Genomic DNA, 57,057 nt, shown 5'->3' on the forward strand with positions numbered 1-57,057 from the left:
GGGGGGGGGGGGGGGGGGCGGGGGGGGGGGGGGGGGCGGGGGGGGGGGGGGGGGGGGGGGGCCCCCCCCCCCCCCCCCCCCGGGCCCAATGATCTTCCTGCCGTCACCGCTTTCCGCGGCGGCCCGTGCCCCGCGTCAGCTGGTCGCGCCGACCTTCTCTCGGTCGCTGGTGGCCTCAGTGCTCTGCTCGCCGGAGTCACCGGTGATCATCTTGTGGCCCTGGTGCGATCCGATCTCGGTGGGCTGAGTCCGCAGAATCTCGATCTTGCGTGGCTTGGCCTGCTCCGCGACGGGGATTGTGAGGGTCAGCACCCCGTCGGTGTACTGGGCCCGGATGTCGTCGACGGCCAGGCCGTCGCCGAGGACCAGTTGGCGGCTGTAGGCACCCGACGGGCGCTCGGAGACCAGGTAGGTCGCGCCTTGCGGGTCGTGGCGGCGCCGTTCGGCCCGCACGGTCAGGGTCTGGTTCTCCGCCGACACGTCCAGGGAGTCGGGGTCGATGCCGGGCAGGTCGAACCGGACCACGAACTCATCGCCCGCGCGCAGACAGTCCATCGGCATCAGCGACGGGGTGCGCGCGGTTCCGAACACTTCGGCGGCCAGCCGGTCGAAGTCGCGGAACGGATCGAAACGAAGGGTCTGCATGACCAACACCTCCTGATGTCCGGGGCGCCAGTGCGCCCGCGTTGCATGTAGGGCTTAACGCTTTGAGCAATCCGGCGCTCGCCGGGGCTCAGTGTCGCCGGTTCGGCGGTCTGCGGCAGTCCAGTCGCGCCCGCCGACGGCGGTGGTAGTGGGCCGGAACCAGCAAGGCCACCGTGATCACCCCCTTGTGCGAGCTGCCCTCACCAGGAACCATGACCCAACTGACACAAGAATTTTATGTCCACGACCGCAGATTCTGTCAAGCGGTGGACGGCCTTTTCCTGTCTGCGCTGGGGGTGGGGCAGCCCGGACCGGGGCGACACGTGCAGGTGCCGGCGGGCGGGCGCTCCATTGCTGCGGCGCTATCGGCCCAGCAGCGTGGACAGGTTTGCTGCCTGAAGGGTTCTGCGAAGCCAGGGCTGGACGTGCACGCACCGCATGGCGATGTCCTGGCTGAGCGCGTACTCCTGGATGCGGGCCAGCGCGGTCAGCGCGGCGGGTTCCAAAACCAGTGCGCAGCCCAGGTCCACGACCAGGCGGCGGCAGCCGGCCCCGTCCAACGCCCGGCACAGTTCGCCGACCACGACCTCGACGTCACCGTCGATGATCTCGCCGACGACCTTCACCGTGCACTCGTCGCCGTTCACGCTGACATCGCACCTCGCGGGCACGGCTCCTCCTCTGACTGCGGCTTTCACCATCATGGCCCGCCGACCTCGCCTGTGGTACGGGTCCGGTGATCGCCCTGCCGCCGCACCGTGAGCCTGGTCGTCCTGCCCGCCGCCCTGCGACCGGGGTGATGGGCCGCCTGCCGGCCGTCCGGTCAGAAGGGTTAGGCGCCGCGGGTCGCGGACGTCGCCGCCCCGGCCCCGCATGCGATCGGCGCGTTCACCGTGGCCACCGGCTTCGACGCTTGGGTGGTGTGCAGGCGTGCCGGCGCCGGTGCGCCAGTGGCCGCAGCGCGCGCATCTGGCAACCGCGGCCTGGTAGCGCTGCTTGTCTGGTTTGCGGGCGAGCTAATGCGGCGATTTCGGCCGTCTGGCGGATGTTCCCGCGCGCGCCGCGTGCGACTGTGGTCGTTTGGCGCTTCGTGCCGGAGGTACCGAAAGGAACGCGTGGGCGTCACCTGCGATGACATATTGCACAGGCTGGAACGGCTTGCCGATTCCGGCGCCGGGGTCCTTGCCTGTGCCGTGCGTGACGCCATCGCGTGCAACGTACCGCTGGAACAAGATCGCACAGCGGGCGAACATGCCGTTGGAAGACATCCTGGCCGTTTTCGACCGGTAACGGCGACGGTCCCCCGCGCATCGGATGCCCGAACTGTGCACGAACTGCCGTGCGTCACCCGGCCGGGCCATCGTCGCCGCACGGCCCCGCGGATTGCAGCGTGACGACTCCCGTAACCAGGTAAGCGCATTCTCGTCGGCGAGTACCAAGGTCCACTGCCTGATGACATCGACGCCAGCCAGTGGCGTGGAGTCGGCGCCCGAGCCGGGCAGCGCCACGCAGATCCAGATCTGCTCGCCGAGCGCTTGGGCCGCCTGGCGCAGTTGCACGGCGACAGGGTCGAACATGATGCTGTATTCCAGCCCCACACCGGTGAGGTCGACTCCGTAGCCGGGCGGCTGCTCGTGCGTCCCCACCAGGCCCGCGGTGAGCGTCACCGCCAGGTGCGGGCGCTGCTGGGCCGGGGCAGGCAACCCGGTGCCACGCTTGCCGAACTGCTCCCACGCGGCCTGCGGGTGCATGGACAGCATGTCGCCCAGTGCCCACCAGTCCATGTCGGCGGCCAGCGCGTCGCGCACCACCGCCTTGACGAGGTGACGGCCGCCGTCGCTCAGCCGTTGTCTGGCCAGCGCCGCCTCCCGCAGCCGGCCTTGCTCAGCCGCCGACGCCGCCGTGCTCAACGCCTGCATAAGCTGGCGGTGTGCTCGGCGACGAACGCCGCAGCGTACGCGCCGATACCCGTAGAGCTCATGCCAGGTCCCGTTCCCATACCGGACGCCCCGTCGAGCGCCGCAAAGGCTCAACGCAGACCCGGCCGGGTTGATGACGAAACGCTCAGCCCGGCGATGCTGGCGCGGGGCCGGGGGACGTGCTGCGCCGCGCCGGCCGGCGCGGGCAGATGAACGAACAGAGACGGGCCCTCAGCCCGCGCACCGCATGGTCGCGCCTGATGTCAACGTCAAGGCCGCCAGCGGGCCGTCGGCGCGGAACCCGCGCATGCCCAGCACCCGCCCCAAGAGTCGGATAACATCCGAATGCTGCGGTTTGCCGTATTCCCGCCCCTGGTGGTGCGGGCTCCGCGGGCGCGTCTTCGGCTCGCGGGGGCGCGAGAAAGGCCGGGCTACGGGGGTGCCCGGCCTTTCCGCCGTCGCCAGGCGCGGCCCGCTCCGTCCGGGTCGTCCCGCCGGCCGGGCATCTTCAGCGGCCAACACCCCCGCTACGCGCAAGCCTGACCACTCGGCACGCTGTTGCATCCACGGACGTGGCGCACTCCGGCGACCCCCCCAGCAGCCGCGGGCCGAACCCGCGTCACAGCCACCCTCCGCCAGGTCTTGACGCGCCGCAGTTGGGCGCGGTAGCTGTGGATGTGGCGGGGCGTGCCCGCCCCTGTGGTGCCCGGAGCGGCGGGAGGAGCCGATGCCCTTACGGCCAGACCACTACCAGGTGCTCCAGATCGGCCAGCGGGCCAGCATGGACGACATCCGGCGCGCCTACCACCGCCTGGCACGGCACCTGCATCCCGATGTCACCGCTGACCCAGCGGCGCACGAGCGGTTCCGGGCCGCTAGCGAGGCCTACGAGGTGCTGTCGGACCCGGCCCGCCGCTCGCGCTACGACCGCACGGTGGCCGAACCGGCGCCTGGGATGGCCGACGGCCCGCCCGGGGCATCGGCCGTCGAACACGGCGGCCGGGCGGAGCGAAGGCCCTGGGACGACATCGCCGCCCTGTGGTCGGGGCAGCGCCCGGCGGTGTGCGTGCCAGTGGACCTGACACCCGCGCAGACGCGGTCGGGTGCGCGGCGGCTCATCTGCCTGCGCACCCGTGACCGTGTGGTGACCTGGGAGGTCGCCGTGCCGCCTGGCGTCGCCGACGGCCAGCGCCTGCGCTTGGCCGGTGTACGCGCCGTCGACTCGCTCGGGCGCGACGCTGATGTGTTCGTCGTCGTGCACCTTACGCGCGGCCTGAGCTGGTGAAACACTACCTCAGCCACGATCGAATTAGTTCATCGGTCGGTTCAGTATCGCGGCCCGGGGGTGTGTCGGACGGCCGGTAGTCACGACGGCCCTCGTTCCGGCCTGCTACCGGGGTGCGGCGCGCTGTCGGTCTGACGTGCGACGGAGGGCCGCGTGCTACGGGCCGCACGGGTGTGTGCAGTACCAGCGGGAGGCGGCTATGACAGCGCTCAAGCATTGGACTTTGAATGTGACCATCGCCGAGCAGGACGAGCGGCGTACCAGCGCGGTGGCGGTGCTGGTTGACGACAAGGGCCGGATCCTGCAGTCGCAGGCCACCGCCTTGCGGGCACCGGTCGATTCGTACGTGCCTGCCGTCGGAGACGAACTGGCCGCCGGCCGGGCGTTGACCGCGCTGGGCTGGCATCTGCAGGCGCAGGCCGAAACCGACCTGGACCGGTCGCGGGGCTGAACGCGCCCGCGACGTCGGGTGCCGCGTTCGAGGGTCGGGCGGGCCGGGCGGCGGCGATGATGATCGGGTGGACGTGGCCGAGGTCCTGCTGCCCGGAGTCGGGGTGCGTTACGAGTTCGTCACCGAGGCGGGCGACCGGCTGCGAATCGTCGCGCGCCGCGACGGCAGCGTGGACGTGCTCGGCGGCGGCGGCGACCCCGACGCGGCGGCGACGCTGTTCACGCTCACCGCCCAGGAGGCCGACACGGTCGCCGAGCTGCTCGGCGCGCCGCGCATCGCAGAGCGGCTGGCCGATCTGACCCGTGAGATCCCCGGTCTGGAGGCCGGGCAGGTCACCGTCGGCGACCGGTCGCCGTATGCGGGCCGCACGTTGGGCGACACCAGGGCCCGGACGCGGACCGGGGCCTCTATCGTGGCGATCGTCCGTGGCCGCGACGTCGTCGCGGCACCGGCGCCCAACCAGCCGCTGTACGCCGGTGACGTGCTCGTCGTGATCGGCACCAGTGACGGCGTCGCCGCGGTCGCCGACCTGGTCCGGGGCTGAGGCGTGCACACCTCCACGGCGCTGCTGATCGAGCTCGGCGTCGTGCTGGCCGCGTTGAGCGTGCTCGCCGGGCTGGCCCGCCGGGTCGGGCTGTCGCCGGTGCCGCTGTATCTGCTGGCCGGGCTGTGCCTGGGCCCCGGCGGGATCGCGCCGGTGCCGGCCGCGGGCGGGTTCGTGCAGACCGGTGCAGCCCTGGGGGTGGTCCTGCTGCTGCTGGCGCTGGGCTTGGAGTTCACCGCGGCCGAGTTCGCCGACAGCGCCCGCCGCCACCTGCCCTCGGCCGGTGTCGACCTGGCGCTCAACGCCGCGCCGGGGCTGGTACTGGGCTGGGTCGCCGGTGCCGGGCTCACCGCCACTCTTGCCCTGGCCGGGATCACCTGGATCTCGTCATCGGGCATCGCGGCGCGGCTGCTGGGCGACCTGGACCGCCTCGGCAACCGGGAGACCCCGGCGGTGCTGTCGGTGCTGGTGCTCGAGGACGTCGCCGTCGCCGTGTACCTGCCGCTGTTGGCGGTCCTGGCCGCCGGCGGCAGCTGGTGGCACGCCGCGGCCGCGGCCGCCACCGCCGCCGGCGCGCTCATCCTGGCGTTCACCGCCTCGTATCGGTTCGGTGGAGGACTGGCCCGCGTGGTGCACAGCACCGACCCCGAGCAGCTGCTGCTGCGGGTGTTCGGGCTGACCTTGCTCGTGGCGGGGCTCGCGGAGCTGGTCAACGCCTCGGCCGCGGTCGGGGCGTTCCTGTTCGGGCTGGCGCTGACCGGGCAGGTCGCCGACCGGACCCGCCGGGTGATCGCACCGCTGCGGGACCTGTTCGCGACCGTGTTCTTCTTCGGGATCGGCCTGTCGGTCGACCCGTCCGACATCGTGCCGGTCCTGCCTGTGGCGCTGGCGGTCGCGGCGGTGGGCACGGCCACGAAGATGGCCACCGGCTGGTTCGCCGCCGCCCGCGACGGTGCCGGCACGTGGGCGCGGCTGCGCGCCGGCAGCGCGCTTATCGCGCGCGGCGAGTTCTCGCTGGTCATCGCGAGCCTGCCCGCGTCGGTCACCCATCCTAGGCTCGGCCCATTCACGGCCGCGTTCGTGATCGTCGCGGCGATCGCCGGGCCGGTCATCGCGCGGCTGGTCGATGTCGTGGAGGCCCGCGCCAGGGTGCGGTGACCGGGCAGGTCACCGCACCCGCCGGGCAAGGCCACGGCGCTGAGTGCGCAGGTGCTCGGCCGTCGCGGTCGGCAGATGCCGGGCGGGCATGGCACCGAGGGTGCCGGTGGCCCGGTCCCAGCCCGCGGCCAGGGCCAGGACGCGCGCGGCGATGCCGTCAGCGCCGCGGACGCGAAACGGGATCCGTGCCGCCTGCGCTGCGGCCGCGGCCTGGACCAGCACGCCGACGCCACCGGCGTCCAAGAACGTCACCTGCGCCAGGTCGACGACCAGGCGGCGGGGCCGCATGGCCAGCACGCGGTGCAGCGCTGCCCGCAGCCGCTCGTGCACGGCCAGGTCGATTTCACCGGCGACGTGCAGGCAGCCGCCGCCGCGGTGGTCAGCGAAGTAGCGGATGTGCAGCTGTTGCATCGCAGGTCACCTCCTGCGCCAGCGGTCTGGCCGCGTGTCAGCCGCTGCCGCGCGGTTGGTCCAACCGACGCTGCAGCACCTCGATCATCGCGTGCGCGGCGGCGAGCTGGTACTCGAGCTTGACGATGCGCACGGCGGCGTCCAGAGGCAGCCCGTCGTCGACCAGGTGCCGGGCTCGTTCGGCCAGGTGCAGGTCGTCGAGGCTGTAGCGGCGGTGCCCGCCGTCGGAGCGGTGCGCCTCGAACAGCCCGGCGGTCTCCACCGCCCGCAAGAACGCCGGCGTCACGTTCAGCGCGTGGGCGGCGGCACCCATCGCATAGCCGGGGTAGTCGGCGTCGCCGATGTTCGGCACCGGCACACCAGCTCCGGTCATGCCGCCCTCCTGTCGGTTCGGCCGGTGGCATCGGCCTGATGCCACCGGCACCGGGATGCGTCGGCTCGCCCCTGGGTCACCACCCCCCATCCCCGGCGTTCTCGGACCCGGCGTCCTCAGGCGTCGACCAGGTGCTTGTCCGCCTGCTGGTCGCCCTGCTGATCGGTCAGTGCCTTGCGGCCCGCCTCCGCCCGACCAATCTCGATCTTGCGTGGCTTGGCCTGCGGCGCGACCGGGATGTGCAGGGTCAGCACGCCGTCGGTGTACTCGGCGCTGATCGCGTCGACGTCCACGCCGTCGCCCAGGACCAGCTGGCGGCTGTAGCTGCCCGTCGGCCGCTCCGACACCAGGTATACCGCGTCGTCGGGATCGTGGCGGTGGCGCTGTCCGCGCACGGTCAGGGTGTTATTCTCGGCCGACACGTCCAGGGTGTCGGGCTCGATGCCCGGCATGTCGAACCGGACCAGGAACTCCTCGCCGCTGCGCAGGCAGTCCATCGGCATCAGCGCCGGGGTGCGGGCCGCGCCGAAGGCCTCACCGGCCAGGCGGTCGAAGTCACGGAACGGATCCCATCGCATCTGCATCGCAGCTCAACTCCTTTGCCTGTCTCATCGCTGCGGGCCCGGCGGCGCGACCGCGGCGGCCGGGCCCTGTTTCGTCTGCACCACAAATTCTACTGCGATGGATGCAGCTATCAAGGGGTGACCACTATATTTTCCCCGGCAGGCGTGCTGCTTTGAGAGGTCCGGCGCAGTCACGACGTGCAAACTATCGCTCCCGTCGCGGCCGGCGTCTTGCGGCGAGAGGGACATGCTGTATCCCCGTCACGGGGCTGCGCACCGTGACGGGTCGATGCCCGGCTGGTACGTCAGCGGGCAGATCCGTTCTGTGCCGAACGCGGCGACGGTGAGCCGCTGCAGCGCCAGCAGCTCCAGCGCGAACGGCAGGCGCCAACCAGCGTCGTCGAAGCGGGTCTCGACGAACCCCGCGCGGGTGAGATTGTCGGCGATGCTATCCACCGACTGGATCCTCGACCATGCGCTCGAGGGAACCTCAGGCGCGCGCGCTGCGCCGCAGCGCGTGATCGGGCTTCCAGCCCGCCGGCGGGCTGCCGAACCTGCTCAGAAGTTCCGAAACGGCGGGGAACTGTAGGGATCGCAGCAGCTCCTGGCCCTGCGGTGTCATTGTCATCGGCCGATCCGAGGTTGCTCGCCGGATGAGCGTGGCACCGATGTCGCGCTCGAGCCGCCCCAGTTGGGTGCTCAGGGCTGATGGGTTGGCGCCGATCTGGCGGGCGGCCTTGTTCAGGCTGGTGTGTCCGGCCATCTGCTGGAAGCGCCTGAGCCGTTGCCATGCCTTGGGCTGGCCCTGTACGGCTCGGCGCACGTCGGCCGGAATGGAGTCGTCCAGCTCGATCACGAGACTGCGATGGCCGTGGATGCTGTTGGCGCGCACTGGTATCCCGAACGCGCGCAGTGCCTTGAGGACTCGCGTGTCGGTGGTGCGCAGCTCGTTGGCGATGTCGCCGGCCGAGCGGTGATGGACCTGGTACTGCTGGCTGAGCCAGGCTTGGTCGATGGTCGGCTGCAGGGGCTGGCGCGCGTTGCGCAGCGTGAACCCGCAAGCCCTGGCGAACGCCGACAGGGTCCGGGCCGAAATGCCGGTCTCGCGCGCCATTTGCCGCAGGTTCTTACCGGCCTCGACGTACTCGCGCTGGATCAGCTCCGGGCTCAGGCCGGGTGGGTGCGCGGCGCTGCGGCGGGTGGACACGGTTCGGTTGGCCGGGCGGTGGACTTGCTCCAGCGCGAGACGGACGTGGTCGGTGGAGGTGTTCAACCGGCGTGCTGCGTGGCCGAGCCGGCGGTGTTCGTTCAGCAGCAGCCGGGTGACCTCGTCCAGGTCTATGTCGCTGGGGTCGCGGCCTGGCAGATCCAGGCCGGTAAGGCAGTCTCCTGGCGGCGCCCACCTGACGGGTTCGTCGATGCCGTGCAGGCTCAGGTATGCCGCGGCGTGCTGGTGCAGGGCCGCGCGCATCGGCGTGGTGAGCCCGTCGGTGAACTTGCGGTACCTGGCCCGCTCGGATTGGTTCTGCAGTGCCAGGCGGTGCCGGGGGTCGGTCAGGTCCGCGCCGGTGAGCAGTTGGTAGGTGTAGCGGCGGGCGTGGCGGTATCTGCCGCCTTGTCCGCGGTGAGTCAGCGTGGCCGTGCAGAGTCGGTCCCAGTCGTCGTCGGTGAGGACGTCGTCGGCGATGATCGCGCGTCGGCGCCGGTAGTCGATGGGGCTGGCGTGGACGTCGAGGTAGTCGGCCAGCCGGCAGATCGCGGTGAGGACCCTTGGGCCGTGGCTGGCGGTGAGGCGTCGCAGCGTGCCGTTGGCGTAGGACGGCCATCGGTCGCGTAGTTCCGCGACGACCTTGGCGTTGCTGGGCTGAGGGTGGCCGGGCAGCAGTAGGCAGCAGGGGATGATCGCGCGCAGGACGTCGGCGGCGTAGCCGCGTGGCGGCAGCAGCCGCACCGCCCATTCGGGCCACAGCAGCTGGGGAACATAGCGGGCCCGCTCGGTCGCGGCGGAGGTGGTGTCGGGCAGTCCCGGCTGCGGGGTGCAGGTGCGGTAGCGCAGCTGGTCGGCGGGACACATCTGCGTTCCCATCGAGGTCAGCAGGCGCTGCTGGAGCGCGGCCGACAGCGTCGCCCACCGCGTGGGTTGGATGCTGAGCGAATGGTTGCTGCGGGTGACGCTGCCCGGTCGGGTGGCATTGCCCAGCAGGGGCCGCAGTTGGGCAAGCAGGTCGGGGCCCTGGTCACCGGCAAGCATCGCGAAGGCCTTGGTGGTCAATGCCGCGGCGAGTAGTGGGTCCGCGCACTCGTCAGGGCGGCGGCCGTTGTGACGCTGGCTCGTGTACCGGTCGTAGGCGGCAGCCGTCTGCGTTCCGAACGCGGCGAAGTCGGCGCGGCCGGACCGGTGTTGGATCCACGCGGCGACCGCTTGCAGGTCCCGCAGGTCGGTGTGGGCGGCGGCCGAGACGGCTGTGTCGTCGGCCTGCATGCCGCACAGACGGTCGTTGATCCAGGCCTGGGTGGCCAGCCGACTGTCTCCGGCTGCCAACTCGGCCGCGTCAACTCTGGAGAGGTCACCGTCGCAGATCTTGCCGCGCCGCAGGAGGTTGGCGCAGGTTCCCGCTGGGTGGAGTCCGGTGATGCCGGTGATCGGGCGTAGTGGCATCCGCCCGCAGGCCGCGCATCGGTCCGGCAGCAGCGCCCGGTGGGTCAGGCACGCGAACACCCACGGCAGCCGCCAGACGAGCTGCCACCGGCCGCGGCTTTCGAACAGGCACCCCGGGCAGAAGCGTGAACCCCGTAGTGGCTTCCACCCCAACGGGTCGTACCGTTCCAGCACGGCGGCGTCGAGTCGGCCATCGGGCAGTCCGGCCTGACGTTCCATCTGCCGCAGTACGGGTGCGGGTGTGCCGCGCACCAGCAGGTGTTGGCGGTCGCCGCGAAGGCTGCGCCAGGGCTGGCCGAGCAGCGGCAGCGCTAGGCGCACCGGTATGTCGTACCGGCGTGCGATGTGCTCGCCCCAGCTGTCCAGGCTCTCGCCGTCGGCGATCGGCACTCGTAGCGGCAGGGTGCGTTCCGGTGCGACACCGCTGCCGAAGACCGTGGCGGGGTTCACCGCGAGGTTCGGGTGGTCAGCGCTCCGGTGGCCAGTGCGGTGTGCAGTTCCCGGCGTGCCTTCTCCGCCCCAGCGTCGATCTTGATCTGGTCGAGGAGGTCGACGTCCAGGCGTTCTGCGCTGCTGCGGATGGCCCGCTGGCATCCGCGGTTGATCAGGGTCATCAGCGAACCGATGTGCCCGCTGCTGCGCGCGAACAGGTAGTCCGACAGGTCGTCGGCGATCATGCCTGGGTGCTTGTCCGTCAGCACGACGCGCTGCTCCAGTGCCAGGAGGAGCTGCCGCCACTCACGCCGGTGTGTGTCGGAGCCGATCCGAAACGGTGCCAGGCCGAGCACGGTGGTGCGCCGGCCGGTCTGGGCCAGGACCGCGTCATGGTAGTCGCCGCCCTCGCTGAACAGGCCATGCTTGTCCAACCCGACTCCGACGAAGATCAGCGTGACGGGGAACTCGTTGGCGACGTACTTGAAGTGGTTGCTGACCTGGATGCCGTTGGTGTGGCGTAACCGCAGGAAGTGCAGGTCGTCGACTATCAGCAGCCGGGTCTGGCAGGCCAGTACACACTCCAGTGCCCGTTTGGCGAACTGCGCGGTCGTGCCGTGGTAGCTGCCCAGGTGGCCGAAGAACTCCAGCATCGCCTGGTTGAAGTCCTTCATCCCGGTGTTGCCGCTCAGCCCGACCCGGCAGACTGGCAGCCGTTCATGCCCGTCTGCGGTGAGCGGCCCGTTTTCGGCGAGGTCGCGCTGGTGGAACTGCTTGGCGAACGCCAGCACCGAGGTCGTCTTGCCCAGTCCGGGGAACGCGTCGATCGCGACGGCCCCCTTGGCCTTGTCGCCGTCCTGGACGTTGCTGTCGACGATGTCCCACAGGTCCTCGTGCAGCGCTGCCAGTTGCGGGGTACGGATCGGCCCGAGGTTGGCGTGCCACAACCTGCGGCAGGTGGCGTACTCGGACGCGGCTGCATCGCCCAGTGCCCGCAGTTCGGGCCGTGACAGCTGCTCGGGCTGCTGGCGGGCGGGGGTGTCTACGAACAGCTTCCAGCCCTCTTTGCGCGACAGCGTGAGGTTGTCCAAGGTAGCGGCAGCCCGCCTGGCCTCCGAGGACCGTGACCGGGTCATACGTCCCCCAGCGCGTCGGAGTAGAACTCGTCGTCATCGAAGTCGGTGTCCAGGTCGTCGTCACCCAGCTGCGTGTGCCCGCCGGTAGGCGGTTCGGCATCTGCCGCATCCGGCTCCAGGACGTGCCGGACCGATGCCAGGGACTTCACCGGGTCGGGCGCGACCGGTAGGTGAAGGCCCGACTGCGACCGGGCGATCCGCAGCGCGATGCGCCGCTCCTCGCGGGTGTGGCCGAGCCCGACGTTCCAGCGGTCGAGCAGTTCGGCGACGGCGAGTTTGTCGTTGGGATAGGTGTACTTCGACGCGGCCAGTTCGCGGGCGAAAGCCAGACCTTCTTCCGACAGCGGCATCGCGGCGTCCGCGGCGTGTTCCCAGACCAGTTCCGTCCAGGCCCGGTCCTCGGGATCGCGGAAGTAGATCCGCGTGATGTCGTCGACGTTGACCGCGAAGGGCCACTTGCCGCGCTTGCGGCCGGTGGCGCTGCTGGAACGGTCCCGGTAGCTGTTCAACGCCCGGCCGTTATAGCGGCGGCCACCGATCTCGACACCGTAATGCTGGATCGTGCGCCACTCCGTCTGCAGGAACTCGAACCCGAGGTCCGGGTCACGTGGCGCCATGACGTAGCCCGCTTTCGCGATGCCGTGCTCGAACATCTTCGCCGGGGACAACGCCAGCCCCGGCACTCCCGGATCGCGTAAGCCCGCGTGCGGCCGGTGGTGGTAGACCACCGCCACCCACTCCCGGATGATCGCTTCCAGTTCGTCGAGGAAGAAGAACGCGTCCCGCTCAGGGTTCAGGCCACGCGAGTGGACATCGGGACCCTTGTAGCCGGGCAGCACCTGCAGCAGGTCCTCCCGCAGGGTGCGGAAGAACCGCTCGATCGGGCCTTTGTCGCGTCCCGTGCGCAGCCGGGCCGGCTGTATCGAGATGCCCAGCCGCTGGCAGACGCTGGTCAGATGCTCGGAGATGTAGATGTTGCCGTGATCGATGACGATCGTCTCCGGCACGACCGCCGGGCCCGCCGCCGCCCGCAGCGGCCCCTCGACCGCATCGCGGTCGACCAGGACCGTGGCGGGGATCCCGTGCTCGGGCCACACCGCGTGCTGCGGCCACCCGCTGCTCGCCAGCGGAGGGCGGAACGCCTGGTAGAGGGTGACGCTGGCGTCCACCGACTTGGTCGACACGGGCGTGACCCTCACCCCCGTGACACAGCGGGTGTACCAGTCCATGGCCACCGTCAGCTCCGCCTGCATCCAGCGCAGCGTCAACGGATCCAGCGCGAACACGTCCAGGCGCGTGGTGTCCATCAGCATGTACTCACCAGGCCGGGTCGGGCGCAGCTTGCCGTACACATCCTTCGGGCGGGCGGCGACATCCCGGTTGCGTTTGGCGGAAAGCCGGAACGTCGGGTGCCGCCGTTCGAGGTCTTCGAGCAGGCGGTAGGCGCTGGCCTGGCTCGGCAGGCGCACCGCCCCGTCGCCGTAGCGGGCCGCCAGCCGCGCCTTGGTCCGCTCGATCACCAACAGACGGGAGGGCCGCGACTCGTCGGTGTGCTCGACCATCACCTCCAGCGCCATCTCGACCCAACGCTCGTCCACCCGCGTGCGCGAGCGGGCCACCCCACCGCGGGACGGCGCCAGACCGGCCTCGCCATACTGCTGGAAGCGACGCACCCACCGCTGGATAGTGCGGAACGTGACCCCGAGTTCGGCAGCCTTCGCCGAGTATCGCTCCCGCAGCGTCAGCGTCAGCGCATACTGCGGGCGCGGCTCATCCGGGCCTGCCAGCTGCGCCGACCCAGACCGGAACCCGGTCAGCACCTCCCGGACATCACCCGCACGTTGCGCGACCAGATGGCGTTCGGCGTCAGTGAGCTGGGCCAGCACCACGGCCGCAGAGTCGATGTCGTCGTCAGCGGCAGGCCCAGGTCGTCGAGGGATCAGCTGCGCCCTGCCGGAAAACAGCAGCTCCCGCACCGACAGCCGCAGCAGCTGCCCAGTCGCGGTCTTGCCGACCACCTCGTTGCCAGCCGCCGTCGCGACCAGCTCAACGACCTCCACGGTTTCACCGTCGAAGCGAAACAGCGTGCCGACCCCGACCCGCACGCCAGCCTCGCTCACGCCGGCCTCCGCAGCACCGTGGCACCCGACAGCCGCACGGCCATGTCGAACACGAGATGGCCCGTCCACATCAAGTGCAGCACCGCCGCCCGCGCCACCGGCGCGGGCCACCCCGCAGCGCACCCGGCCGCCACCGACACCGTCGCGCCATCCAGATCGGCGGCGCTCAACCGCGCCACCAGATCCGCATCGAACAACCAAGCACGTCGATACCCGGCCAAGAACCGGACATTGGCCAGCTCGACCTCGGGCGGTTCCGTCCAAACCTCGTAGCGCATCCCACGCAACGCGACGACCTCGGCTGTCCACGCCAGCGTCGCCGCGACCGTCGCATCGACCAGACGCCTGGCGGGCTTCACATCCACGATCACGGCCCGATCGTCGACGACCAGCAGGAAGTCGGGCACATGCCTTCGGTGCGCTCCGCCGACGACGGCATGCAGCAGAAACGGCTGCGCCACGATCGCGCTCACCCGCCGGTCGAAATCGGCGAACAAGAGCCGGGCCAGCTCCAGCCGTGACTCATAGATCACATGATCCCGCTGGGTTGCCGACCAGTAGGTGCCCGAATAGTGCCTCTGCCCCTGGTGCCAGCGAAACGTCCGCCAGGGTAAGGCCGCTATCAGTGCTGCGACGGGAACCGTATCCCACGGCTGGCCTTCGACCGTCCTGCCCGCCGGCCGACGGTAGTCAACCGTCACACGCTCAGGCTCACCAGCAAGCACGTTGGGCTCCAGTCGTCAGGTTCCCGAGCCCTCTCACCCGTCCGGAGATACGCAGGGAGCACGCCGGCCCAACATATCGATATAGCTACGTTAGTCGATAGTCACTCCCATTGGAGTACACCTGAACGGGTGAACCCTGGACACAGCTACTGGGCCCAGTCCAGCTGCGCCTCGGGCACACCGACAGCGCGGGCGTACTCCCTGACCGCCGCGAGCCCCACCGCATCCTGCCGATCGACCTTGAAAATCCTGCCCGCGAACACGACCTGCTTCGCCGGCCCCACCGTCCAGTCCGCGTACCACGGACCCGGCAGCAACCCGACGGACAACTGCGCCGCGAGCTCGTCCCCAAGACCCTCATCGCACGTAAAGTCCAGCAAAGTCCACACCTCAGGCTGTCCACCAACGCGGTCAACCGCACTGCCTGCCCTAACCCTGTGGATCCGGCGAATCACAATCGGAAGATCGACTACAGCGCCTGGAGCAAGACTCTCCGCCACCAGCGTGCCCACCACCGTCGCCGGTCCGATACCGCGCTGGACATCCTTAACCGTCATACGACAACCCCACGACATTCGCTGTGAGAAAAGGACACGGAACCAGAGAACCTACACTCGGGCTGGCCGGGAGCCGGGTTGGAGATGACAATCCGCTGTAGCCGGCGCAGCGTCAGGGGCACGTCCAGAACCCCATCTGCTGCCAGGCTTTCGGCGATGAGCGTCCCGATCACAGGCACAGGGTCCTCCGGGTCAGGTTGTCCGGCCGACAGCTTAGCTCCGGTTCGTACGCGTGTACTCCTGACCATCGCGGCGTGTCATCTGACGGCGAGGGCGGTCACGGCAGCCTGCTTCAGCGCCCCTGTCGAGCCGTCCCACGCGGCCCGCACCTCCAGGCGGTGTCGCAAAGTGCGCAGGCTGCCCTGCTTGCTGCCGGATGGCAAGCTCACGTCCCGTGATCGATGATCTCGTGAAGGACCACCTGCACCACCAGCTCAGATCGACACGTCAGGCGCTGGTGCGGAAGCTCGACGGCCTGTCCGAGCACGACGTGCGGCGTCCCCTGACGGCGACGGCACCAACCTCCTCGGCCTGGTCAAGCACTCGGCGACCTTGGAGGCCTGGTACTTCGGCGAGGTTTTCGGCCGCGATGGGGACGCCGTGAGAAATACGGATCTCGTGGCGGCCCGCCAGTGAGGGCAGTCATCGTCGCGGCCGCGGTCGCGTTCATCATCTCCCTGTTCGGCACCCCGGTCGCGGTCCGCGTCTTCACCGCGCTCAAGGCCGGCCAGCCGATCCGATCCCTCGGGCTCGCCAGCAACCAGGGCAAGAAGGCCACGCCGACGATGGGCGGCGTCGCCTTCATCGTGGCGACCGTCTTCGCCTACCTGGCCGGGCACATCACCCTGATGACCCTGCCCGAACGGCAGATCGCGCAGGAGGGCCCGACCATGACGGCCCTGGTCCTGCTCGGGCTGTTCGTCTTCTGCGGCGGGGTCGGCTTCCTCGACGACTTCCTCAAGGTGCGCCGGCGCAGCTCCGACGGCCTGTCCGCCAAAGGCAAGCTGCTCGGCCAGGCGATCGTCGGCGGCGGGTTCGGCATCGCCGCGCTCTATGCGGCCAGCACCAACGGCCAGACTGTGGCCAGCGAGCACATCTCGCTCATCCGCGACATCAGCTGGCTGAACGTCGGCAAGGTCGGCTCGGTGATCGTGTTCGTCTTCGTGATCACGGCGATGTCAAACGGCGTGAACCTCACCGACGGCCTCGACGGCCTGGCTACCGGCGCGTCGGCCCTGGTGTTCGGCGCATACGCGCTGATCGGCTTCTGGCAGTACCGGCACTGGTGCGCCGACGACGCGTACGTCCGCGTGAACGACTACTGCTACCAGGTCCGGGATCCCCTGGAGATCGTCATGATCGCGGCGGCGGCCGCCGGTGCCTGCGTGGGCTTCCTGTGGTGGAACACGTCCCCGGCGCGGATCTACATGGGTGACGTGGGCTCGCTCGGGCTCGGTGCCCTGATCGGCGGTCTCGCGGTGGCAACCCGCACCACGCTGCTGTCGATCGTTATCGGCGGGCTCTTCGTCATCATCGTGACCACCTGGGTGATCCAGATCGTCTCGTTCCGGACCACCGGCAGACGTGTCTTCCGGATGGTGCCGCTGCACCACCATTTCGACCTGGCCGGGTGGAGCGAGGTCAATATCGTGGTCCGGTTCTGGACCGTGGCCGGCGTCTGCGTGGCGGCCGGCCTGGGCCTGTTCTACTCGGATTTCCTGGCGGCCGCGGGATAAAGCGAGCACGCCGGACAGTCCACCCAACGAGTGGCTACACGACTTCGAGACACCGCCTAACTGCGACTTCTCCCGCCCGCAGGAGGCAACGACGGCAAGACCGGCTCAGCTCAGGCTGGGGGTTCGGGTCACAGCCGAGCGGGGCGCAGGCCCTCCGATGCCCCTTTACGCCGAATGGCGGTGACGACGAGGAAGCGGCGGCGACAGCAACTGAGATCACCGCTGGAAGGACCAACTGAGCATCTCGTGGCCGTCATATGGCATTACGCCGTAGAACGGCTTCGTGTTGGTGTCGAAGACCATGGGCAGCCACAGGCGGTCGCTTTCCCACATCGGGCGGCCGTCCAGTTCGTCCATCGGCACCCACTCAAGGGTTCCTTCTTCGTTGCCGTTATGTGGTGTGCCTGCGAAAACGTCGGCTCGGAAGATAAAGCACAGGGCGTTGATGCGGTCGTGGCCGAAGCCGGTCCACATGACCGTTCCACGGAGTGTCAGGTCGGTAGCGGTGAGGCCGGATTCTTCGTAGACCTCTCGGCGGGCGCAGGTCAGAATGTCCTCGTCGGGCTCGACGTGACCGCCGAGGCTGAGGTACTTGCCGAAGTGAATGTCCTGCGACCACTTGTTGCGATGCATTAGCAGCACTTGGGTTCGGTCAGCGGAACGGACGAAGACGGTGGTCTGAAGAATGGGAGTGATCACCCTCGAAGTATCGCGGAGTGCAGCTGATTCAATGGTGCCGCGACCAGGCCATTCCGCAAGCGCGATGATGACCAGCAGGCGCTGGCCGGGAACCTGTCCCTGACGGCGGCGAAGGCCAAGCAGTAGCGCGCTCAGCGGCGCGACTGACTAGTTAGAACTCGGCGGTCTCGGCGTACTTGGCGGCCGCCAGGATGAGCGACGGGAGTTCCGGTGGGGTTGGCAGGTCTGCGACATCGGCCAGTGCAACCCAGTGGTATCCGTCGACTTCGTTGGGGTTGAGCGTGACATTCGACGAGGTCGGCCGGCAGACGTAGACAAGGTCGATGTGGGTATGCGGCCCGACGGCTGGGTCCGCGACATTGTCGATCACCAAAATGGTCAACGGCGGTTCGAGCGTCGCTACCACGGGGTGGCTGAACTGTTTCCTGGCGTAGATCTCGACGGTGAGACCGACTTCCTCCATGACTTCTCGATGGATGGCGTCGGTAGGCAGTTCATGATCGTCGAGATGGCCGCCCGGCGGGAGGAACAGGCCGCTCTTGCGGTGTTCGACCAGCAGGACGTGATCGTCGCGAAGAATGATCGCGGAAACGGTCAGGTGGCGGATCATGCGGCCTCCGGCGTACGTGCGTCTGGTGGGTGAAGTTTGCATCGCGGGTGAGGTGGCCTACTCCGCCGACACGCTGGCGTAGGCGTGTCGGCTTGCCTGATCAAGAGACCTCACCGGCAGCGGCGACGCGGGGCCTTCTGAGGGACTGACGGGCGGCCGGGACGAGGGCCGGGTTGTTGCTTCCCGCGCGAGGGCTCGTGGCCCGGGAGGATCCTGAACATGCCCCGGCTCTCGACCCGGCCGCCCGCCAGCACGGGTAGCCCGGTCGGCGCCCCGAACCGGTCGAGGTAGAGGCGGCCGAGCAGCCGCCAGCCGGCGGATGCTGCGGCCATCAGCAGCAGGGCGATCCACAGCGCTGCCAGCTTCAGCGACGCGATGTGTTGCAAGACGCCGGTCAGCAGTACCAGCGCGGCCACCGCGGCAAAGGCGACGGTGGCGCAACGACGAGGGGCGAGCATCAGATCGGCTTTCTCGGTGAGTGCGCCTAAGCAGGAACGCGGTCATCTATTTCGCGAGTGGGTGTGGCCGTCCTGACGCAGGCCTGGCACCGGCGGCCCGGTCGGCGTACAGCGCAGCCTCGGCAGAGCGGTATGGCGCCGGGGTTCATGGTGAGGGCTTTTCCAGGGTGGCGTGCAGGATCTCGCGGGCGTGGCTGAGGTTGGTGTTAAGCACCGTTCGTCGTCGGTTAGAGGTGTGGGCGCCGAATGTTTGATGCAGGGCCAGTTCGTGGCAGGCGTAGGCGATCAGCGCGACGGCGTAGCCGTCGTGGACCCGGTCACGATCGACTGCGGCCTGCAGCAGGCCGCGCAGGTCAGGCTGCCGCGGTGCCCACAGCAGGGTCATCAAGGCCCAGTCGGTTCCGGGCAGATGCCAGCCCGCGTGCTCGAGGTCCAGCACCGCGGCCCGGCCGCCATCGAGCAGGAAATTGCCCGCGAGCGGGTCGCCGTGTTCGACGCGCAGTCGGGTGCTGCGGGCGTGCAGGATGTCGACGGCGTGGGCGTCACGGTCGGCCAGGCCCGCGTTGGCCAGGGCGCGGTGCACGTTCAGGCGTGTGCCCGGGAACGCGTCGAGGGCCTGGTAGGTCGGACGCCATGCGTGCAGGCACGTCAGGGCGTCCATCACCGCCGCCGCACCCGCCGTGGTGACATCGGCCGGATAGCGGCCGGTTCCGGCCGCCGTGCCGGCAAGCCGCTCCAGGACGATCATCCGGTCGTCGCAGTACAGCAGCCGCGCGGTGCGCACGCCTGCTTCCTGCTCCGCCAGCGCCGCATAGACACGGCGTTCGGCCTGCTGACGCACACCCCAGTAGCCGTCGTCACCGACACGGATCTTGGCGACGGCTTGCTCGCCCTCCCAGACGCCGGCCACGACCACGACCTTGTCGCTGACGTGCAGCACGTCCCTGCCGGCGAACCCACGATCGGCAAGCATCGCGGCTACGCCGGCTGGCAACGGCCGATGAGCCGGGTCAACCATGTCGAATCCTTCCGGGCGCAGGTCAGGGTGAACGGATGCGGTTTCATGACGCCACAACGGCGCAGACCGCAGGCCGGGCAACAGCGGCATCGCGGCTCGCTCAGCACAGCTAGCGGCGGCTGGTTCAGGCGGCGACCGGCTGGAGTTGGCAGATGGCGGTGTAGCCGCGGATGGCGTTCGCGACGACCGTCAGCGGATCGGTGGCGTTGATGACCACGTGTGCCAGCCGGCTTGTGGCGGCACGGTCGGTGGCGAACCGCTCGGCAAGCAGTTGGCGGCTGGCACCGGCGCGGCCGAAGTCGTTGCCGCGCTCGGGGTGGCGAAGGCGGGCCAGCATGATCTCGAGGTCGACGTCGAGCGCGAAGATCAGATCGAACCGGTCGGTCAACAGCGCCATGTTCGCCGCGGTCCCGCACACGAACACCCGGTCGAGGTCAGCACTACGCAGCTGCCCGATCAGCATGTCCAGCACGGCGGGGCGCCAGTTCCAGTGGTGGCGGCGCAGCCATCCGATGTCGGGCTGCTCAGGGCGGACTACCGGGCGGCCGGTCGGGTCCTCCCAGCGGCACAGACCGGGCTGGGCGTCGAGGCTGATCACATGCTCGCCTCGGGCGGTCAGGTGCCTGGCCAGCGCGGACTTGCCGGTGCCGGACACTCCGGTGATCAGGACGACGGTACTCATTGCATGCTCCTGACGGCGCGGTGCAGACGTGTGCGGGCGTCGGCGAGAACGCTCACCGGACCGCCCCGGTGATAGCCGCGCGACCGTGGCTGTGCATACCGGCGGCCAGCCCGGTGAGCTGCTGCTCGACCTGGGGCAGGTGCTGCAGCAGGCGCCGGGTGAACAGGTGCCGGTCGGCCCAGTAGCGGTCGAGGCTCTTCTGGATCCGCGCCGGCCGCGGCGCGAGGTACCGCTCCTCGACCCCGTAGGTGCTCAGTAGGGCGTGCAGCAGGGCAAGGCGGGCGCAGTTGCGAACCTCGTCGCCGGTCGCCGGGCCGCCTGCTTCCAGGTAGGCAGCCACCGCCGCGAGAGAGATCTGCTGCCAGTCGTCGCGGTGGGCGACGGTGTGCGGGTCGAATGCCATCCGGCCCAGTTCCCGGCCCCGATCGGCGTGCTGTAGCCGCAGGTCGATGATCGCGGCCAACTGGTCGCCGGCGAACAGGGTGTTCGGGGTGACCAGGTCGCCGTGGGCCGGCCGTAGCCGCAGCGGCGCCAGACCGTCCTGCAGCCGACCGACGTGGTCGAGGTCGGTGATGCGCTGACGCAGGCGCGCGATGTTGGCGTGGTCGGTGCGGTCGGTGAACACCCGCGCGCTGATCAGGTCGAGCAGATGCTCGCAGCGGGCCTGGGCCTGCGCGGGCAGGGTAGTGCGGCACCGTTCGGCGCTGACGGGAAGCCGCTGCGCAGCCAGCCCGTCCAGGACGTGATGCAGTCCCGCGGTGGCCCGGCCCAGCGCCGCAGCCTGCCTGACATTGAGCACTGCGGGGCTGGTCGCGTCGGTCCACAGCCACACCGATACCGCCAGATCCGCCTCGACGTGCATCCGCTCGCCACTCGTGGTCCGGACTAGCCTGGTCGTGGGCACGCCCGCCTGGGCCAGGTACATGGTTGCGTCGAGGATCTGCCGTTCGTAGGTGAGGTCGCCACCCGTGCGGTAGATCTTGACGAAGCGGCTGGTGTCGTCGGCGAGTTCCGCACGCAGGTTGTCGGTCTGGGTGCCTGCCCAGACCCGCCGAATGCGTCCTACCCGCAGGCCGTAGGCGGCTTCCAGGACCGCGCGGATACGCGGGTTGAGCGTGAACGTCATCACCGGCCTCCCGGGCTGCTGGTTCTGGCAGGTCGCGGTGCCCATCGCGGGGGTTCCTGGTCACGCAGGTCGGGCAGTGTGAACAGGTCGGTGCCGGCGGTGATGTGTTCGACCAGCCACTGCGCGGTCGGCAACGGCCAGACCAGCCCGCGGGCGAACACCGGATCGCGAGGGTCGAGTTCGTCGAGGTGGTAGCCGCCACGGGACGCGTCCGCCAGCTCTGGGCCCGTACGTGCCGACTCGTCCCACTGGTCGATGCGGCCGAGGAAGATCGCATGCGCGGTCCCGGCGACGACCGCGACGTGGATCAGCCGGTGCAACCGGGCGTGGCCGCCTGTCTCCTCCCGGACCTCCCGCAGTGCCGTGTCCTCCAAGCCTGCATCGCCGAGCTCGATTCCCCCACCGGGCAGCACCCAGTGAATCGGCTCGCCTGGCTTGGTGCGCCGCACGAGCAGGATCCGTTCTGCGGGAGTGAACAGAGCCGCCCGGACCCGGTTCACCACCGGCATCTGCTCGGCCGGTCCGTAGCGGTCGGCGATCTGTACCAGAAGCTGCTGCGCGGCACCCGGATACCGCAATCCGTCGCGGATGAGGTGGCTGTACCGGGCGGCCAGGTCCGCATCGGCGCGCAGTGTGTCGCGTACGCCCAGCAGCCGATCCCATAGCGGCTGGAACGCGCCGATCACGTGCAGCCGCACCGTCAACCCGGCATGGTGCCTGGTGAACACCAGGCCGCCGTCGGCGCCCAGGTCACCGTCGAAGGCCCAACCGGCGACCGTCGCCAGCCGCATCAGCGTGCTCACGTTCGCCGTCGCATCGAGCCTGGCGGCGATCCCGATCACCGGATCCGCGGGCAGCCCGGCGACCGCAGTCGGGCCGACGTGCTCGACCTGCGTCACCAGGCCGCTCAGGGCGTCACGCACCCCGGCGATATGCGCCGCAGCCAGCACCGCCCAGCTCTGATCGTGTTCGACGACCCGCCGGTCTGCCATCATGACACCGCCTCGGCGTAGCCCCGGGCCTGCAATGTGTAGAGCTCGCTATAGAGGCCGCCGTCGGCGATCAGCTCGTCATGGCTGCCGGACTGCACGATCCGGCCATCGTGCATGACGACGATGAGGTCGGCGTGACGGATGTTGGCCAGCCGGTGCGTGATCAGGATCGTGGTCCGCTGGCCCTGCCGGTCCCGGATCGCCTGGAACAGGGCGTCTTCGGCGCGGGGATCCAGCGCAGAAGACGGCTCGTCCATCACGAGCAGGTCGGCGTCGCGGTACAGCCCGCGAGCGGAGGTGATCCGCTGCCACTGTCCTCCGGAAAGGTCCTGGCCGTCGGCGAACGTGCGGTCCAGCAGCGTCTCGTATCCGTGCGGCAGGCCGGCGATCACCGGGTGGGCGACAGCGCGCCCGGCGGCTTCATGGATCCGGTCAGGGTCGGCGTCGGCGTCGATGTCGCCCAGCGCGATGTTTGTGACGACCGACAGCGGCCACTTGTAGAAGTCCTGCCGGACCACGGCGATCCGTCCGCGCAGCCCGTCGAGGTCGTGTTCGGCGTAGTCGCGGCCGTTCCAGCTGATGCTGCCGCTGTCGGGCTCGCGCAGCCCGGCGATCACGGCTGCGAGCGTCGACTTGCCGCTGCCGTTCTCCCCCACCAGGGCGATCGTCTGCCCGCGGCGGATCGTCAAGCTGACATCGGCCACCGCTGGGGTGTCGCGGTCGGGGAACGCGAAGCTCACCTTGTCCAGGTGCAGCTCGTCCAGCGGCGCGCTCTGGTGGCTGCCGCGGGTGTCGGGCATGTGCTGGCGCGAACGTGCCAGGAAGTTCTGATAGTCGCGGACGTGGACACCCTCGTCGTAGACCCGATCGACCTGCCATGCCGCCATGGACAGATGCCGTTGAGCAGTTTGCACCGCGATCACGCACGTCGCCGCCGCGGCCAGGGGAATGCCACCGTCGAGCAGCAGCACGCCGAGCAGCACATACACGGCCGTGGAGGCGATGCCGGAGGTCAACGATCCGATCGTGGTGGTGATCGTGACCCGCCGCGCCAGGTCCAGCTGGATCTTCGTTTCGGCGCCCATTACCTGGTCGTACTGGGCCAGCAGGAACCTGCGCAGGCCGTAGGAGCGCAGTTCGGCGGCACTGTCGCGTTCGGCCATGAGCCGGTGCAGGACCCCGAGTCGGCGGCGGCGTACTGAGCCGGCGATGTAGGTGCGGTAGCGCTGGTGCCCTGCCGATAGCGCAGCCCAAACGTTGGGTACCGTCGCGACCAGTAGCGCTGCCAGCAGCACCGGCTCGATCACCACGACCGCCGCGGTGACCGCGATGATTCCCGATAGGCCGGCCATCAGGTTGAGGGTTCCCTGGACCAGGCCGATGACGGAGCTGCTTCCGCGGCCGGCGCGTTCCATGTCGTCGGCGAACGCGTCGGCGTCGAACGCCGCCAACCGCACACTGGTGGTGGCTTCGAACAGGCGCCGCTCGACGTCGCGGTCGACGCGGGGGCTGAGCCCGTTCTGCGCGAACCCGGTCACGATGCTCAGCCCGGCACGGGTCGCGGCGGTGGCGGCCAGCATGATCAACGCGGGCAGCGCCGCCCAGACCCGGTCTGGGGTCGGCCCGGCTGCGAACAGCTCGACCAGGACCCGCTGGGTGGCCAGCAGCCCGAGCGCGGACAGGATCCCGGCGCCGACGGTCGCGCCGGCCACGGTCAGGGTGCGGGCGCGGTCGGCGCGCCAGGCGATGCCCAGGGCGGTGCGGATCAGCTGCGGGATCTCGGCGAACACGGCCAGCAAGCCGGCGTCGGCGCGGGCGCGCATGCCGGTCTCCCACCACATGGTGCGCATCTCCGGCAGTGCGGCATCACCGGCCGTGCGGGGGCGTGGCGGCTGTAGCACGGTGGTGTCGGCAGCGGTCGGTGTTTGTGATGTCTGTGTCACGGCAGGTCCTTCAGTCCGTAAGGGGTCGGGCTGACCGGTCAGGTGATTGGTTCAGTGCTCGAGTCGGCGCTGCAGCCAACCGAGGGCGGCCAGGCCGGACTGGCGGCGGTGCGCGGCCAGGTGCGGCGAGGCGGGGTTCGGTTCGGCGCGGCCGTGGACGAGCAGGTATCCGGCGTAGGCGGCCAGCATCGCCTCCACGCCCTGTGCTGGAATTCCGGCGGCCGTCGGGTGCTCGGCCAGCAGCTGGTCGACGTCGGGACGGTCGCTGGCGCCGATCAGCAGGGCGACGGTGTCGACCCACGACGGCCCGCGCATGACCCACGCCCAGTCGGTGACCAGGGTCCAGTTGTAGCGGTTGAGGACCAGCAGATTGTCGGCGCGTATGTCGTAGTGGATGAGGCTGGTCGCACCGACGGTCAGCCCGGGCAGCCGCGCTTCCAGACCGACCAGGAGCCCCAGCTGCTCGCTCGCCCACGACGGGACGTCGGGCATCGGGACCTGGCCCGCGGCGATCGCCGCCCAGTTGGCGTACCTGTCGCGGGCGGTCTGGGAGAACGATGTCGTCACCAGGTCCGCCAGCCGGGCGGGCGGGTCGGCCAGGCTCGCGGCGACCGCGGTCTGGGCGCGCAACGCCGCCCGCAGCTCGTCTGCGCTCCAGGGCAGCTGCGGGATGCGGCCGACGACCGCGACGAAGCACAGCACCACATGCCCGGCCAGCTCCGCACTCCACAGGAACTTCGGCGCTGGCACCGCCACTGGCAGCGCCGCGGCGAACTGCGCCTCGGCCTGATACAGCTGCGCCGCCGACGACGTCGCGCTGGTGGCCTTGATGAAGTAGGAGCCGCAGTCGGCGGTCGTCAGGACAGAGGCGAACCCGTCGCTGAAACCGCTGGTACGCGACACCGCACTGGTGACGGGGCTACCCAGCCGGTCGGTGATCGCCGCCCGCAGCTGTTCGGGCAGGTGCTCCCACTCGGGACGCTGCGCTGTGCGCTCGTAGTCGAGCAGACTGTTGCCGGTACCGGTACCCATGACACTCCAATGCGAAAGTTCTATGCGTGGTTACGGCCGCCCGTAGTCGGATCCGGATGAGCGCCTAGGGCTTCGGCGGCTTGGTGCCTGAGCCCGCTGTCCGGGCAAGGCGCAGCCGCACACGGATGCCGTGCAGGGACTCGCTAACCGGGCTGGTTGACGGTGGAGGCGGGGTCGGGCAGGGACAGCAGGGTCTGCGCCGGGATGCCGCCGGTGGTCATCAGGTCGTTGATCGCCAGTGGGCGCACGTCGAGCGCGGCCAGGGTCTCCGCGGTGACCGCCAGCGCCTGCAGGGCGCGGCGGGAGGTCCCGGTCGCCTCACGAGCGGCGAGGATCTCCGCGGCGGGCAGGTCCAGGCTGGCGGCGTAGACCGCGGAGCGGGCGTGGGTGCGCGCCGCAGGCAGGACGTGCACCAGCCGTAACCCGCCCGACTCGGCGCCGAGTTCTTCGCGCAGTAGCCGCCGCGCGATGGTGGCCGGGTCGGTGCGCATCGTGCCGCGCTGCATCGTCGGGTACGTCCAGCAACAGTGCCGTTCGCTCTCGTGACGATGCAGCAGCAGCAGCCCGTCGGCGCTGACCGGCACGACGAACACCCGCGCGACACCGGATAGCAGTCGGCGCAACAGCGCCTGCGGCGATGCCGCCGGTGGACTCGACATCATGACGTACCCCCATCTCGATCGATGATCAAAACCTTTGGACCTGGCCGCGTTACTCGACGCTCATGCGCGAGATCTGCGCGCCGGCACGAACACCGTCGTCGGGCGCGCCCGCATATCGGGCTGGCGGCCGATCCAGCGGTCGTTTCGCCAACGCACGCCCACACCTGCCGGGCCGTGTCGTGCGACGGTGATCGCCGTGATCGCTTCGGCCGCTCGCACCAGCGGCACCCTGCCCGCCAGCGCCCGCACGACCTGCTCCTCCAGCCAGACCGCGTCGACAGGCTGGCGCCGGCAACCCGGCGCGCACTGGAACACCCGCTGCGGGCCGCCGGTGAGTTCGCGCATCCGGCGGCGGCAGCCGGCGCAGTACAGCAGCGGCGCGAACCCTGCCAGCTGCTGCGAGGTGACCCCGTCGACATGTCCTCTCCTCGTCTCTCGAACCGGTAGGTGTGGCGTGTACGGCCCAGGCCGCCCCCGGCAACCGCTCGCCCTGTGTCCCTAGCGAGGGCTGCCTTTCGGCCTGGGCCGCGGCGGAGACCCCTTATTTCCTCCGCCCGCGCCGCTCACCCCCAGGGTCCGGCGCGCCTCCACCACGTCTTGGCAGGTTGCGTTCGCGTAGCACGTCGGGAGTCCCTTTCAGTCGGGTGTCGGGTGGTGCAGGTGATGGCTCAGACCGGCGGACCCGGTTTCGGGACCAAGCGCTGGCGCAGCGCCCTGCCGGGCCGCCGGCCCGAGCCGCGGGGTGTGGCAGAGCGGGAGGCTCGCTGCCGCACCCCGGCACCGGCTGACCGCCTATGGCGCGGCGCCGATGCTGCCGCGCCCAGGCGGTGGGCACGGCCGATAACGTCACGATGTACCTGTCAGCTCGCGGCCATCGCGGGCCTTCGCGCTCCGAGCAGCCCTCGCCTCCGGCCGACCAGCGCCTGCCAATCGGCCACGAAACGGTCGACATCCGACCTGGTGACCTGCGGCATGCAGATCAGATGGGCACAGCGGTCGTCGGCGGGCACGACCCACCGCTGGGCCAACTCCGGCGGTGGCGGCGGGAAGAAGACCGTGAACGCGTGCGGATGCCGGTTAGCGTCCACCCCGATACGCCGCAGCCGCTCGCAGGCGTAGGCGGCGGTGTCGCGGCAGGCCCGCACCCGCGCCCGGTGCGCCTCCGTACCCAGCCCAGCCAGAGACTTGTACAGCTTCAGCGTGGTGTGCCCGGAACGACTGCCAGCCAGGGTCACCGACGCCGTGCCCGTGTACGAGACCCGGCCCGCGGCCGCCGCCAACGGCTGGTCTCGGTACACCAGGACCCCGCAGGGCTCCAAGGTTGACAGGAACTTGTGGCCCGACACCACCGTCGAGGTCACTCCGCGGACGCTGAAGTCGACCCGCGGGACGCCGTCGACCGGGACGAGGGCCAGCGGCAGGCCCGACAGCGCGGCGTCGACGTGGATCCGGCGGCGGGTGATCGACAGCCGGTCGCACGCGGCGACGATCGCCGGAACATCGTCGACAGCCTCTGTCATCGTCGTGCCCGCCACCGCCACGATCACCGCCGCCCGGTCCCGGCGCCTGGCCAGTTCTCCCGCCAGATCCGCCACGTCGATACCGCCGCCGTCATCGACGCCGATGACCACCAGCGGCATCATCAGCTTCTCCGCGAGCTCGCCGAGCATGTAATGTCCGGCTGCCGAGGCGTAGATCACCGCGTCGGGGAAGCGACGCCGGGCATCAAGCAGCGCGTGCTCGGTGCCCTCGGTCGCCCCGTCGGTCACGTAACCCCACCGGCTGGCCGGGGCGCCCACGATGTCGGCGACCATGTTCACGACCTGCACCTCGAGGTCCTTGGTGTGGTTGCGGCCGTGGCCGCCGTCGTACGGGGACCCGATGTTGTTCAGCAGGCTCCCCGACCACAGATGCGCGAGGTCCTCGTAGGTGATGTCGGTGGCGCCGGGAAAACCGAGGTTCATGCGCCCGTCGTCGGCATACTGCCGACCCAGCTGCTCCCAAACCGGCTTGAGATCACGCGGCTCGGCTGTGTTCATGCTTGCCGCCGTCCCTGCCGACTGGTGTTGGCGTGTGCGGCGGCCTTGAGCGCCGTGATGCGGCCGTTGTCGGCCTGGGCCAGGGTGTCCGACAGCTCCCCCGCCCAACGCAGCACCTCACCATGGCCGGCATCGGCGAGCATCCGCTGGCGATCCACCGAGTAAGCTTCGAACAGCCGCGACCCGGACGCCGGCCTCACCGGATGAGTGGACTGCACCGTGAACGCGTTGTACTCCGCCCGGGTGCCGTGATAGCAGACCATCGTCGTCTTGTCGGTCAGCACAATCCGGCTCACCGCAGGAACGTCCAGCGGTGAGCGGGCCGTGCGCTGCACCTTCTCCCACGTCCCGGTCGGGCTATCGGTGCCGGGGGCGGTGTCCAGGCTGATCACCGCCAGGCCCGCGTACACGGCCCCGATGTCGGAGGCCATGTGTTTGTCGTGGCCGACCGACAGTTCCTCGCGGATGTCGAAGCCCACCCCCGCCGCGCGGGGCGCGAACTGGTGATGCAGCTCGAACAGCAGCCGCGGCAGGACCCGCACGTCCGGGTGGTCCAACCACAGGTGCCACGCCGCCGCTACCTCGAAGAACTTCCTGCGTCGCCGGTCGTGCTGCAGGTACAGGTATCCCAGCGCGTGTGGTGCGAGTTTGTCCTGACTGAACCGCTGCTCCCACGCATTGATCTTGAAGTGGGCGCCCATCATCTGGACCCGCTCGGCCGCTTGGTAGCGCCAGTCGGCATACAGCGTGTTGTCGTCGGGCCTCTTGTCCTGGGCTGCGTCCGCCGCCGCGCCGGCTGGTGCTGCCTGCGCGGGCTGCGCCTGGTCGGTGTGGGTGTGCCTGGCGGTCATGTCACATCACCAGCTTGCTCAGTCGGCGCGCAGGCGAGGTGACCGGATCGGCCACGACCCGGCCGACCGCGGCCAGCGCCGCGGGCCGGACCGCACGCATCACCGCACCCCATCCCAGGCCGGCCAGCAGCACCGCCACCGCGAGCGCGGGCAGCAGCAGCCAGCCCCGCGAACCTGGCGCCAGGCCGAGCAGCGAGCCGAGGTTGGCCAGCATCATCGCCATCAGCAGGAACCCGAGTACGCACCCGCTGATCGGCGCGATGCGGCGTACCAGCACGCTGTCGTTTGTGCCCTGACCGGTGGCGAAGAACCGGTGCACCGCGGCGCACGCCACGACCAGCAGCGCCAGCAGCATCACCGCACCACCAGTCGACAGCCACGTGAACATCACCGCGAGCGGGTCGGCGCCTGAAACGGCGAACCCGGCGATGACCAGCCCGGCCAGGATGGTCTGGGTCAGCGACGCCGCGACGGGTGTCTCACCGGACCTGCTCGTCGTGGCCAGATATCTAGGCAGGACCTGCTCTCGGGCCATCGCGAACAGGTATCGCGTGCCGGCCTGGTGGAAGCTCGACATCGCCGCCCCGACACTGGTCATCAGCAGCATCGTCGTCAGCCAGCCGATGGAGGGCCCGAACACGGTGCTCAGCGTCTGCAGCGGTCCACCCGCAGCATCCGAGCCGATCTTCGCCACCCCGCCCGGGCCGGCCTGCATGGCCATCGCCCATGCGCCTAGGGCGTAGAACACCCCGGCGAACCCGATCGCGGCCAGCATCGCCCGGCGGATGCTCGGTGCACCCCCGCGCGCTTCCTCGGCGTACGCCGGGACCGTCTCCACACCGACGAACGCCGCCATCGCGAACGCGATCACACCGGCCAGACCTGGTACCAGCAGCGCCGCCGGCGAGAACGCCTCGAAAGTCAGCGGCCCCGGCCGCTGCGACAGCGCCGTGATCACGTAGAACACGATCACCGCGAGTTCCAGCGCCAGCAGGAACCCCAGGATCCACACGTTGCCCAGCCCGCCCACCAGGCCGAGCACCGCGACGACGACCAGCGCCGCCAGAGACCAGACCCACCACGGGCCGAACCCGGTCATGCCTGCCATGGTCGAACCCAGCAGCCCGTACAGCGACGTCCCGATCGCCAGGTAGCCCATCAGCGCGCACAGCCCCGCAGCGACCCCCGCGACCGGGGACAGGCCCCGGCCCATCAGCGCGTACAGCGGCGCCGCATGGCTCAAATGCCCCGCAGCCCCCACATACCCGATACCGATCACGTACAGCACGCCGGCGACCAGCACGAAGGCCAGCGGGACACCGACGACCCCCGTCGCGGCATACATCGTGGGGATACCACCGACCTGCACTGTCAACGGCGACGATGCCACCACTGCCATGATGAACAAGCCGACCGGGCCGATCCGGCCCTGCGCCAGCGTCACACGCGCCATCACGCCACCACCGAACGGCTCTCGACCGACGCCGCGACGGCGCAGTCCGGCGACCGGCAGTCACGGCGGCGACGGTGCAGTGCGAACTCGTGCTCGCTCAGCGCCGCCACGCTGAGCGTCGGACGGACCGGACTTCGCCTCCAGTAGGCGCGCAGCCGCGCAGCGGCCAGCAGCGCACGCTCAGGCGAGGACCGTCGGTCCACGAACTGGTGTGTTCTGTCGGCCCAGTCCATCCGAACCGCGTAGACGGTCACCGCCGATGACGGCGGCCGTCGCTGGCGCAGGATGACCCTACGCGCCAATCGCAGCATCACGCTCATGCTTGACCCCTCCCCCAGTTGACTTCGAGCCCTCCAGGCCGGCCGACGAGAACGGCATCGCCGCTGAAGCGGCCACCGGCTACAGCGTCTGGTCGTCCGGCCAGGGACGTGATGGCACCGCCCCGCTCGTCCGATGCTCGCGACACGGGTTCGGCAGCAGGCGAAGTACCTGCTCCTCGCATCGTGGCCACACCGCCGGACGGCCAGTGGACACAGCCGTCGGTAGGCGCGAACATCGTGTGTCTCCCGTCTCGGCTCAGTAGCCCCGTGACTGTCACGGGCATCGACCAATTGCCGCGACCGGCTGTCAGGCGGTGACCTGCCAGATCAACGCGGCTAAGCGACGATGATGGTCGCGTTAAAGAGGCCGCGGTAGATCCACGGTGAGCCCCTACCATGGGGGTCCATCGTGGACCCCTACGATGGGCTGGGCTCACGCCGTCCGCGCCGAAGGGCGCGTTTGCCCAGTTCAACGCAGCCGTCAGCCGCGGCGGAGCCTCCGCTACGACCGGGCGCTGGCCGGCGTAGCCTCTGGCCAGCGGCCGGTCTGCGGTCTAACATGACCCCGGCATGATCGCGGCAAGGCTGGCACCTGTGCGGCCATGGACGCCAGCCATGAGTCACTCACACGCCGCGCCGACCATAGGACTGCGTCGACACCGGAGGTGACAAGGTGCCAGCGCGGGACATCGACCCTCGATGGTGGAGCGAGGCCAGCTGGAACGGCGTGCCGCTGGCTGACGTGCTGCGCCAGCGGGATGTCACCTCGCTGTTCCTCTTCCTTCGCTCACGCGGCATCACGCGTGCGTCGATCGCGGCACAGACCGGACTGGCGGAGAACCGCGTCCGGGCCATATCGCAGGGCCAACAGCAGGTGACCGCCTACGACGTACTGGAACGGATCGCCGAAGGCCTGACCATTCCGCGCGCCATGATGGGCCTCGGTACCGCCGACGACGACATAGCCAGCATCAGCCCGGCGTCGATGTCCGTGCGTCCCCGGATCGCGATCTGCGGCAGCCGCCACCGGCCAGGTACCAACGAAGGGGTCATCGACGTCAGCGTCCAGTCGCTGGCCGAGACCCTACGCGACGGACAGCTCGAGGTCCTGCACGGACCTGTCGGCGTGGGAGTCGAGGTGATGACCTACATCGCCAACAACTACCGCCCCGCGCATCTACGGCGCACCGTGGGGATCTTCGGCCACGCCAATGTCGTCAGAGACGTCCGCCTGGCCGTGATCGTCGGAGGCGGCCGCGGCACCCATGACGAGATAGACCTCGCACTGGAGGGCGGCACCCGCCTGCTGCCGCTCAACGCCTCCGGCGGAGCAGCACAACGCGCTTACCTGCTCATGCGCACAGATGTGAGCCTGCGCAGCTGGATCGCCGAGGCCGACTTCGCCGCCCTGGAACACTGCGCCGACATGCACACCATCACCGATGTCACACGCCGACTCATCACCGCCTGCCTGCCCGGGAGCCCTCCGTGACCGACCGACCTTACGTACTGCTCAAAGCCGCCGTGTCCGTCGACGGCTACCTCGATGACTCCAGCGCCCAGCGTCTGCTGCTGTCGAGCCCGGAGGACTTCGCCGCGGTTGACGAGCTACGCGCCGGCGTTGACGCGATCCTCGTAGGCGCGTCGACGCTGCGCGCCGACAACCCGCGCCTGATGGTCCGCTCGGCTCAGCTGCGGCAAAAGCGCCTCGCCGACGGCCTGCCGGAGACACCGGCGAAGGTGACGATCAGCCGAAGCATCGACCTCGACCCGCAGTTGCCGTTCTTCACCACCGGTGACTGCGACAAGATCGTCTACGTTCCGGACGCCGCGGCCGGCACCGCCGGGCAGCGCCTCGGTGCCGTCGCCCACATCGTCGGCGCCGGTGATCCGATCTCGTTGCCGAAGGTCCTGGCCGATCTTCACCGGCGCGGGATCCGCCGGCTCATGATCGAGGGCGGCAGCACGGTCCATACCCAGTTCCTGGCCGATGGCCTCGTCGATGAGATACGCCTGTCGATCGCGCCGTTCTTCGTCGGTGACAGCAGCGCCCCGCGGCTGGCCGGCGATGCGGCGTTCCCCTTCGGCTCCGGAAGGCGGATGCACTTGGCGCAGGTCAGCCACGAGGGCGACTGCGTCATCGTGCGGTACCTGCTGGGCGAGCCCGCAGACAAGCCGTAACTGGTCCGCCTGTCGGGTGCCACGTGTGCAACACAGGCTCGCGAGCACCTCGCGAGTGGCTTTCGTACCCGCGGACCCTGATCGCGACGGTGCGTCGAGCCTCCATCCGCCGCCGAACCGGCGCAGCATATGGCCGCGGAAGGACCGGCAGCGCTCGCGATCGCAGCGCAGCCGAGTACGGGCGCCTCGACGGCGCCGCTCTCGCATGTTCGCGACGCGACTGGCTGAGGCGAACGGTCATCCGTGATGTCGTCGTGGATCGGCGCCATGGGCGTAGCCGCGGCTGGTCTGGACCAGGCCAGGTTCGGCTGCGCGCAGCACCAACTGGATGGTCTGCCGCAGCAGCCGCGCGGCCTGCTCGGCTTGGCTGGTGCTGATCGGCCAGGCCAGCTCGACGTGCCAGTTCTCGTCACCGGTCTCGGTCGCCTGCCAGCCCCCGCCGATGAGCTGCTGTTCCTCCTGCCCAGTGAGCGCAGGTGTACGCGGCGAGCACGAATGGGGCGACAGACCCAACGCGGCATGTAGACAGCGGTAGCTGGCGAGCAGGTGCGGTCACCACCGCCATCACCTACTCCCCTCACCTGGTGCCTGCACGTCGCCATACGAAGTCGCCCACGCAGACCCGTGCGGCTCCCGACGGGCGCGCGGGGCAGATCGACCGCCGTCCACTGACGTATCGCCGATGCGGCCACCAGCCCATCATGGGCGTCTACGACGGACCCCCATGCTGACCAGGCACGAACCCACTGCTGGCCTCAGCCGCGGCAAGCAGCTTCGTGCGTTAATCCGAGCTAGAGACGATCAGGGTGCGAGCAACGGCGCTCAACCATTCGCGAGCACGGCGCTCGGCAGTCATCTGCCGGCGACCGACGACCCCGCCGGCGGCCTCACTGCGGGCGGCGCTGGCGGTACCTACGGCCGAACTGGGCGAAGACCGAGTCCTGCGCCCACTGCGCGTGCCACGCCTCGGCCACTTCAGGAGACATCGCAGCGACCGGTGTCTCGTACCCATGGGGAATGTGCACAGTCCACAGCGCGAGCCTGCCAGCCGGGCCCTGCGGCGTTCGAGCGACCACACCATGACGCCGGTGCACGAAAACCTCTGTGCCATGATCGTCGACGTACACCAGGGCGGCGGTCGAAGTGCTCGCACGCGAGGAGTCAGATCCGCCATGTGCGCCACGCCGTTGGCGCCGACGGCATCGATCAGATGCTTGATCATCGCACCGGGATAGCCGCCGAGTTCGTCGAGTTTACCGACCATCGACGGCGTCACTCGAGCTCGGCGTGGGTATTTGCGTCACGGACATGTCCGCGACGGCGCCGACGGTGGGTACCTCTTTGCGCCCCGGATTGGCCACGGACTCACGGCCGCTGATCCTCGCTTCAAGCTGGGCCCAGTCGGTAACGTGCTGATTCGCGAGAGCAACATAGTGCCGGTCCTGCTGAATCATCTTGAGCAGCTTGGTGCCGTTCGGGATTCCAGCTTCGATCAGGAGGCGTAGGCGGATGATCGCAAGGGTCGTGTAGACGATCGCGATCTGAGCTCCGTGGTCCTGCTCTACTCGATGCGCAGTGGGATATCCATGGCTTAGGGCGTTTCGCACCGTGCTTGCGGCGACTGCCCAGGCGGCGTGCCGACCATTTAGGAGCCACTCGCAGGGCTCTCGTCCGAGCGCCTGTACCAGCTGTAGCAAGCGGCCTTCAAGGGTCGTCTCGGTCAACTTTACCGCCGAACGCACCTTCTCGCGTTTCGATCTCGCCAGGCTCGTTGTCTTGAGCGCTTCCCAAACCTCACTTGCGAATGGGAAATCGGCTGGCTGATCGTGGCTGGTTCGATGGAGTGTTTCCGCCGCGTTCACGACCTCGACGACCCTGCTCGACAAAGACGCATTCTCTGCTCGCGACTGATCGGCAACATCGAAAGGCACAAGATTCCGTTGAGCGAGAAGAAACCATCGTGGAATGACTGTCGCAAGGTCAATGTCCCTGGCTGTGAACATCAGCCCATGGCGGTACGGGTTTGATTCCGCGACGGCATCAACCACGTCCGGGTCTACGCGAATGGGAAGTGTCCAGGTCGGGTCGTGTTCGCCGTATTGCGGCTGAAGTCTGAGGTTGAAATGCACGACACGCTCATGCAAGGCGATTCCCAGCAATACGCACAGTGGCATCACGATCTCTTGCTGCAGGGTATCGAGGGTAAGCCCGTGGGGTTGCTCAAGGTCGATCACGACGCGTTCCTCGACCAACCTTGAACGGACACCCTCAGTTCTTGCAACCAGGGAGCCGATCGTGAGGACTAGACCGTTACCGCAGTCGATAGTCGAGGGCTCCGCTCCATCGTAGTCAGGCTGTCGGCTACGTTCTGCATTCTCACCTCGAAAACCGCCATATGGCCACCAGGCAGCCAGCCCGGTCAGCTCGAATTGAGCGCGCACAATGAGAGCATCGTTAGGCAGGCAGTCACCCTCGAGGAGCTCATATCCTCGCCAGCGCTGCGAGTGTTGATCGTCGGCCTGGTCGCGGTCGTCTTGGGGAACGTCGAAGTGACGTCCTGGTTCCTTCGTGCTTTCCAGGTTGGCGTGTCGCAACGTGTAGCGAGTTCCCAGGCAGGCGCCATAGATGGTCGTCGGCGGGACGAGGGCTAGTTGATCAACGTCCTGCAGTTCGTGGACTTCTTGCGCGGGTGCCAGTGTGCCAACGAGATCCAACTGCCATGCGTCGGAGGTTCGCACCAGTGTGCCTGGCACACGCTTACCTGGATCGATATTGGTCCACCAGACGCCACTACGAGAATCGATCACGGCTTGCTCCCTTCTGAAACCTGGTCCGAACTGAAAATTATGACCCTGCCGGACCTGCGAACTTCTTTCACGGTGTGGTTGCGACTCTGGCCGGTCAAGTTTGCACAGAGGCCGCGGGCTCGACCTGTGGTCGGTGGTGCCCGGTGGCCTGTGTGGCAAGGATGAGGGCTTCCAGATCTGCGATGCGGCGGTCTTGAAACCGGTTGTTTTCGCGGCACGCCTTCAGCTTCTGATCCCCGGTGACGTCGGCGGCAGCCTCGCATGGGTTCCTCACCTTCAGCGACTGCTTCGGAATCGGCCCAGTCGATCAACTGCCAACGATATGGTTGCTGGGTGCCCGGTGTGGCGCAGGTCGATGGTGACGCTTCCCTGGGTAGGCTCACCAGCCCACAGTGGGGATCCATGTTGGACCACCTACCGTCAACGTCCAGACCCGACCGGTGCCGGTGCACTTCCCAGAGGCGGTGAACTATGACAGCGCGCCACCCCGACCCAACCTGGTGGACTCGCGAGACCTTCGAAGGCGTACCCCTCGACCATTTCCTGCAGAAGCACGACCTGGGAGCGATCTTTCGATTCCTTCGCAGCCGAGGCTTCAGCCGACATGTCATCGCCGCCATGGCCGGTCTCAGTGAGACACGGATCCGCGCCATCTCCCACGGCACCCAACGCGTCACGGCCTACGAGGTCCTCACACGCGTCGCCGACGGTCTGCACGTGCCACGCGAACTCATGGGCCTCAGCCATCATCGGCAGCCGCCACCATCCGGCCCCACCACCGAGCTCGACCTCGCTCACCAACTACTGCAAGCGGCCAGCACCGGCGTCAGCCAGGACATGGTAACCGCATGGAATGACCGCGTCGATCAACTGGGTCGGGCAACCCGAAGCGAGTCGCCAGATGTCCTCGCCGACCAGCTCGTCAGCGGCACCGTGCAGCTCGCACCGCTGATCAACGACAACCGGATTCCCGCACGGCACCGGCTCGAGCTACGTCACAACACCGCACGCATCGCCGGCCTCACCGCGCTGACTCTGCTCAAAACCGGCGACCGGCACCGTAGCGAGCACTGGTTCGCCACCGCCAACCAGCTCACCGACGAATCGACCAGCCCGCAACTACAGTCATGGATCGACGCGCAGCACGCGTATGCCGCGTTCTACCACGCCGACATAGCCTCGGCGCTCACCCTCGCCGAACGCGCGCGAGCGCGCGGCACTGGCGTCGGCGCGGCACTGGCTGCGGCACTGCTGGCCAGAGCGCACGCTGCCGTAGGCGACCACCGTGGCGCGCTCTCGGCGCTCGATGCCGCCATCGAGCTAACCGACCGCCTCGATCCAACCGAAGCCATCCGATCAGCGTTCGGCTACGACCATGCACAACTCGCATTTCACCGAGGCAACGCACTGACCGCCCTCGGGCTGCACACCATGGCTAGGCAAGAACACCAACGCGCTCTCACCCTGTACCCTGCCGACGACTACCTCGACCGCACCCTGATCGAGCTCGACCACGCCGAGAGCCTCATCCATAGCGGCGAGCCCACGCACGCCCTCCACACGGTCACTGCCGTCATCAGGTCTCTCACCACGCAGCGGTCAGCCGGACTGATCACCGACAGGTTCGGCCGGGTCCTGTATCTTGTCCCGGCAGCTGCAAGATCCCACGCCGCATACCGTGAAGCCAGTCAACTGCTGCGCGAACGCACCACCGCAGGAGCGCGCCAATGATCGAGGTCAGGCACACGACGAGCGACGACGCCGAAACGATCGCCATGCTGCTCAACGAGGTCGACCGGTACTACGGCGCAACCGAACTCGAGCCGCTCGACACCCGCGTCGCGCAGATCCACGACTTCGTCTTCACCGGCCATGCCAGGCCGACGGTGCTGCTCGCTCACGTCGACGGGAAACCGGCAGGGTTCGCCAGCTGCTCATTGCTGTGGCCCGCTGCGGTGACCACCCGCTCGATGTACCTCAAGGAGCTGTTCGTCGTCGAAGGCGCGCGGCGGCGCGGAGTAGCCAGGGCGCTGATCGACGATGTGATCGCGGCAGCACGCGGCGCCGGATGCAGCCGAGTCGAATGGACGGCGGACGCCGACAACCCCGCCGCCCTCGAGTTCTACCGGGCCATCGGCGTAGAGATCAGCGAATCAAAGGTGTTCTACCGGCTGCCGTTGACCTAGCTGGTATCGGTCCGTCAACCGCCAGCCCGCACCACTCGCACGGCACTGCTATCGATCATGTGTTTGCCGCGACCTCGCTATGGGGCCATCGGCCCAGCAGCCACTTCACGCAGTCCAAGCAACGGCGCCTGGCCGACGTACAGGACGGCCGATGCGGCCTGCAGCCGACGCCAGTGAGACCTCTCGGTCGCGCGCCCGGCCCCGTCCGGCAGCAATGCCGTGCGCTGCGGTGACAGCGCTTGAGAATGTTCTGACTCTGCCTTCGGCCCGCCCTCTGGTGCCCCGGAAGGCCCCAGAGGGCGGGCAAGCACCGCAGGTCAGCAGGTCCTGTCGGCTCGAGGTGGTGCGCGATGCAGTCGCTTACGCGTCGCAACCTCGGTCAGTGCGTCGGGGTCGGCACATGGCAGACCTCGACGCGCAGGCCGGAGGGACAAGCAACGAACACGGCGAAGTACCCCGGCGCGTACTCGGGGTACTCGCGTGGCTCGTGGACGACCGTCCAGCCTCCGGCCACGACCGCCTTGTGGACATCGAGCACCGTCTGCTGGTCGGCGACGGCGAAAGCAGCGTGCTGCAGACCCGGTCGGCCGTGGGTGTGCGGGGTGAGGTCGTCGCCTTCGGGTCGGTAGAGCAGGATCTCCGGACTCGGTCCGGTCCAGGTGCGCAGCCGCTCGGAGTTGTGGGCCGGGGCGTAGCCCAAAGGCGCCAGGAGGGCGTCGAAGAACTGCCCCGACTTGCTCAGGTCGACGGCGGTCAGGGCGAGGTGGTGCAGGGTCGTGGGCATGTCTTCCTCAATCGTTCGGATGGGATCGGCTCATTGTGCTGGTCAGGCCGCGGTGTAGCCGTGCGGCTCGACGAGCGCCCGAAGACGGGTCAACGCCGCCTGCGGAGCGGGCGCCCCGACTCCGACTGACAGGCCGGCGTCGGGTTCGAACAGGGCGTCGACGACCTCGGCGGCGTTGATGTGCCAGCCGATGACGTCGGTTGCGCCGCGGAAGTCTGCCGCCACCTGCGCCTGGTTCGCGAAAGTGACCTGAGCTCGCCTCGCGGAAGGGGTGTAGCAGCAGGCGATGCAAGTCGCGTTGTGGGCCGCGGCTGCGTCGTTGCGGGCCTGGTCGCTGACCGGCTGCCCGAGACCGGCCAAGATGTGGCACACCCGCGGGTCGATCCCGGTGATCGCCTGCACCGAGTGCGCGATCAGTCCCCCACCTGGCCGAACGGCGATGTCCAGCGCCTGCCAGACGTCGCCGTCGAGACGCAGTTCGGCGTGCAGGACGCCGTGGACGACGCCGAGCGCCGCGGCGATACGTTCGGCGTGTCCGCGCAGATCAGGTAGAGCGTCAATGATCTTCGGGTGGACCGGCGGTGACACCATGGCCCGATCGACGAAGGGGTGGACCTGGGTCGAGGTCAGCTTCTCGTGAACGACGAGACTGATCACCCGACCGGCGCCCATCGTGATCTCGGCGCTGATCTCCATGCCTTCGGCCCCGCCGACGTAGCGCATGGCGATGATGTTGGAAGTTGCCGGGACGTTGCCCATTCGCAGCAGAATCCGGTAGTAGGCCAGGTTGTCGGCCGGGCTCAGGTCGTCGCGGTAGCGGTACACCCCCAGCGAACTGGTTCCGGTCGCGGGTTTGAGCACCGGCCGCGGTCCGTAGGCCGCGATCGCGTTGTCGATCAGTTGCGGGCTGAGGTTGCTGTAGAAGTAGTCGGGCACCTGCACTCCGGCTGCGGTGAGCCGGTCGTAGGTGGTTGCCTTGTCGACGGTGATGCATCGACTGGCAGCCAGCGGGCCGTACGCGGTGTCGTCGTTGAGGATGTGCAGTGAGGTGTTCCAGTAGTCGTCCAGGCAGGTCGCAGTCGTCAGCGGCAGCCCTTCGCCCGCTGCGGCGACGCGGTCCAGTGCCTCATCGCGTAGTGCGCTGCTGCCTGATTCCAGGGCCAGCAGGACCGATACGGGGATCTGCCGGATGACGGCGCCGCCGGACAACAGGTCGGGCAAGGTGGCGGCGTCGGTGTTCACAGGTCCGTAGATGCCGTAGACGGGGCTGGTGCCGCCCGGACGTTCGGCGGTCATGTCGCGGGAGGTTCCGGCCATGTGCGTCATACCTCGTTTCTGGTCGGGTCCGCGGTAGCGTCGCGGAATGGGTAGCGGCGACGGTCGGCAGCTGGCCGGCATGGTGCGGCAGCGGCTTCGGGAGCTGGCGCAGCCGGAGATAGTCGGTGGCATCGTCGAGTCGCGCAGCCCGGGCAAGCAGGTGCTGGGTATCCGCATCCCGCCGCTGCGTCAAGCTGTCCGGCAGAGCTTGCAGGCCGAAGGCAGCAGCGGCGCTGGCGCTGCCGCCGATGTGCTGTGGCACGGGCAGTCGCATGAGGAGGAGCTGGCCGCGTGCATGCTGCTGCGGCTTTCGACCCAACGTCTGACCAGCGAGGTTGTCGTATCGTGGGCGCCGCTGCTGGACAACTGGCTCAGCGTCGACGAACTCGGAGGCTGCGTCGGCGAAGCTCTGCTCGACGCGACGCTGGCACTGGGCGAGTTGGGGTGGCTGGCTGTGTCTTCGTCGCAGTGGCAGCGGCGGCTTTACGTCGTAGGTCTCATCAAACCTCTTCGTGACGGACTTGATCCGCGGCAGGTGCCTCACGTCGCCGAGCTGCTGGCCGACCGCACGGCCATGGTCCGCAAGGCGTGCGTGTGGCTGCTCAGCGACACGGTCAAGCGTCGGCCGAGTGCCGGCCCGCAGTTCCGGCAGCTGCTGCCCGAGCAGGCGCCCGTAGCGCTGACCCGGCTGGTCCGCTAGCAGCGCGGATGCGTCCGGCGTCATGATGGTGCCGCAGCCATGACCGGGACGGGCGGTTGCGCCGCAGTATTGGGGCGGGTGGGACGGCGGTAGCCCAGCAGGGTCAGCAGCGGACCGGTGGCCGCTGTGGTCACCAACGTCATCACCACGAAGACCGCGAAGACGTCAGAGCCGATGACTCCTGCGGCCAAGCCGGTGTTGAGCACCAGCAGTTCGGTCATGCCCCGGCAGTTCATGGCGACTCCGATAGCCGCGCTGTCACGCCAGGACAGCCCGACTGCGCGGCTCACCGTGGTCGCGGAGATCAGTTTGCTCAGCGCGGCGACGGCGAGCACCGCGGCACACAGGCTGATGGCGGTGTTGCCTGACAGCAGCCCCAGGTCGGTGCGTAAGCCGACTGCGGTGAAGAACAGCGGCAGCAGCAGCCACTCAGTCAAGCCGCTGGCCATCGTCGTGACCTGCTGCACCGCGACGGCACCGCGCGGCACAGCCAGACCGAACAGGAACGCACCGAAGATGGCGTGCAAGCCCAGGTATTCGGTCGCGGCCGCGCTCAGCAGCAGCCCGGCCAGCAACGCGGCGGGACCGAGAATCCCGCCGGCGGCGTAACGGCCGGCGGCATCGGCCATCAGCGGCCGGGCCAGCCACCAGACCGCCGCGGCGAACACGGCGGCACCCGCCAGACGGGTCATCGTCTGGGCGAGAGAGCCGCGTTCGACCAGGCACATGGTGACTGCCAGCAGACACCACAGGGTGGCGTCGCCGACCGCGGCCGAACCAGTCGCCAGCGTTCCGACTTTGCTGGTCAGCATTCGGCGTTCGGCGAGAATATGCGCCAGGACCGGTAGGGCGGTGGCGCTCAACGCCGCACCGAGAAACAGCGCGTACGGCAGCCCGGCGACCGCCGGCGGCCGGTACGGCTCCAGCAGCAGCACCACGGTGAGGACTCCGCACACGAACGGAACGGCGATCATCGCATGGCCGATGGCGACGGCCTGGGACGCGCTGCCAGCAGCAGAGTGCCCGGCCATCTGCTGGCCGACGACGAACACGAACAAGATCACGCCCAGCTGGGCGAGCAGGTCGACGGCCCGGACACTAGCCGGATGCCTCAGGAAGTCCGCGGCGCCGGGCGCCAGCACCCCCAGCAGCGACGGCCCGAGCATCAGCCCCACCGCGGCCTGGCCGATGACGCGTGGCTGGTGCAGCCGCACAGCCAGCGCTCCCCCGGCGTGAGCGGCGACGACCACGATGACGATGGTGGCCAGGACCCGGCCGAGGTCGCCGGCGTGGGCCGCCGCCTGGGCATCGGATGCGGGCACTTCTGCGGCGCCGACGGCGGCCAGCACCGCCGCGGCGACCGCAGCCGGGATGACCACCGCCGCCATGTAGATCCACGTCAGTCGGCTTCTCAGAGGACTCACTGCTGCTCCAGGATGTGGGCTGCGGCATCGACGACCGCAGCAGGCTGGGCGGAGCAGAGCCGGACGGTCGACTGGCCGGCGCCGAAGACAACTCCCGGCAGGCCGACGATTCCCGCAGCACGCAGCATCGCCCAGGCGTCGGCTTCACGTTCAGCGCTGACCAGCAGGTGTGTGCCAGCATCGGCTTCCACACAACGAAAAGCTGCTGACCTGTTGACTGCGGTCTGCAGCCGAAGTCGGTGGCGGTCGACCTGATGTTTCCTGGCGCCCAGTTCAGCCTGGATCGTCGGACTGGTGAGCACGCCGAGCGCCACCTGCTGGCTGAGCTGGCTGGCCGACATCGACATGTGGGTCTTGACCGCCTCAACAACTTTGATCAGCGCCGCCGACGGTGAGGCCAGGCAACCGATCCTGATCCCGGGCAGGCGCAGCAGCTTGGACAGGCTGAACACCACGATGTCGCACTCAGCGGCGGGAGCAGCCGGATGGGAGGTGATCAGCGGAGCACTGTGGGAGACATCCCAGATGGTCCAACCCCCGCCAGGCCGCACGTCCTGACCGCCGACAAGGACCCCCGTCGGGTTGTGCGGACTGCAGATCACACGTACCTGGCCATGCCCCACGCCGGGAATCGGACCGGGCACGTCATAGTGGTCAACGTGCAGGCCAGCCAGCACGGCGAGCTGGTCGAAACCCGGAAAGCCCGGCCGCGGCGCGATGACCGTGTCGCCCGGATCGGCGGCACACAGCAGCGCCAAGTGCAGCGCCTCGCTTCCCCCGGCCGTGATCACGACCTGGGCGGCGCTCAGACCGAGCATCCGCCCGACCACCTCCCGCAGCGGCTGCTCGCCCGCCACCGATCCGTAGAAGGCAGCTTGCTCGGCGGTGGCGTTCAGCCCGGCAAGGACCAGGCGGGCCGTCTCCAGCGGCGGGGAGTTGTCCCCGCGCAGGTCCAGCGAACCGTCAGGCACGGGGAAGGAATCGTAGGTCCAGGTCACCACGGACCGGCAGCGGTCGCTGACCGCGGGCCCGCTCATGGCTGCTCCGCGCTGCGCCAGCACTCCAGCAGGTCGTCCGCACGGTAGGAGTCCACAGACCCCGCGACGGTGGCCAGCCACATGGCTGCCCGGTCGAGGTCCAACCCTGCGGTGTCAGCGAAAGCCCGCAACGCCTGCTCCTCTACCGGGGTCAAGTTGAGGGCACCGCAGACCCGCGCCAGCAGCGGTAGCACCGGCCAGCCCGACACGACCGACAACTCACCGCGCAGAGCCAGCAACGCGTCGACGTCGGCCAAGCGGCCCGCGCCCAGCAGGCGGTGCCGGACCAGCATCAGCTCGCCGGAGAGGTTGCCGCCCCCTCGGCCAAGACCCAGCAGCGAGCAGTCCAGGAAGGTGGCACCTGCGCCAGCCGCGGCCAGGCTGTTGGCGTACGCCAGGCTCAGCGGATCGTGCGCGTGGAAGCCGATCTGGGCGCCAGTGACCTTCTTGATCCGCCCGATGCGGTCGGCGACCTCTTCAGGTGCCATACCGCCGCAGGTGTCGGCGATGTACAGCACGTCGGGGCTGATCTTGTCGCTGATCCTCGCGGCATGGTCGGCGAGTTCGCCGGGTTCGTATCGTGAGGCCATGGCGATGTTCACGCTGACGGTCAGGCCGACGCGGCTGGCTGCCGCTGCCAGCTGCGCGATGTCGGCGAACCAGTCCGGGTGGTAAACCAGCCGGACCATGTTCAGGCCGGCGGCGGCGCACGGCTGAAGATCAAGTGGCCGGCTCAGCGCCGTCGGGTGGATCATCGCCGCCAGCAGGGCGCTGCTCGCCCGCGCCTGGGCGACGTGTCCGATGGTCAGGTGCGCGGCCGCGCCCGCGTACGGGGCGCCGTGCTCGGCGGGTACTCCCCCGATGTAGCCCAGCTCGACGACATCGACGCCGCAGGCTCCGGCGACGGCCGCCACGCGCGAGAACATGTGAGCAGGCCAGGCGAAGTCGACTTCGAATCCGCCGTCGCGCAAGGTGACGTCGATGAGGTTCGCCGCCCGTCCGGCTGTCGTCTCGGGTCGGTCGAGGGTGAAGTGGTCACGCATCGTCGCCTGCCAGGGTCCGGGCGACCGCCGCCGCAGCTGCCGTCGGCTCCAGGCCTGCCCGGGCCGGGCACAGTCGGAAGAACCCTGGGGCACCGAAGCCCGCGCCGCCGGTCACGCGGGCTAGCAGCCCTGACCTGTCTTGTTCAGCGACCGGGCGGGCTTCGGGGACGCGGCACCACAGGTAGAGCCCACCGGCTGAGACGACGTCGATCTCCCACCGGGCCAGCGCAGCTGCCAACGCCGCCCTTGAGGCCGACACCTGTTCACGGACTGCCGTGAGCCAATGCCGGGCGGCAGGACTTTCGATCAGAGTGTGCGCCGCTCGTTGAGCCACCGTGCTGGTGCAGGACGCGTACGTCGACCGGTACAGGGTCAAGTCCCTGACCATCTGCGGGGCGGCAGCCAGGAACCCTACCCGCAGGCCAGCGGCCGCCAGCCACTTGGAGCACGAGTCGACCACGACATGCCGGTCCGGGTCGAAGGCGGCAACCTTCGTCGCGAGACCGGGTTGGTCGCTGAACATCCGGTACACCTCGTCGGACACCACGCCGAGCCCGTACTCGACGGCGATGCCGATCAGCGCGTCCATGGTCGGTTGATCGACCCCGACACCCGTCGGGTTGTGCGGGTAGTTCAGCACCAGCAGAGCGGGCTTCCTGCTCGCCGAGGTGATGATGCGCCTAAGCGCCCCTGGGTCGGCGGCCACGGCGACCGGGTCGTAGCCGACCCGGGTGCGCCCGATCGCGTCCAGCCACAGGCCGTAGGGCTCCCATCCGGGCTGCGGCACCAGCACCGACCCGTGCGGCCGCTGGTGCAGCAGGTAGCGGATCGCCAACCACGCGGCTTCCTTGCCACCGCCCGTGACCAACACACCGAGCTCGTCTCGCCGACCTTCGGCGATGGTGTCCAGGTACGTCGCGCGCAGCACCGCGTCGCCGGCGGGGTCGGCGTATCCGAAGTCGCTGATCCGGGCCACAGCGCTGCCCAGCTCCTCACGGACTTCGGTGGGCAGGCTGTAGCGCGCCTCACCGACGCTGAGGTCCAGCATCGGTGAGGCGTCGAAAGTGCGTGCGTACGCCGAGCCGGGCGCCGACAGCGCTTGCAGCGTCCGCCCGATCGCCGTGTCGCTCATGACGACGACAGCACCGGAAGCCGGCGGCCGGTGGCGGTGGGCAGGGCGTTGTAGGCGCCCATGTGCCGGGCCCGCGGAGAGCCGTCGAGCCAGGCCGGTGCGTCGACGCCGCCGACCTGCGCGTCCAGCCGGGCGCACATCTTCAGGTACAGCCGGCGCTGGGCGTCGGCGAAGAAGTGCGCCATCAGCTCGCTGTAGATCAGCTTGCCGTCGGTCGTCAGCCGCAGCACCCCGTCGGCGATGGTGGCGTACCCGTCGGCGACGATCTGGTCGATCCGCGGCTGGTAGACCTCCGCCAACCCGAGGCCGTCGAGGTCGGCCATGGTGAACGTGAGCCGCTTCGGGAAGAACACCAGGCCCTTCTCGTAGGCGTGTCCAGGCGACGAGCACACGATCGGCAGCCGCGCAGATGCGGCCTGCTTGGCGTAGTCGCGCTCGTTGGCCTCGTTGTACCAGGCCAGGCCGCGGATGAACGAGTACGCGCCCGCGCCGACCCCGACGCACTCGTCGTGGTAGCCGCCGTAGAGCGTGGAGAACATGTACCTGGTCGGCGGTGCGTCCGGCGACCCGAAGCAGTACATGTTCTGCTCGGCCATACCGTCTCGCTGCAGCTGCGCGCGAGCCTCGTGGAACATGCGCGAGCGTTCGTCGAGCACCGCCGGCTGCGGCAGCTCACCGGACCTGATGCGGTCCTGCCACCCCGGCAACGTCATCACGTAGTCGACCGGGTAGATCGACACGCTGCCGATGCCCGACGTCGCCGCCAGCGACGCGTCGATGCACGCGGCGTCGAAGTCCTGGCCCGGGAACCCGACCATCATGTCCAGGTTCGTGTTCGTGAAGTACTTGTTGGCACCCTGGATCGCCGCGTAGACCTGGTCCAGCGTCGCGGTGATGTTCACCATCTCGCGCGTGGCGGGATGGAACGACTGCACACCGAAGCTGACCCGCGTGACACCCAGCTGCGCCAGCAACGCGAACTTGGCGTCGTCGACGCTCTTGGCCTCGAACTCGAAGGAGATCTCCGCGTCCGGCTTGATCCTGAACGACTCACGGATCACCGAGAACAGGGCGACCAGCTGCTCGTGGTCCAGCACCGACGGCGTACCGCCACCGATGTAGACCGCGTCGAGTTCCCAGCTGGCCATCCGTCGTGTGGAGCCCAGCGTCCGCAGTTCGACGTGAAGCGCCTGAAGGTAGGCGCTGACGCGCTCGGCGTTGCCGACCGACTTCACGAACGGGCAGAACGTGCAGATCGTGTCGCAGAACGGGATGTGGACGTACAGGGCGCGCAGCCCCGCTGCCGGGGCGTCGTCAGCCGACAGGAAGGAGGACACCACTCCGCCGTGGTCGGCGCGGTAGTTCAAATCGAAGAACGGGTAGGAGAAAGACTCAAACCGAAGCATGCCGACTCCCGAATAATGTCGATCAATGGTTGAGTGATTGTGTGATCAAATGGCGGCCCGCCGGAGGCGGTCTCCGGCAGGCCGCCTCCGGCTCACGCGCCGCCCGCGACCCACTTCGTCATGAAAATCACCGCCTTTCTGCACGCGTCTACACGGCGAGAATCGCCGTGGTCTGGGCTTCTTCGGCACCTGTCTTGGGCACTCGCCTTGCTCGCCTGAGACGTGCCGATTGGCACTCATCCTGAACGCATGCAGAAGCCGCGCATAAGCCCATCGTGGGGGTCCAGGGTGGACCCCCACGGTGGCGGCCCGCGACGGACCGGAGCGATGACATGCGCGGACACGAGCTGGGCATCTGCGGACGCGAAGATTTTCGGCCCGCCTGGCGACGGCCCAGCCGCCGATCCTTCACCAACGGAATGGAGCTGGCCACAGCCCTGCTGCTGGCACCTGTCGCTGATGTCGACCCAGCGAAACGCCTTCAGTGCCCAACGGGGCGCGAGCCGGGTGAGTCTTTGCCAGGAACCTGGTCCGGGATGAGGTGACGGCAGCCAGGACCGGCTACGACGTGTTGACGCGGTGGTCGGGGTGCTTTGTCGACGGTCTTGTAGAGGCGCGTCCGTCGACAGCGCTGCGGAAGAGCAGGAGCGGTTGCGTCCACTGAGGAACGTGGTGTACGAGGCCGAGTCTCTGACTCGTCCGTAACGAGTTGACGGCCATCGCGTAGATCCTTCAGAACTCCCACTGGGCGTTTAGATCACTTTCGTGGTTACTCGCCAGGTCGGTCCGGCACTATCGGCACCCTGGACGTCCCGGAATTGAGCCAGATCCGAAGAGCGGAACAGCTCGCAGTCTTCGTTCTTTTAGGGGCAGCGCGATCAGTGATCGAGCCGATACTCTCGGTCGGGTGAGCATCGGGGCGGCCGACTACCAAGGTCCTTCACCTGCGGCGCCTGCTGTTCGAGCGGGCGAGATCGCGGTGTCCATCGGCGACGAGGGACTGACGCGGAGGCTGAAGGCGCTTGCGTGCACCGCGCCGCTTCATGATCTCGACACTAGAAAGGTACGTCTGGATTGGGCGGATGCGTCCGGATATCAGATGTCTGAGATCGCTCTCCAGACGATTGATCAGGTGACCGTCGCTATGGATTTCGATCGAGGAGCAGGTCAGGATGTCATCGTCTCCCGCCTCGTTCCGTATATCGCCGTCCAGGTTCCAGGACGTGACGGCGCCGAGTACGAGCGTGTTGCCCGCTGGGTGATCGATAATCTGATCAATGTCGGTAGCCTGGACCGCGGCTTCCGGGCGATCTACGGGGTTTTGGGTTCCGACGGCGGGTATCGCCGGCTCAGCTTCGACTTCAAGCTGTTGATCGAGCAGGTGTCCGCTGAAGGCGATGTCTATCTGCGTGCCAGCGACGAGGCAATCAACGTGCTGGTTGGTGCGCTGGACACCGATGTTGAGTCCGCGCAGATCGCCGCCGAGGTGAAGCTGGAGAATCTCATCAAGCGGGGCCGGTTGTCCGACGCGCAGCTGGCGGCGGAGCAGGCGCGCTACCGGACGGTGCAGTACGCGGAGGTCCTTCGGCGCAAGCTGGATGCGACTCGACGGGATGTTCGAGCGGTCGACTGGCTGCATGAGGTGCCGGATCTGATCGCCGAGGCGCTGACTCACATCGCAGCCCGTTACCGGGCGGAAAACGCGATCTTGGAGAACATTGCTCGGGCACGGGACGAGGCCGACGATCCTGACCGTAAACGGCGGGCCGCTCATCTCGTGGACATCGTCCGGGACTGTATCCGCCGGCACACCCAGCTGCAGGCCCGGCTGCAAATGGCGGGCGAGGTCTTTCGCACGGAACAGGATCGGCAGCAGTTCTCTGGGCCTCCGCAGCGCGCCACTGTCGACCTGTTCGGGCAGCTGCTGGTTCCTGTACTCGGTCTGCCCATCGGCGAAGCGGGCGACGCGACGTCGGCGTTCTTTCGCTGTGTCGCCGGCGCCGGGCCGGTGATCGTCCCGAGGTTGAGCAATCTTGTCGACATGCTGTTGAGTCCGGCCCGTGAGCGGGACCCGCTAGGAGAGCCGGTTCCGGAGCCGGAACTTGCGCCTCTTCCCGATCCTGACCGATTCGATCCAGCACTCTGGGATCTCGCCGAGCAATTGCTCGACTTGCCCGCCGTTCCACGACGGCTGTCAGGTCTGCTCGCCGAAGCGCGAACGCTGGACCCGGATCTGCCGCATCTCATCGCGCTGGCTGCGCTACATGCTGTGAGCCCTGCGATCGGCACCGCGATCCGGCAAAGTGACCAGTACGTGCTGCTGGCGGTCGACGACGGACAGCCCCTGAGCGACCCTCAGTTCGGTGGAGCAGATCTGTTGGTCTGCTCTGCTTGGCTGGATCTCGCTGAGCAGAGCTCGGTGCCGGCTCCGCGGGCGCCGATGGTGGGGAGTGTGACGGTATGACGGATGTGATCCGGCTGGCGGATGCGGCCGACGCGGCGCGCCTGGTCGCGCTGGGACTTCGGCCTAAGCAGCGCCCGGCACGGGATCTGCTGTATGCAGACCTTGTGCGCCGCTACCAGCAGGATCCGTTGTTCGAGGAGCTGGTCGAAGCGGTAGCCGCTGGGATGGGGCTGGCCGTTCTCGCGGTGACCGCTCAGTCGGGCGCCGTACTGGCCGCGATGACCGACTCGGTGTTCGAGGTGAAGATCGACGATTATGCGCGGCGGACCCAGCTGCGTGACCGCCAGCTGGAGAAAACGCTGCACGGCCTCATCCACATTGCGGTCGCGGCGCTGGCCTTCCCCCGCCCAGATGATCTAGCCAGCGACACCTACGTCGGCCGGGTGGTTGTGGACTACGTGGACCAGGTGGTCCGAGAGGCGTGCCGCAAGTTGGAAGACCGGGCCCGTGCCGCCGAAGAAAACCATGATCCTCTTGAAGGAGCTCCGGCCCTGGAACGGGCTTGGCGGGTGTACGCCCGTCGAGCGGAAGCCGCCAGCACCCGAGACGGCCGGCAGGCGGCGAACACTACTCGCGCGATGATCAGCAAAGCGTTGAAGTTCCTCACCGATCAGGGCTTCCTCCACCAGATGAGCGAGGACGGCGGCGGGACGTTCCGCACCACGTCCCGCTACCAGATCCAGGTCCGCGAGCTGGCCGCCGACAGCGCCTTCGACGAGCTCCTTCGCCTGGGTGTCATCTCTACCGTCAGCCCCACCGGAACGCTGCGGACGTCGGACGAGAAGAAGCCGGAGTCCGCTCGTGTATGAGTTGTCTCGTATCCGTCTGCACTCCGTTGGGCCGAAGGCTGCCAGGTACCACGACGTGACGATCAATCTGCGCGACGTTGGACTTCCGGTCAAGCGCCCGGGGCAGAACGCCTTGTTCAGCCTCGAGCCAGGCGATAGCGCGGTCGCGCGGCGTCCCTCGCCGGCCAGCGTCCTATTCCTGGAGAACGGCGGCGGGAAGTCCGTGCTCATGAAGCTGATCTTCTCGGTCATGCTGCCCGGCCGGCGCAACGTCCTGGGCTCCTCTAGCACCAGGGTGCTGGAGGATTTCGTGCTCGCGGCGGACGAGGCCCATGTCGTGTTGGAGTGGCAGCACACCCAGACCGGAGATCGTGTCGTCACGGCGAAAGCGAGCGAATGGCGGGGCCATGTCGTCTCGACCGATCCGAGCAAGCTCACCGAGCTGTGGTACACGTTTCGGCCCACGGAGCACTTCAACCTCGACACTCTGCCGCTGACCGTCGACGGCCGGAAGGTGACGTTGAGCAGCTTCCGGGAGCGGCTGGGGGTGGCGAGCAGGGAAGAGCCCCGGCTGCAGGCCGCGTCGGTGACCAGCCACGGCGACTGGGTCGCCAAACTCGACGACCTCGGCCTCGATCCGGAGCTGTTCAAGTACCAGCGAAGGATGAACGCCGGTGAAGGGGAAGCAGCTGACGCTTTCGCCTTCAAGAGCGATGAGGCGTTCGTGGAGTTCCTCCTGAGCGCCGTCACCGACGAAGAGGACCCGCGAGGACTCGCCGAAGTTGTCGCCGGCTACGCCAAGAAGCTGGCCGACCGCGAAGGCATGCTCGCCGAGCGCGGTTTCATCGCCGGCGCGCTGGACCGTATCGCTCCACTGGCCGACGCCGCCAGCGACGCCGCAGCAGCCGCGCAGCTAGCAGCCGGTGCACGCCGGGAAATGGAAGAGTTCAAAGCCGCCCTTGCCGGACGTCGGGGCGTCGACCAGGTCTTGCTCGATGAGGGCAACGATCAGGTGGCCGCGATCGCGGAGACGGAAGCCGCGGCCGACCAGGACGCCCGGCGGCTGGGCTCCGTCGTGCTGGAGCTGCGTCGTCTGGTGGCTGGCCTGCGGCTGAGCAATGCCCAGGCTGCCAAGACAGCCTTGGAGCAGCACCGAGCTGTGGCCCGCGAACTCGTCGCGGAATGGGAGGCCACCGGCCTGCTCGTCCGCTATCACGAAGCGTATGGCAAGGCCGAGGCGAACCGGACGATCGTCCGCGCCAAGAAGCAGTCCGAGATGCCGGCGAAGGACGCCCGCGACGCGGCGGCACGTCGGCTGGCACGCGCCCTGTCAGCGATGGTGGAAGCAGCCGATCGCGAGCAGGACGCGCTGAGCAGAAAAGCCGTGCTGCTGGGCGCTCAGGCGGTCGAAGCTGGGGCGGAGGCTGTGCAGGCAGCGCAGGCGGGCGCAAGAGCTGAGACGCGGAAAGCAGCGGTAGACAGAAGCATCAGCACCCTCAGTGGCGTGATCAAGAAGGCGATCGATGATGGTCTTGCGCCGGACGCGGATCACATCGAGTCGGCTGCCGTTACGGCTGCGCAGACATCTGAGGCGGCAGATCGCCAGCTGAAGTCCGTAAAGCAGCAACAAGCCGAATATGCGGCGAAGAGGGCTGCAGCGGTCACCGGCCAGATCAGCGCGCACGCCGAGTGGACGAGGCGGGACTCCACAGCCCGCCAGCTCACTTCAAATGTCGCGAGCCTCGCTGCAGAGCGGGCGGGTATCGCGAATCAGGAACGGCTCGCCGAGCTGCTGGAGACCGATCAGATCGATCTCGACAACGATGGCGTGACGCTCAGTCATCGGCTGCAGACGGCAATCGACGAGGTCGAGCGGCAGCTGACGCAGCTGGCGATGGCGGAGGAAAAGGACCTGCGAGTGTCAGCGGCGCTGGGCGTCGGAGATCTGCTCCCGCCGAGTGAGCCGGTGGTCGCCGCCCTGGCGATCTTGGAGACGGAAGATATCCGTGCCTGGGCCGGTTGGACATATCTCGCGCAGCTGCCACCCGCGAGGCGCGACTCCGCCCTGCGATCCATCCCGCACCTGATCGACGGGATCGTCCTCAACAACCCCGACGACATCGGCCCGGCGCAGCGGCTCCTAGACGAAGCCAGGCTCCTGCCCAGCTGCCTCATTGCCGTCGGGACCACCGCCGCCATGCTGCAGCCCGACCTGCCGCCGCCGACAGGCGTGGCGTTCTGCGTCCCGCCGAACCCGGCGATGTTTGACGCGGCCGCGGCAGACATCGAACGACGTCTGCTGGCAGAAGTGAGGGAGCATCGGTCAGCTGTTGTCCTTGAGCTGCGCGCGCGTTGCTCGGACGACAAAGCCCTCCTCGATCAGATCTCGTCCTGGATAAGACGATTCCCGGCAGAAGCCTTCGGACAGCTGGAACGCGACGCGCAGAAGGCTGCGATGACCGCAGCCGAGGCACATGCCGCCATGGAAGCCGCGAAGGAAGCGGCAGAGAACGCCGCCGCGGCGGAGGCGCAACATCAGGCGACCATTCCGCTGCTGGAGACCGCGGCTGCCGATCTTCTCGCACGAAGCCGGCAGCTCGAGGCATTGGCGGAACAAGCCCGGGAACTCCCAGCCTGGATCGAGGAATCCCGCCTCGAAAAGCTGAACCTCGAACTCGCCAAGAGAGAACAGGAAGCTCGTAGCCGCGAAGCGGAGCAGCTGCGCGAAGAGGCCAGACAGGTCGAGAGGCATGCCGGCGACGCACGACGCAGCCGTGACACGTTTCGTGACGAGATCGGCGAGCTGCTCGGCGCCGGAACCGTCGACCTGGCAGACCCGACGCCCACCGAGCCGCTGGTACAACTGCGCCGTCGCCACCAGGAGGCCCGGGTCGCGTACCTCAAAGTCGAGGTGGGAGCCGACCTGCTCACCGAGCTGCGACAGGCGGAGGAAGCGGAGGCGAAGGCGAGCGCCGATGCCGACGGCCTGCCCGTCGAGCGGCGGCGGCGCGCCGAGCAGCTGCTCTTGACCTCGGATGGCAGCGATGCCGCCGGCCGTGCCGCTGGCGTGGAACGGGCAAGGTCAGAGGCCGAGGCGCTGAATGTCCGGGTCGAGGAAGCGGCACGGGAGGTGGGCCGCCTCGAAATCGAGTTCGCAGGTTTCGTGCAGCAAGATCGCTCGCTGGAGCCCTACGGAAAGCCGCTCGACGTCGCGCATGGCGAGTCCCTCATCGCGCAGGCCAGCGTCGACTGGGACAAGGCCCGCCGAGCGCTGGAGATGGTCAGAGCGGGACGCGAAGCGTTGGAGAAGGCAGTGGCCGGCCTGCAAGAGACCCTCAACGCGTTCGCGTCCATCACCGACTCACTGGCCGACATCGCCGACACCGGCCGGGAATACACAGAACGATTCATCGGAGACGTCGCTCAGGCACGGGCGCTGAGAGAACAGCACCGAGCGACGCTCACCGAAGCCGACCGACTACAGGCGGAGACCCAGCGGAAAGTGCGCGCCAACGCCGACGAGCTCGCACAGTTCGCCGTCGACACCCAATTCGAAACTGTCACCAGCCCGGTCCGCCGGCTGATCCTGTCGGTCAACCGCGAGACGCTGCCCTCCTACGCGGCCGACTGGGAACGTGATCTACAACCACGCCTGCGTATTCTCGACGACGAACTCTCCCAGATCAACGAGCACCGCAACGGGATCATCACCCGGCTGCACGGCATGGTCACCACCGCGCTGGCCACCCTCAACACGGCACAACGGCTGTCACGGCTACCCAAAGAACTCGGAGACTGGGGCGGACAGGAGTTTCTCCGGATCCGCTTCACCCCGCTGGAGGCACACCTTCTCCAAGACAGGCTCGGCCAGGTCATTGACGACACCGCTCAGGCAGTCAGCCAGACCTCGGAGAAGAAGCAGCGAGACGGCCTCAGCATCCTGCTGCGCGGCGTCCGCGCCGCCATACCGAAGGGCGTCGTCGTCGAGATGCTCAAACCCGACGCAGTGCTGCGCGCGGAGCGAGTACGCGTCGCCAGCATGAGCGACGTGTTCTCCGGCGGCCAACTGCTCACCGCAGCGATCATCCTCTACTGCACCATGGCGGCGCTACGCGCCAATGAACGTGGCCGCACGAACCTCGCCCACGCCGGGGTGCTCTTCCTCGACAACCCGATCGGTCGCGCATCCGCTGGCTACCTTCTCGAGCTGCAGCTCGCCGTCGCCAGCGCGCTCGGCGTCCAACTGATCTACACCACCGGCATCTTTGACACCAACGCGTTGAGCGCATTCCCTCTCATCGTGCGGCTACGAAACGACGCCGACCTGCGGGCCGGCATGAAATACCTATCTATCGACGAAGAGATCCGCCGTGTACTCGACGACAACGACGACACGGCAGACACCGATCAGATCACCGCGACACGGCTCTTCGTCCGACCGCGAGAGGCCGGTGAATGACCGACCGAGCCAGCCTGTCAGACCGTGCCGGCCGGGTGAGTCAAGCTCTCAGCGCCTGGCCGCGCCAACGAGTGCCACTCGACGACCTGTGGCAGCTGCTCGATGACGCCGACCCCACCAGCCGAGTCTCCACCAGCCGGCGCAGGCTGCTGGCCGACACCCTCACCGAACTCGTGGCCGCACAGATCATCGGCCTCCCGGGACCCAGATCCTATGACCTCTCGGAGCAACCCGCCCTGCCGCGGTTCATCACGGTCATCAACGATGTGCCAGAGCGGAGCCAACGTCGAGCGATCGTCTGGCATCCGGCGCTCGCCTGGGCGGCCAACGCCCGCCTGACAACCGCGCACCAAGAGGTGCTAGAGCGCATAAATGGCTGGCTGTTCACCCACACCGACCAGCTGATCATGCCACTGCGGGAGCGCTCGGTGGAGATCCTCGATGACGAGAAGGCCTTCGACCGGCTCCTGACCACCAACCTGTTCGCGCCCGGCCGCCTGACGTTGGAGCTGCTCCGCGCCCGCAGGGTGGCGCCGCCGATGCACATCCGAGAAGTCGGCGCCGGCTCGGTGCTGCTGGTGATCGAAAACAGCGATACGTTCGACTCGGTCGTCCACGCACTCGCTGCCAGTTCCGGGAAGGTGGGGATGGTTGGCTGGGGCGCGGGCTCGGCGTTCGAGGCCTCAGTGCTGTCCATCGCGCAGCTCGCACGACCGGTCACCCACATCGCCTATTTCGGCGATCTCGACGCGAAGGGTCTGGCGATTCCCGTCAACGCGGGCCGGGTCGCCACCAGTATCGGACTTCCAGGGATACAACCTGCGGACGGCCTGTACGCCGCGCTCCAGCAAGCCGGTCGCCCACGTCCTGGCACCGCACTCGTCACCGACGATGCGGCCGCTAGCCTTGTGAGCTGGCTCGCGGAACCTCAACGTCAGTGGGCCATTGGGGTGCTAACTTCGGCAGCTCGGGTTGCCCAGGAATCGGTGAACCTGTCATATCTGCTACGAGAGCCCGGTTGGCGTGACGGGCTCGCCTATTGATCAATGCTGGCCGTGTCTGGCCCACGGGCCAGTCACTGGAGCGAACGGTCCGCTTCGTCTTGATCACCTCGCCTAACTGCTCAAGCTCCAAGGCTGTCGGGCTGTCGATCCTTCTATCGCCCCAGAGTTCCACGACCTTGGCCCAGTAGGAGACGTAGGTCTTCAGCGTTCCGGCAGCCACGGCCGCCGCGACCTCCGGGACGAACTCGGCAAACGTCGGCACACTCGGCCTGCCCGCCATGCTGCTTGAGACGAGATCGGCCGGTGTCAAACCGAGTTTGCCGAGTAGCAGGAGCGCAGCTTCGATCTCAGGACGTGCGATTGCCGATGATTCCGCAGATGTCATGAGGCTTGACTCCGCGTGCCGGAAGGCGGCCGGTTGACCGGATCTCCGCAGTGACCCAGCGGAGCTGACCGTGTTCAAGTCCACTTGAACACGTGTGCGCCAAAATGCGCACCGGTGCGGTTCTGTGGTGTCCGAGGGGGACTTGAACTCGGCGGCCCAGGTGCGCTTCGCGAGCGCCGCTGCTGATGCCTGCTATCCCATTCTCGCTGGCGAGAGCCAATGGTGCAACCATGTCCATCTAACTGATATGGCCGTCCGTTCCTCTACTTCAGCTCGGCTGCAGCTGGCACCGTGTTGGGTGCTGTTGGGCAGTGTTGGGTAACCGCCGCTCGGCCAACACTGCAATCGGCACCGCGAGCTGACCTTTTACGGGCATGACACGAACCAAGCTCAGGCGTCACGCCGTCACGCTTCCTTTGTTAGTCACAGGCCGCCGGTCGGCAGGCAGCTTCTGCCACGTTCCGAGCGCTCCCTCATGGAGACAATCGTGAAGTTTGACGCCGATCGGCTGATCTCCCGGAACCCGTCAATGTGGGCCAGCTTCCTGCGCGACTGGGATCGGTCCCTGCGCGCCGCCGATCACCCAGCCACCACACGCTACAACTACCTGCTCGCCGCCACCCAGCTGTGCGGGTTCCTCGGCACGTTCGGCCACATCCGCAGCGGAGCAGGCCAAGACCCGCTCGCAGTCACGAAAGCGGACATCGAGCGGTTCCAAGTCTGGATGATCGAGACCCGGTCGGCATCAACGGCACTGAACAAGCACAAGAGCCTGCAGCAGTTCTTCAGCTGGCTGGTGGCAGAGGAGGAGCTCGACGTCTCCCCGCTGGCGCGCGTGCGCCAACCCCGCAGGAAGAAGAAGCTCATTCCGATCATCGGCGAGGACCAGACCCGCAAGGTCCTCAACACCTGTGACCGGCGCACGTTCGCCGGTGCTCGCGACGAAGCGATCATCAGAATGTTTGCCAACACGGGTGCACGCCTGTCAGAGGTCGCCGACCTCGAGATCCACGACATCGACATGTCGCTGGACACCGCCCTCTACCACGGCAAGGGCGGCAAGGACCGCAGAGTGCGGTTCGGGCCGAAGACCGGCCGAGCGCTCAGCCGATACATCAGGATGCGGTCGCAGCACCGCGCCGCCCAGCTATCCCACCTGTGGCTGGCGCAGAAGGGTGCAGCGCACCTGAGCGACAACGGAATCCAGATGATGCTCAGGCGGCGAGGCCAAGCCGCCGACGTCGAACACCTGCACGCCCACCGCTGGCGGCACACCTACGCCCACGAGTGGAAACGCGCCGGCGGCGACACCGGCGACCTGATGGTGGTACTCGGCTGGTC

Annotated in this window: 51 protein-coding genes and 1 pseudogene (1 of these 52 cut by a window edge); 16 read left to right on the plus strand and 36 right to left on the minus strand. The window is 68.5% G+C overall.

The features are described from left to right. Positions 1 to 135: 135 nt before the first annotated feature. From FLL47_RS14290 to FLL47_RS14300, 3 genes are all read right to left on the minus strand, one after another. The gene (locus FLL47_RS14290; RefSeq protein ID WP_144121011.1) at positions 136 to 645 is read right to left on the minus strand and encodes an Hsp20/alpha crystallin family protein; all 510 of its coding nucleotides are present in this window, start codon (positions 643 to 645) and stop codon (positions 136 to 138) included. A 362-nt stretch (positions 646 to 1,007) separates the two neighbouring features. Beyond that, entirely contained in the window at positions 1,008 to 1,292 is a 285-nt protein-coding gene (locus tag FLL47_RS14295; protein WP_144121012.1) for an STAS domain-containing protein, read from the minus strand. 369 nt (positions 1,293 to 1,661) lie between these two features. Continuing rightward, the gene (locus FLL47_RS14300; protein WP_144121013.1) at positions 1,662 to 2,564 is read right to left on the minus strand and encodes a hypothetical protein; all 903 of its coding nucleotides are present in this window, start codon (positions 2,562 to 2,564) and stop codon (positions 1,662 to 1,664) included. Between the two features lie 727 nt (positions 2,565 to 3,291). Here FLL47_RS14300 and FLL47_RS14305 point away from each other — a divergent pair. The 4 genes from FLL47_RS14305 (at position 3,292) to FLL47_RS14320 (ending at position 6,002) form a co-directional block, all read left to right on the plus strand. Next, positions 3,292 to 3,849 carry a J domain-containing protein gene (locus FLL47_RS14305; RefSeq protein ID WP_144121014.1) on the plus strand — a complete coding sequence of 186 codons (558 nt, stop codon included), beginning with the start codon at positions 3,292 to 3,294 and terminating at the stop codon, positions 3,847 to 3,849. 199 nt (positions 3,850 to 4,048) lie between these two features. After that, complete coding sequence (locus tag FLL47_RS14310) at positions 4,049 to 4,300, plus strand: dsRBD fold-containing protein (RefSeq protein WP_144121015.1); 252 nt, start codon at positions 4,049 to 4,051, stop codon at positions 4,298 to 4,300. Between the two features lie 67 nt (positions 4,301 to 4,367). Continuing rightward, on the plus strand, positions 4,368 to 4,844 hold the full coding sequence (locus FLL47_RS14315; RefSeq protein ID WP_144121016.1) for a cation:proton antiporter regulatory subunit: 477 nt from the start codon (positions 4,368 to 4,370) through the stop codon (positions 4,842 to 4,844). 3 nt (positions 4,845 to 4,847) lie between these two features. After that, positions 4,848 to 6,002 (plus strand): cation:proton antiporter, encoded by a 1,155-nt coding sequence (locus FLL47_RS14320; protein ID WP_144121017.1) that lies wholly within the window; start codon positions 4,848 to 4,850, stop codon positions 6,000 to 6,002. A 9-nt stretch (positions 6,003 to 6,011) separates the two neighbouring features. Here FLL47_RS14320 and FLL47_RS14325 read toward each other — a convergent pair whose 3' ends face one another. The 9 genes from FLL47_RS14325 to FLL47_RS14365 all read right to left on the minus strand — a co-directional run bounded on the left by FLL47_RS14325 (position 6,012) and on the right by FLL47_RS14365 (position 14,978). Next, the gene (locus tag FLL47_RS14325; protein WP_144121018.1) at positions 6,012 to 6,413 is read right to left on the minus strand and encodes an STAS domain-containing protein; all 402 of its coding nucleotides are present in this window, start codon (positions 6,411 to 6,413) and stop codon (positions 6,012 to 6,014) included. Between the two features lie 37 nt (positions 6,414 to 6,450). Then, positions 6,451 to 6,786 (minus strand): MerR family transcriptional regulator, encoded by a 336-nt coding sequence (locus tag FLL47_RS14330; protein WP_144121019.1) that lies wholly within the window; start codon positions 6,784 to 6,786, stop codon positions 6,451 to 6,453. Positions 6,787 to 6,902: 116 nt separating this feature from the next. Beyond that, entirely contained in the window at positions 6,903 to 7,370 is a 468-nt protein-coding gene (locus tag FLL47_RS14335; RefSeq protein ID WP_144121020.1) for an Hsp20/alpha crystallin family protein, read from the minus strand. Between the two features lie 240 nt (positions 7,371 to 7,610). Next, positions 7,611 to 7,805 (minus strand): hypothetical protein, encoded by a 195-nt coding sequence (locus FLL47_RS14340; RefSeq protein WP_144121021.1) that lies wholly within the window; start codon positions 7,803 to 7,805, stop codon positions 7,611 to 7,613. Positions 7,806 to 7,839: 34 nt separating this feature from the next. Next, positions 7,840 to 10,458 carry a TniQ family protein gene (locus tag FLL47_RS14345; RefSeq protein WP_144121022.1) on the minus strand — a complete coding sequence of 873 codons (2,619 nt, stop codon included), beginning with the start codon at positions 10,456 to 10,458 and terminating at the stop codon, positions 7,840 to 7,842. Next, positions 10,455 to 11,531 carry an ATP-binding protein gene (locus FLL47_RS14350; RefSeq protein WP_203736762.1) on the minus strand — a complete coding sequence of 359 codons (1,077 nt, stop codon included), beginning with the start codon at positions 11,529 to 11,531 and terminating at the stop codon, positions 10,455 to 10,457. Before FLL47_RS14350 ends, FLL47_RS14345 begins: the two co-directional genes overlap by 4 nt. 41 nt (positions 11,532 to 11,572) lie before the next feature. Further along, the gene (locus FLL47_RS14355; RefSeq protein ID WP_203736763.1) at positions 11,573 to 13,807 is read right to left on the minus strand and encodes a helix-turn-helix domain-containing protein; all 2,235 of its coding nucleotides are present in this window, start codon (positions 13,805 to 13,807) and stop codon (positions 11,573 to 11,575) included. Beyond that, on the minus strand, positions 13,693 to 14,397 hold the full coding sequence (locus FLL47_RS14360) for a TnsA-like heteromeric transposase endonuclease subunit (protein ID WP_144121024.1): 705 nt from the start codon (positions 14,395 to 14,397) through the stop codon (positions 13,693 to 13,695). Before FLL47_RS14360 ends, FLL47_RS14355 begins: the two co-directional genes overlap by 115 nt. Positions 14,398 to 14,567: 170 nt before the next feature. Continuing rightward, the gene (locus FLL47_RS14365) at positions 14,568 to 14,978 is read right to left on the minus strand and encodes a hypothetical protein (protein ID WP_144121025.1); all 411 of its coding nucleotides are present in this window, start codon (positions 14,976 to 14,978) and stop codon (positions 14,568 to 14,570) included. Positions 14,979 to 15,372: 394 nt separating this feature from the next. Between FLL47_RS14365 and FLL47_RS14370 the strand changes: the two are divergent. Further along, a pseudogene (locus tag FLL47_RS14370) lies at positions 15,373 to 15,566 on the plus strand (mycothiol transferase); the annotation flags it as partial. A 44-nt stretch (positions 15,567 to 15,610) separates the two neighbouring features. Next, positions 15,611 to 16,714: a phospho-N-acetylmuramoyl-pentapeptide-transferase gene (gene mraY / locus FLL47_RS14375; protein WP_144121026.1), complete on the plus strand. Its 1,104-nt coding sequence runs from the start codon at positions 15,611 to 15,613 to the stop codon at positions 16,712 to 16,714. A gap of 216 nt (positions 16,715 to 16,930) precedes the next feature. On the opposite strand, the gene FLL47_RS14380 is transcribed toward mraY, so the two are convergent. From FLL47_RS14380 to FLL47_RS14455, 15 genes are all read right to left on the minus strand, one after another. Further along, a complete protein-coding gene (locus tag FLL47_RS14380; RefSeq protein WP_144121027.1) occupies positions 16,931 to 17,413 on the minus strand; it encodes an NUDIX hydrolase in 483 nt (160 codons plus the stop codon). Between the two features lie 151 nt (positions 17,414 to 17,564). After that, a complete protein-coding gene (locus FLL47_RS14385; protein WP_186315734.1) occupies positions 17,565 to 18,023 on the minus strand; it encodes an NUDIX hydrolase in 459 nt (152 codons plus the stop codon). Positions 18,024 to 18,133: 110 nt separating this feature from the next. Then, positions 18,134 to 18,481, minus strand: a complete 348-nt coding sequence (locus FLL47_RS14390) for a hypothetical protein (RefSeq protein ID WP_144121029.1) — start codon at positions 18,479 to 18,481, stop codon at positions 18,134 to 18,136. A 145-nt stretch (positions 18,482 to 18,626) separates the two neighbouring features. After that, complete coding sequence (locus tag FLL47_RS14395; RefSeq protein WP_144121030.1) at positions 18,627 to 19,589, minus strand: phosphotransferase; 963 nt, start codon at positions 19,587 to 19,589, stop codon at positions 18,627 to 18,629. A 34-nt stretch (positions 19,590 to 19,623) separates the two neighbouring features. Then, positions 19,624 to 20,181 carry an AAA family ATPase gene (locus tag FLL47_RS14400; RefSeq protein WP_144121031.1) on the minus strand — a complete coding sequence of 186 codons (558 nt, stop codon included), beginning with the start codon at positions 20,179 to 20,181 and terminating at the stop codon, positions 19,624 to 19,626. A 52-nt stretch (positions 20,182 to 20,233) separates the two neighbouring features. Then, complete coding sequence (locus FLL47_RS14405; RefSeq protein ID WP_144121032.1) at positions 20,234 to 21,307, minus strand: phosphotransferase enzyme family protein; 1,074 nt, start codon at positions 21,305 to 21,307, stop codon at positions 20,234 to 20,236. Continuing rightward, a complete protein-coding gene (locus tag FLL47_RS14410; RefSeq protein ID WP_186315735.1) occupies positions 21,307 to 22,299 on the minus strand; it encodes a GrpB family protein in 993 nt (330 codons plus the stop codon). The genes FLL47_RS14405 and FLL47_RS14410 overlap by 1 nt, the downstream gene beginning before the upstream one ends. Beyond that, positions 22,299 to 24,140 carry an ABC transporter ATP-binding protein gene (locus tag FLL47_RS14415; RefSeq protein WP_144121066.1) on the minus strand — a complete coding sequence of 614 codons (1,842 nt, stop codon included), beginning with the start codon at positions 24,138 to 24,140 and terminating at the stop codon, positions 22,299 to 22,301. Before FLL47_RS14415 ends, FLL47_RS14410 begins: the two co-directional genes overlap by 1 nt. Before the next feature lie 153 nt (positions 24,141 to 24,293). Next, positions 24,294 to 25,274: a phosphotransferase gene (locus FLL47_RS14420; RefSeq protein WP_144121034.1), complete on the minus strand. Its 981-nt coding sequence runs from the start codon at positions 25,272 to 25,274 to the stop codon at positions 24,294 to 24,296. 143 nt (positions 25,275 to 25,417) lie between these two features. After that, positions 25,418 to 25,933 carry an NUDIX hydrolase gene (locus FLL47_RS14425; protein ID WP_144121035.1) on the minus strand — a complete coding sequence of 172 codons (516 nt, stop codon included), beginning with the start codon at positions 25,931 to 25,933 and terminating at the stop codon, positions 25,418 to 25,420. A gap of 63 nt (positions 25,934 to 25,996) precedes the next feature. Further along, a complete protein-coding gene (locus FLL47_RS14430) occupies positions 25,997 to 26,281 on the minus strand; it encodes a hypothetical protein (protein WP_186315736.1) in 285 nt (94 codons plus the stop codon). Between the two features lie 515 nt (positions 26,282 to 26,796). Further along, positions 26,797 to 27,975, minus strand: coding sequence for a pyridoxal-dependent decarboxylase (locus FLL47_RS14440; RefSeq protein WP_144121038.1), 1,179 nt, complete (start codon positions 27,973 to 27,975; stop codon positions 26,797 to 26,799). Further along, positions 27,972 to 28,826 carry a hypothetical protein gene (locus tag FLL47_RS14445; RefSeq protein WP_144121039.1) on the minus strand — a complete coding sequence of 285 codons (855 nt, stop codon included), beginning with the start codon at positions 28,824 to 28,826 and terminating at the stop codon, positions 27,972 to 27,974. The genes FLL47_RS14440 and FLL47_RS14445 overlap by 4 nt, the downstream gene beginning before the upstream one ends. A 1-nt stretch (position 28,827) precedes the next feature. Continuing rightward, a complete protein-coding gene (locus FLL47_RS14450) occupies positions 28,828 to 30,279 on the minus strand; it encodes an APC family permease (RefSeq protein ID WP_144121040.1) in 1,452 nt (483 codons plus the stop codon). Beyond that, complete coding sequence (locus tag FLL47_RS14455; RefSeq protein ID WP_144121041.1) at positions 30,279 to 30,599, minus strand: hypothetical protein; 321 nt, start codon at positions 30,597 to 30,599, stop codon at positions 30,279 to 30,281. Before FLL47_RS14455 ends, FLL47_RS14450 begins: the two co-directional genes overlap by 1 nt. Positions 30,600 to 31,272: 673 nt before the next feature. On the opposite strand from FLL47_RS14455, the gene FLL47_RS14460 reads away from it, so the two are divergent. Beyond that, the gene (locus FLL47_RS14460) at positions 31,273 to 32,091 is read left to right on the plus strand and encodes a hypothetical protein (RefSeq protein ID WP_144121042.1); all 819 of its coding nucleotides are present in this window, start codon (positions 31,273 to 31,275) and stop codon (positions 32,089 to 32,091) included. Then, the gene (locus tag FLL47_RS14465; RefSeq protein ID WP_144121043.1) at positions 32,088 to 32,780 is read left to right on the plus strand and encodes a RibD family protein; all 693 of its coding nucleotides are present in this window, start codon (positions 32,088 to 32,090) and stop codon (positions 32,778 to 32,780) included. Before FLL47_RS14460 ends, FLL47_RS14465 begins: the two co-directional genes overlap by 4 nt. 237 nt (positions 32,781 to 33,017) lie before the next feature. On the opposite strand, the gene FLL47_RS14470 is transcribed toward FLL47_RS14465, so the two are convergent. Both FLL47_RS14470 and FLL47_RS14475 read right to left on the minus strand, forming a co-directional pair. Next, positions 33,018 to 33,293: a TY-Chap domain-containing protein gene (locus tag FLL47_RS14470; RefSeq protein WP_144121044.1), complete on the minus strand. Its 276-nt coding sequence runs from the start codon at positions 33,291 to 33,293 to the stop codon at positions 33,018 to 33,020. 740 nt (positions 33,294 to 34,033) lie between these two features. Next, entirely contained in the window at positions 34,034 to 35,587 is a 1,554-nt protein-coding gene (locus tag FLL47_RS14475) for a HEPN domain-containing protein (RefSeq protein WP_144121045.1), read from the minus strand. Between the two features lie 471 nt (positions 35,588 to 36,058). On the opposite strand from FLL47_RS14475, the gene FLL47_RS14480 reads away from it, so the two are divergent. Both FLL47_RS14480 and FLL47_RS14485 read left to right on the plus strand, forming a co-directional pair. Further along, positions 36,059 to 37,318: an NsdA family TPR-like regulatory protein gene (locus FLL47_RS14480; protein WP_144121046.1), complete on the plus strand. Its 1,260-nt coding sequence runs from the start codon at positions 36,059 to 36,061 to the stop codon at positions 37,316 to 37,318. Further along, positions 37,315 to 37,773: a GNAT family N-acetyltransferase gene (locus tag FLL47_RS14485; protein WP_144121047.1), complete on the plus strand. Its 459-nt coding sequence runs from the start codon at positions 37,315 to 37,317 to the stop codon at positions 37,771 to 37,773. Before FLL47_RS14480 ends, FLL47_RS14485 begins: the two co-directional genes overlap by 4 nt. A gap of 379 nt (positions 37,774 to 38,152) precedes the next feature. On the opposite strand, the gene FLL47_RS14490 is transcribed toward FLL47_RS14485, so the two are convergent. Both FLL47_RS14490 and FLL47_RS14495 read right to left on the minus strand, forming a co-directional pair. After that, positions 38,153 to 38,557, minus strand: coding sequence for a VOC family protein (locus FLL47_RS14490; protein ID WP_144121048.1), 405 nt, complete (start codon positions 38,555 to 38,557; stop codon positions 38,153 to 38,155). 42 nt (positions 38,558 to 38,599) lie between these two features. Beyond that, positions 38,600 to 39,874, minus strand: a complete 1,275-nt coding sequence (locus tag FLL47_RS14495) for an ATP-grasp domain-containing protein (RefSeq protein ID WP_144121049.1) — start codon at positions 39,872 to 39,874, stop codon at positions 38,600 to 38,602. Positions 39,875 to 39,920: 46 nt separating this feature from the next. On the opposite strand from FLL47_RS14495, the gene FLL47_RS14500 reads away from it, so the two are divergent. Continuing rightward, positions 39,921 to 40,574, plus strand: coding sequence for a DNA alkylation repair protein (locus tag FLL47_RS14500; protein WP_144121050.1), 654 nt, complete (start codon positions 39,921 to 39,923; stop codon positions 40,572 to 40,574). A gap of 20 nt (positions 40,575 to 40,594) precedes the next feature. Here the strand turns inward: FLL47_RS14500 and FLL47_RS14505 are convergent, their stop codons facing one another. From FLL47_RS14505 to FLL47_RS14525, 5 genes are read right to left on the minus strand one after another with little or no spacing between them, the layout of a single operon-like run. Continuing rightward, on the minus strand, positions 40,595 to 41,998 hold the full coding sequence (locus tag FLL47_RS14505) for a cation:proton antiporter (protein WP_144121051.1): 1,404 nt from the start codon (positions 41,996 to 41,998) through the stop codon (positions 40,595 to 40,597). Next, a complete protein-coding gene (locus FLL47_RS14510; protein WP_144121052.1) occupies positions 41,995 to 43,035 on the minus strand; it encodes a pyridoxal phosphate-dependent aminotransferase in 1,041 nt (346 codons plus the stop codon). The genes FLL47_RS14505 and FLL47_RS14510 overlap by 4 nt, the downstream gene beginning before the upstream one ends. Beyond that, positions 43,032 to 44,078: a beta/alpha barrel domain-containing protein gene (locus FLL47_RS14515; protein ID WP_144121053.1), complete on the minus strand. Its 1,047-nt coding sequence runs from the start codon at positions 44,076 to 44,078 to the stop codon at positions 43,032 to 43,034. The genes FLL47_RS14510 and FLL47_RS14515 overlap by 4 nt, the downstream gene beginning before the upstream one ends. Further along, positions 44,071 to 45,210, minus strand: a complete 1,140-nt coding sequence (locus tag FLL47_RS14520; protein ID WP_144121054.1) for a pyridoxal phosphate-dependent aminotransferase — start codon at positions 45,208 to 45,210, stop codon at positions 44,071 to 44,073. Before FLL47_RS14520 ends, FLL47_RS14515 begins: the two co-directional genes overlap by 8 nt. Continuing rightward, positions 45,207 to 46,616, minus strand: a complete 1,410-nt coding sequence (locus FLL47_RS14525; protein ID WP_144121055.1) for a coproporphyrinogen-III oxidase family protein — start codon at positions 46,614 to 46,616, stop codon at positions 45,207 to 45,209. Before FLL47_RS14525 ends, FLL47_RS14520 begins: the two co-directional genes overlap by 4 nt. A gap of 907 nt (positions 46,617 to 47,523) precedes the next feature. On the opposite strand from FLL47_RS14525, the gene FLL47_RS14530 reads away from it, so the two are divergent. The 5 genes from FLL47_RS14530 to FLL47_RS14550 all read left to right on the plus strand — a co-directional run. After that, positions 47,524 to 49,080, plus strand: coding sequence for a hypothetical protein (locus FLL47_RS14530; protein WP_222106074.1), 1,557 nt, complete (start codon positions 47,524 to 47,526; stop codon positions 49,078 to 49,080). Further along, positions 49,077 to 49,889 (plus strand): hypothetical protein, encoded by an 813-nt coding sequence (locus FLL47_RS14535; protein ID WP_144121056.1) that lies wholly within the window; start codon positions 49,077 to 49,079, stop codon positions 49,887 to 49,889. Before FLL47_RS14530 ends, FLL47_RS14535 begins: the two co-directional genes overlap by 4 nt. A 55-nt stretch (positions 49,890 to 49,944) precedes the next feature. Further along, positions 49,945 to 54,327: a coiled-coil domain-containing protein gene (locus FLL47_RS14540; protein WP_144121057.1), complete on the plus strand. Its 4,383-nt coding sequence runs from the start codon at positions 49,945 to 49,947 to the stop codon at positions 54,325 to 54,327. After that, entirely contained in the window at positions 54,324 to 55,370 is a 1,047-nt protein-coding gene (locus FLL47_RS14545; RefSeq protein WP_144121058.1) for a Wadjet anti-phage system protein JetD domain-containing protein, read from the plus strand. The genes FLL47_RS14540 and FLL47_RS14545 overlap by 4 nt, the downstream gene beginning before the upstream one ends. 833 nt (positions 55,371 to 56,203) lie before the next feature. Further along, positions 56,204 to 57,057: the 5' portion of a tyrosine-type recombinase/integrase gene (locus FLL47_RS14550; RefSeq protein WP_246157915.1), read on the plus strand. Its footprint extends 94 nt past the window's final position; only the first 854 of its 948 coding nucleotides appear in the window; its start codon is at positions 56,204 to 56,206; its stop codon lies off the right edge, out of view.

The sequence above is a fragment of the Catellatospora sichuanensis genome (assembly GCF_007483665.1).
Classification (GTDB): domain Bacteria; phylum Actinomycetota; class Actinomycetes; order Mycobacteriales; family Micromonosporaceae; genus Catellatospora; species Catellatospora sichuanensis.

What these genes read in the sequence shown, in the direction of transcription:
- FLL47_RS14450 (WP_144121040.1), bottom strand. Translation starts at nt 30,279, where the DNA reads ATGGCGCGTGTGACGCTGGCGCAGGGCCGGATCGGCCCGGTCGGCTTG.
- FLL47_RS14400 (WP_144121031.1), bottom strand. Translation starts at nt 20,181, where the DNA reads ATGAGTACCGTCGTCCTGATCACCGGAGTGTCCGGCACCGGCAAGTCC.
- FLL47_RS14365 (WP_144121025.1), bottom strand. Translation starts at nt 14,978, where the DNA reads ATGACGGTTAAGGATGTCCAGCGCGGTATCGGACCGGCGACGGTGGTG.
- FLL47_RS14445 (WP_144121039.1), bottom strand. Translation starts at nt 28,826, where the DNA reads ATGACCGCCAGGCACACCCACACCGACCAGGCGCAGCCCGCGCAGGCA.
- FLL47_RS14535 (WP_144121056.1), top strand. Translation starts at nt 49,077, where the DNA reads ATGACGGATGTGATCCGGCTGGCGGATGCGGCCGACGCGGCGCGCCTG.
- FLL47_RS14290 (WP_144121011.1), bottom strand. Translation starts at nt 645, where the DNA reads ATGCAGACCCTTCGTTTCGATCCGTTCCGCGACTTCGACCGGCTGGCC.
- FLL47_RS14515 (WP_144121053.1), bottom strand. Translation starts at nt 44,078, where the DNA reads ATGCGTGACCACTTCACCCTCGACCGACCCGAGACGACAGCCGGACGG.
- FLL47_RS14330 (WP_144121019.1), bottom strand. Translation starts at nt 6,786, where the DNA reads ATGACCGGAGCTGGTGTGCCGGTGCCGAACATCGGCGACGCCGACTAC.
- FLL47_RS14545 (WP_144121058.1), top strand. Translation starts at nt 54,324, where the DNA reads ATGACCGACCGAGCCAGCCTGTCAGACCGTGCCGGCCGGGTGAGTCAA.
- FLL47_RS14420 (WP_144121034.1), bottom strand. Translation starts at nt 25,274, where the DNA reads ATGGGTACCGGTACCGGCAACAGTCTGCTCGACTACGAGCGCACAGCG.
- FLL47_RS14510 (WP_144121052.1), bottom strand. Translation starts at nt 43,035, where the DNA reads ATGAGCGGGCCCGCGGTCAGCGACCGCTGCCGGTCCGTGGTGACCTGG.
- FLL47_RS14300 (WP_144121013.1), bottom strand. Translation starts at nt 2,564, where the DNA reads ATGCAGGCGTTGAGCACGGCGGCGTCGGCGGCTGAGCAAGGCCGGCTG.
- FLL47_RS14455 (WP_144121041.1), bottom strand. Translation starts at nt 30,599, where the DNA reads ATGAGCGTGATGCTGCGATTGGCGCGTAGGGTCATCCTGCGCCAGCGA.
- FLL47_RS14500 (WP_144121050.1), top strand. Translation starts at nt 39,921, where the DNA reads ATGGGTAGCGGCGACGGTCGGCAGCTGGCCGGCATGGTGCGGCAGCGG.
- FLL47_RS14495 (WP_144121049.1), bottom strand. Translation starts at nt 39,874, where the DNA reads ATGGCCGGAACCTCCCGCGACATGACCGCCGAACGTCCGGGCGGCACC.
- FLL47_RS14325 (WP_144121018.1), bottom strand. Translation starts at nt 6,413, where the DNA reads ATGCAACAGCTGCACATCCGCTACTTCGCTGACCACCGCGGCGGCGGC.
- FLL47_RS14410 (WP_186315735.1), bottom strand. Translation starts at nt 22,299, where the DNA reads ATGGCAGACCGGCGGGTCGTCGAACACGATCAGAGCTGGGCGGTGCTG.
- FLL47_RS14425 (WP_144121035.1), bottom strand. Translation starts at nt 25,933, where the DNA reads ATGTCGAGTCCACCGGCGGCATCGCCGCAGGCGCTGTTGCGCCGACTG.
- FLL47_RS14415 (WP_144121066.1), bottom strand. Translation starts at nt 24,140, where the DNA reads ATGTGGTGGGAGACCGGCATGCGCGCCCGCGCCGACGCCGGCTTGCTG.
- FLL47_RS14440 (WP_144121038.1), bottom strand. Translation starts at nt 27,975, where the DNA reads ATGAACACAGCCGAGCCGCGTGATCTCAAGCCGGTTTGGGAGCAGCTG.
- FLL47_RS14520 (WP_144121054.1), bottom strand. Translation starts at nt 45,210, where the DNA reads ATGAGCGACACGGCGATCGGGCGGACGCTGCAAGCGCTGTCGGCGCCC.
- FLL47_RS14480 (WP_144121046.1), top strand. Translation starts at nt 36,059, where the DNA reads ATGACAGCGCGCCACCCCGACCCAACCTGGTGGACTCGCGAGACCTTC.
- FLL47_RS14485 (WP_144121047.1), top strand. Translation starts at nt 37,315, where the DNA reads ATGATCGAGGTCAGGCACACGACGAGCGACGACGCCGAAACGATCGCC.
- FLL47_RS14405 (WP_144121032.1), bottom strand. Translation starts at nt 21,307, where the DNA reads ATGACGTTCACGCTCAACCCGCGTATCCGCGCGGTCCTGGAAGCCGCC.
- FLL47_RS14390 (WP_144121029.1), bottom strand. Translation starts at nt 18,481, where the DNA reads ATGCTCGCCCCTCGTCGTTGCGCCACCGTCGCCTTTGCCGCGGTGGCC.
- FLL47_RS14430 (WP_186315736.1), bottom strand. Translation starts at nt 26,281, where the DNA reads ATGCGCGAACTCACCGGCGGCCCGCAGCGGGTGTTCCAGTGCGCGCCG.
- FLL47_RS14490 (WP_144121048.1), bottom strand. Translation starts at nt 38,557, where the DNA reads ATGCCCACGACCCTGCACCACCTCGCCCTGACCGCCGTCGACCTGAGC.
- FLL47_RS14525 (WP_144121055.1), bottom strand. Translation starts at nt 46,616, where the DNA reads ATGCTTCGGTTTGAGTCTTTCTCCTACCCGTTCTTCGATTTGAACTAC.
- FLL47_RS14395 (WP_144121030.1), bottom strand. Translation starts at nt 19,589, where the DNA reads ATGCCGCTGTTGCCCGGCCTGCGGTCTGCGCCGTTGTGGCGTCATGAA.
- FLL47_RS14335 (WP_144121020.1), bottom strand. Translation starts at nt 7,370, where the DNA reads ATGCAGATGCGATGGGATCCGTTCCGTGACTTCGACCGCCTGGCCGGT.
- FLL47_RS14305 (WP_144121014.1), top strand. Translation starts at nt 3,292, where the DNA reads ATGCCCTTACGGCCAGACCACTACCAGGTGCTCCAGATCGGCCAGCGG.
- FLL47_RS14385 (WP_186315734.1), bottom strand. Translation starts at nt 18,023, where the DNA reads ATGATCCGCCACCTGACCGTTTCCGCGATCATTCTTCGCGACGATCAC.
- FLL47_RS14310 (WP_144121015.1), top strand. Translation starts at nt 4,049, where the DNA reads ATGACAGCGCTCAAGCATTGGACTTTGAATGTGACCATCGCCGAGCAG.